Source organism: Pseudomonas sp. TE3786 (assembly GCF_054057335.1).
This window is the reverse complement of record NZ_JBSRZF010000007.1, coordinates 170,570-214,662: the sequence shown is the minus strand read 5'-3', so window position 1 is coordinate 214,662 and position 44,093 is coordinate 170,570. Positions and strand designations below refer to the sequence as shown.

At 61.3% G+C, this 44,093-nt stretch carries 43 protein-coding genes (1 of these 43 cut by a window edge); 21 read left to right on the top strand and 22 right to left on the bottom strand.

All coding sequences use genetic code 11. The features are described from left to right. Positions 1 to 237 precede the first annotated feature (237 nt). Positions 238 to 723 carry an LEA type 2 family protein gene (locus ACVW0Y_RS10865; RefSeq protein WP_457438185.1) on the top strand — a complete coding sequence of 162 codons (486 nt, stop codon included), beginning with the start codon at positions 238 to 240 and terminating at the stop codon, positions 721 to 723. A 5-nt stretch (positions 724 to 728) separates the two neighbouring features. Here ACVW0Y_RS10865 and ACVW0Y_RS10860 read toward each other — a convergent pair whose 3' ends face one another. Together ACVW0Y_RS10860 and ACVW0Y_RS10855 are read right to left on the bottom strand one after the other, a co-directional pair. Continuing rightward, positions 729 to 1,124: a transcriptional regulator gene (locus ACVW0Y_RS10860; RefSeq protein ID WP_457438183.1), complete on the bottom strand. Its 396-nt coding sequence runs from the start codon at positions 1,122 to 1,124 to the stop codon at positions 729 to 731. Between the two features lie 96 nt (positions 1,125 to 1,220). Next, positions 1,221 to 2,117 carry a YihY/virulence factor BrkB family protein gene (locus ACVW0Y_RS10855; protein ID WP_457438181.1) on the bottom strand — a complete coding sequence of 299 codons (897 nt, stop codon included), beginning with the start codon at positions 2,115 to 2,117 and terminating at the stop codon, positions 1,221 to 1,223. Between the two features lie 167 nt (positions 2,118 to 2,284). On the opposite strand from ACVW0Y_RS10855, the gene ACVW0Y_RS10850 reads away from it, so the two are divergent. Beyond that, the gene (locus ACVW0Y_RS10850) at positions 2,285 to 2,626 is read left to right on the top strand and encodes a zinc ribbon domain-containing protein YjdM (protein ID WP_457438179.1); all 342 of its coding nucleotides are present in this window, start codon (positions 2,285 to 2,287) and stop codon (positions 2,624 to 2,626) included. A gap of 91 nt (positions 2,627 to 2,717) precedes the next feature. On the opposite strand, the gene ACVW0Y_RS10845 is transcribed toward ACVW0Y_RS10850, so the two are convergent. Further along, the gene (locus tag ACVW0Y_RS10845) at positions 2,718 to 3,509 is read right to left on the bottom strand and encodes a hypothetical protein (RefSeq protein ID WP_457438177.1); all 792 of its coding nucleotides are present in this window, start codon (positions 3,507 to 3,509) and stop codon (positions 2,718 to 2,720) included. A gap of 293 nt (positions 3,510 to 3,802) precedes the next feature. On the opposite strand from ACVW0Y_RS10845, the gene ACVW0Y_RS10840 reads away from it, so the two are divergent. The 3 genes from ACVW0Y_RS10840 (at position 3,803) to ACVW0Y_RS10830 (ending at position 7,565) form a co-directional block, all read left to right on the top strand. Then, a complete protein-coding gene (locus ACVW0Y_RS10840; protein WP_457438175.1) occupies positions 3,803 to 4,810 on the top strand; it encodes a transporter in 1,008 nt (335 codons plus the stop codon). An 84-nt stretch (positions 4,811 to 4,894) separates the two neighbouring features. Beyond that, positions 4,895 to 5,806 carry a polyphosphate kinase 2 gene (ppk2, locus tag ACVW0Y_RS10835; RefSeq protein WP_457438173.1) on the top strand — a complete coding sequence of 304 codons (912 nt, stop codon included), beginning with the start codon at positions 4,895 to 4,897 and terminating at the stop codon, positions 5,804 to 5,806. 145 nt (positions 5,807 to 5,951) lie between these two features. Beyond that, positions 5,952 to 7,565: an inorganic phosphate transporter gene (locus ACVW0Y_RS10830; protein WP_457438171.1), complete on the top strand. Its 1,614-nt coding sequence runs from the start codon at positions 5,952 to 5,954 to the stop codon at positions 7,563 to 7,565. A gap of 151 nt (positions 7,566 to 7,716) precedes the next feature. On the opposite strand, the gene cysC is transcribed toward ACVW0Y_RS10830, so the two are convergent. Further along, entirely contained in the window at positions 7,717 to 8,316 is a 600-nt protein-coding gene (cysC, locus tag ACVW0Y_RS10825) for an adenylyl-sulfate kinase (protein ID WP_457438169.1), read from the bottom strand. Then, complete coding sequence (locus tag ACVW0Y_RS10820; RefSeq protein ID WP_457438168.1) at positions 8,309 to 9,010, bottom strand: sulfotransferase family 2 domain-containing protein; 702 nt, start codon at positions 9,008 to 9,010, stop codon at positions 8,309 to 8,311. Before ACVW0Y_RS10820 ends, cysC begins: the two co-directional genes overlap by 8 nt. A 225-nt stretch (positions 9,011 to 9,235) precedes the next feature. On the opposite strand from ACVW0Y_RS10820, the gene ACVW0Y_RS10815 reads away from it, so the two are divergent. Further along, positions 9,236 to 9,613, top strand: coding sequence for a lysozyme inhibitor LprI family protein (locus ACVW0Y_RS10815; protein ID WP_457438166.1), 378 nt, complete (start codon positions 9,236 to 9,238; stop codon positions 9,611 to 9,613). Between the two features lie 80 nt (positions 9,614 to 9,693). On the opposite strand, the gene ACVW0Y_RS10810 is transcribed toward ACVW0Y_RS10815, so the two are convergent. From ACVW0Y_RS10810 to ACVW0Y_RS10800, 3 genes are read right to left on the bottom strand one after another with little or no spacing between them, the layout of a single operon-like run. Then, positions 9,694 to 11,190, bottom strand: coding sequence for a CoA-acylating methylmalonate-semialdehyde dehydrogenase (locus tag ACVW0Y_RS10810; RefSeq protein WP_457438164.1), 1,497 nt, complete (start codon positions 11,188 to 11,190; stop codon positions 9,694 to 9,696). 48 nt (positions 11,191 to 11,238) lie between these two features. After that, positions 11,239 to 11,526 carry a cupin domain-containing protein gene (locus ACVW0Y_RS10805; protein WP_457438162.1) on the bottom strand — a complete coding sequence of 96 codons (288 nt, stop codon included), beginning with the start codon at positions 11,524 to 11,526 and terminating at the stop codon, positions 11,239 to 11,241. A 4-nt stretch (positions 11,527 to 11,530) separates the two neighbouring features. Then, positions 11,531 to 12,877: an aminotransferase class III-fold pyridoxal phosphate-dependent enzyme gene (locus ACVW0Y_RS10800; RefSeq protein WP_457438159.1), complete on the bottom strand. Its 1,347-nt coding sequence runs from the start codon at positions 12,875 to 12,877 to the stop codon at positions 11,531 to 11,533. Positions 12,878 to 13,001: 124 nt separating this feature from the next. Between ACVW0Y_RS10800 and ACVW0Y_RS10795 the strand changes: the two genes are divergently transcribed. The 3 genes from ACVW0Y_RS10795 to ACVW0Y_RS10785 all read left to right on the top strand — a co-directional run bounded on the left by ACVW0Y_RS10795 (position 13,002) and on the right by ACVW0Y_RS10785 (position 16,607). Continuing rightward, positions 13,002 to 13,922, top strand: a complete 921-nt coding sequence (locus ACVW0Y_RS10795; protein ID WP_457438157.1) for a LysR family transcriptional regulator — start codon at positions 13,002 to 13,004, stop codon at positions 13,920 to 13,922. Positions 13,923 to 14,248: 326 nt separating this feature from the next. Then, entirely contained in the window at positions 14,249 to 15,067 is an 819-nt protein-coding gene (locus tag ACVW0Y_RS10790; protein ID WP_457438156.1) for an outer membrane protein OmpK, read from the top strand. A gap of 166 nt (positions 15,068 to 15,233) precedes the next feature. Beyond that, on the top strand, positions 15,234 to 16,607 hold the full coding sequence (locus ACVW0Y_RS10785) for a uracil-xanthine permease family protein (RefSeq protein WP_457438154.1): 1,374 nt from the start codon (positions 15,234 to 15,236) through the stop codon (positions 16,605 to 16,607). Positions 16,608 to 16,729: 122 nt separating this feature from the next. Here the strand turns inward: ACVW0Y_RS10785 and ACVW0Y_RS10780 are convergent, their stop codons facing one another. The 6 genes from ACVW0Y_RS10780 to ACVW0Y_RS10755 all read right to left on the bottom strand — a co-directional run bounded on the left by ACVW0Y_RS10780 (position 16,730) and on the right by ACVW0Y_RS10755 (position 22,908). Beyond that, positions 16,730 to 17,674 (bottom strand): PDR/VanB family oxidoreductase, encoded by a 945-nt coding sequence (locus ACVW0Y_RS10780; RefSeq protein ID WP_457438153.1) that lies wholly within the window; start codon positions 17,672 to 17,674, stop codon positions 16,730 to 16,732. Next, a complete protein-coding gene (locus ACVW0Y_RS10775; RefSeq protein ID WP_457438151.1) occupies positions 17,671 to 19,107 on the bottom strand; it encodes an amidohydrolase family protein in 1,437 nt (478 codons plus the stop codon). The genes ACVW0Y_RS10780 and ACVW0Y_RS10775 overlap by 4 nt, the downstream gene beginning before the upstream one ends. A 96-nt stretch (positions 19,108 to 19,203) precedes the next feature. Further along, entirely contained in the window at positions 19,204 to 19,932 is a 729-nt protein-coding gene (locus tag ACVW0Y_RS10770) for an ABC transporter permease (RefSeq protein ID WP_457438204.1), read from the bottom strand. 64 nt (positions 19,933 to 19,996) lie between these two features. Then, positions 19,997 to 20,809, bottom strand: coding sequence for an ABC transporter ATP-binding protein (locus tag ACVW0Y_RS10765; RefSeq protein WP_457438149.1), 813 nt, complete (start codon positions 20,807 to 20,809; stop codon positions 19,997 to 19,999). Continuing rightward, the gene (locus ACVW0Y_RS10760) at positions 20,806 to 21,840 is read right to left on the bottom strand and encodes an aromatic ring-hydroxylating dioxygenase subunit alpha (protein WP_457438147.1); all 1,035 of its coding nucleotides are present in this window, start codon (positions 21,838 to 21,840) and stop codon (positions 20,806 to 20,808) included. The genes ACVW0Y_RS10765 and ACVW0Y_RS10760 overlap by 4 nt, the downstream gene beginning before the upstream one ends. Before the next feature lie 60 nt (positions 21,841 to 21,900). Then, positions 21,901 to 22,908: an ABC transporter substrate-binding protein gene (locus ACVW0Y_RS10755; protein ID WP_457438145.1), complete on the bottom strand. Its 1,008-nt coding sequence runs from the start codon at positions 22,906 to 22,908 to the stop codon at positions 21,901 to 21,903. Positions 22,909 to 23,480: 572 nt separating this feature from the next. Between ACVW0Y_RS10755 and ACVW0Y_RS10750 the strand changes: the two genes are divergently transcribed. From ACVW0Y_RS10750 to ACVW0Y_RS10730, 5 genes are all read left to right on the top strand, one after another. After that, complete coding sequence (locus ACVW0Y_RS10750; RefSeq protein ID WP_457438143.1) at positions 23,481 to 24,146, top strand: TetR/AcrR family transcriptional regulator; 666 nt, start codon at positions 23,481 to 23,483, stop codon at positions 24,144 to 24,146. Then, positions 24,146 to 24,730 carry an IMPACT family protein gene (locus ACVW0Y_RS10745; RefSeq protein WP_457438140.1) on the top strand — a complete coding sequence of 195 codons (585 nt, stop codon included), beginning with the start codon at positions 24,146 to 24,148 and terminating at the stop codon, positions 24,728 to 24,730. Before ACVW0Y_RS10750 ends, ACVW0Y_RS10745 begins: the two co-directional genes overlap by 1 nt. Positions 24,731 to 24,959: 229 nt before the next feature. Then, positions 24,960 to 26,540, top strand: coding sequence for an ABC transporter ATP-binding protein (locus tag ACVW0Y_RS10740; RefSeq protein ID WP_457438138.1), 1,581 nt, complete (start codon positions 24,960 to 24,962; stop codon positions 26,538 to 26,540). Between the two features lie 11 nt (positions 26,541 to 26,551). Next, complete coding sequence (locus tag ACVW0Y_RS10735) at positions 26,552 to 27,649, top strand: ABC transporter permease (protein ID WP_457438136.1); 1,098 nt, start codon at positions 26,552 to 26,554, stop codon at positions 27,647 to 27,649. A gap of 28 nt (positions 27,650 to 27,677) precedes the next feature. Next, the gene (locus ACVW0Y_RS10730) at positions 27,678 to 28,604 is read left to right on the top strand and encodes an ABC transporter permease (RefSeq protein WP_457438134.1); all 927 of its coding nucleotides are present in this window, start codon (positions 27,678 to 27,680) and stop codon (positions 28,602 to 28,604) included. Between the two features lie 55 nt (positions 28,605 to 28,659). On the opposite strand, the gene ACVW0Y_RS10725 is transcribed toward ACVW0Y_RS10730, so the two are convergent. After that, complete coding sequence (locus tag ACVW0Y_RS10725; protein WP_457438132.1) at positions 28,660 to 29,124, bottom strand: REP-associated tyrosine transposase; 465 nt, start codon at positions 29,122 to 29,124, stop codon at positions 28,660 to 28,662. 242 nt (positions 29,125 to 29,366) lie between these two features. Between ACVW0Y_RS10725 and ACVW0Y_RS10720 the strand changes: the two genes are divergently transcribed. The 4 genes from ACVW0Y_RS10720 to ACVW0Y_RS10705 all read left to right on the top strand — a co-directional run bounded on the left by ACVW0Y_RS10720 (position 29,367) and on the right by ACVW0Y_RS10705 (position 34,007). Continuing rightward, on the top strand, positions 29,367 to 30,722 hold the full coding sequence (locus ACVW0Y_RS10720; RefSeq protein WP_457438131.1) for an 8-oxoguanine deaminase: 1,356 nt from the start codon (positions 29,367 to 29,369) through the stop codon (positions 30,720 to 30,722). A 272-nt stretch (positions 30,723 to 30,994) separates the two neighbouring features. Continuing rightward, positions 30,995 to 32,077 (top strand): BMP family ABC transporter substrate-binding protein, encoded by a 1,083-nt coding sequence (locus ACVW0Y_RS10715; RefSeq protein ID WP_457438129.1) that lies wholly within the window; start codon positions 30,995 to 30,997, stop codon positions 32,075 to 32,077. Positions 32,078 to 32,234: 157 nt separating this feature from the next. Further along, entirely contained in the window at positions 32,235 to 33,203 is a 969-nt protein-coding gene (locus ACVW0Y_RS10710; protein WP_457438126.1) for a 2-oxoglutarate and iron-dependent oxygenase domain-containing protein, read from the top strand. 117 nt (positions 33,204 to 33,320) lie between these two features. Next, entirely contained in the window at positions 33,321 to 34,007 is a 687-nt protein-coding gene (locus ACVW0Y_RS10705) for an SDR family oxidoreductase (RefSeq protein ID WP_457438125.1), read from the top strand. 87 nt (positions 34,008 to 34,094) lie between these two features. Here ACVW0Y_RS10705 and ACVW0Y_RS10700 read toward each other — a convergent pair whose 3' ends face one another. Then, the gene (locus ACVW0Y_RS10700) at positions 34,095 to 35,177 is read right to left on the bottom strand and encodes a calcium:proton antiporter (protein ID WP_457438123.1); all 1,083 of its coding nucleotides are present in this window, start codon (positions 35,175 to 35,177) and stop codon (positions 34,095 to 34,097) included. 163 nt (positions 35,178 to 35,340) lie between these two features. Between ACVW0Y_RS10700 and ACVW0Y_RS10695 the strand changes: the two genes are divergently transcribed. Next, positions 35,341 to 36,294 (top strand): adenosine deaminase, encoded by a 954-nt coding sequence (locus ACVW0Y_RS10695; protein ID WP_457438120.1) that lies wholly within the window; start codon positions 35,341 to 35,343, stop codon positions 36,292 to 36,294. An 88-nt stretch (positions 36,295 to 36,382) separates the two neighbouring features. On the opposite strand, the gene ACVW0Y_RS10690 is transcribed toward ACVW0Y_RS10695, so the two are convergent. The 4 genes from ACVW0Y_RS10690 to ACVW0Y_RS10675 all read right to left on the bottom strand — a co-directional run bounded on the left by ACVW0Y_RS10690 (position 36,383) and on the right by ACVW0Y_RS10675 (position 39,705). After that, positions 36,383 to 37,774, bottom strand: a complete 1,392-nt coding sequence (locus tag ACVW0Y_RS10690) for a PepSY-associated TM helix domain-containing protein (protein WP_457438118.1) — start codon at positions 37,772 to 37,774, stop codon at positions 36,383 to 36,385. A gap of 17 nt (positions 37,775 to 37,791) precedes the next feature. Continuing rightward, positions 37,792 to 38,274 (bottom strand): copper chaperone PCu(A)C, encoded by a 483-nt coding sequence (locus ACVW0Y_RS10685; protein WP_457438116.1) that lies wholly within the window; start codon positions 38,272 to 38,274, stop codon positions 37,792 to 37,794. Positions 38,275 to 38,339: 65 nt separating this feature from the next. Continuing rightward, positions 38,340 to 38,720, bottom strand: coding sequence for a DUF2946 domain-containing protein (locus tag ACVW0Y_RS10680; RefSeq protein WP_457438114.1), 381 nt, complete (start codon positions 38,718 to 38,720; stop codon positions 38,340 to 38,342). Between the two features lie 73 nt (positions 38,721 to 38,793). Then, positions 38,794 to 39,705, bottom strand: a complete 912-nt coding sequence (locus ACVW0Y_RS10675) for a LysR family transcriptional regulator (protein WP_457438111.1) — start codon at positions 39,703 to 39,705, stop codon at positions 38,794 to 38,796. A 130-nt stretch (positions 39,706 to 39,835) separates the two neighbouring features. On the opposite strand from ACVW0Y_RS10675, the gene ACVW0Y_RS10670 reads away from it, so the two are divergent. Continuing rightward, entirely contained in the window at positions 39,836 to 40,849 is a 1,014-nt protein-coding gene (locus tag ACVW0Y_RS10670) for a zinc-binding alcohol dehydrogenase family protein (protein WP_457438109.1), read from the top strand. A gap of 123 nt (positions 40,850 to 40,972) precedes the next feature. After that, entirely contained in the window at positions 40,973 to 41,152 is a 180-nt protein-coding gene (locus ACVW0Y_RS10665) for a hypothetical protein (RefSeq protein WP_457438107.1), read from the top strand. A gap of 24 nt (positions 41,153 to 41,176) precedes the next feature. Here the strand turns inward: ACVW0Y_RS10665 and ACVW0Y_RS10660 are convergent, their stop codons facing one another. Together ACVW0Y_RS10660 and ACVW0Y_RS10655 are read right to left on the bottom strand one after the other, a co-directional pair. Further along, the gene (locus tag ACVW0Y_RS10660) at positions 41,177 to 42,364 is read right to left on the bottom strand and encodes a multidrug effflux MFS transporter (RefSeq protein ID WP_457438105.1); all 1,188 of its coding nucleotides are present in this window, start codon (positions 42,362 to 42,364) and stop codon (positions 41,177 to 41,179) included. 157 nt (positions 42,365 to 42,521) lie between these two features. Next, positions 42,522 to 44,093 carry the 3' end of an efflux RND transporter permease subunit gene (locus tag ACVW0Y_RS10655; RefSeq protein WP_457438103.1) on the bottom strand. 1,572 nt of this gene lie beyond the right edge of the window, so 1,572 of the gene's 3,144 nt are visible here — the last part of the coding sequence; its start codon lies off the right edge, out of view; the stop codon is at positions 42,522 to 42,524.

The window sequence follows — 44,093 nt, the reverse complement described above, 5'->3', positions numbered from 1 at the left end:
TTTGCAACCCTTAATTTCTAGCTAACTTATTGATTAACTTGAAGTTTTAAGAGCCTTCCGCGCCGGAAGTGGTGCGCATTATAAGCACCCACAAAACCCCGTCAAGGCATTATTGAAATGATTCTGAAATAAACGATTAGAGGCACTTAAATACGGAACGTGCGTGCCCCAAAGCCCTTTCAAGGGATTCCTTCTATATATAGAGGGATGACACTTTCAATTTTCAGGACGCTAACGATGAGCCTCCCTACCTTCTTGCGCCTTGTAACCCGCGCTATAGCCGGCGTATCGCTGTTGATAACACTCAGCGCCTGTAGCCTGCTCGGCGTGCGGGATGACGTGTATGTCGACCTGGTTGGCCTGGAGCCCTTGCCCAGCCAGGAAATGGAAGCGCGCTTCGCCGTGAAGCTGCGGGTGCAGAACCCCAATGAAAGCGCCATTCGCTACAACGGCATCGCGCTGGAATTACGGGTGAACAACCGCAATCTGGCAACCGGTGTGAGCGATGAGAGTGGCGAGGTGCCTCGCTACAGCGAACGAGTCATCACTGTGCCCGTCACCATTTCGGCATTTTCGGTATTGCGTCAGGCCTGGGGCGTAGCTGCCAGCCCACCGTCTGCTAACGCCGCCGTCCCCTATGAGCTGAATGGCAAACTCGGCGGTGGCCTATGGGGAGCGGCGCGCTTCACCGATACAGGCGAACTGACGTTGCCCCCTCAATAATGCCCTCAAGCAATCGCCGCCTGCTTGGCCAGCGCATCGAAGACTTCCGGCTGCAGCGCCGCTTCACCTTTCTCGTCCAGCACTTCCCGTGGGTGTTCACTGCCGGGAATGCTGCTGTCCAGCAAACTGAGCAGGCTGGAGCCGCGCAAGGTGAGGACGAAGTTCTCGCCATTGCCGCCTTCTTCTTCAGGCCGCGGCTCGATAAAGCCTTCCTTGAGTAGCAGCGCCTCGTAGTCGCACGCCTCCACCTTCAAGGAATCGACCTTATCAATCTGTACGCCTTCAGCGGTCTGGTCCGCGGCGAACTCTGCGGCATATTCCCGCGGTTTGAACGGTTTGTACGCACCATTCTGTACTTCGTGGAGCAGACGCTCGATAAGGTCCCAGTTATAGGTAGCCATGTTCTCAACCTCCAACCGACTGTTAGTGATGCCGCGCGGCCAAATGGACGACGGGCGCATCCTTCATAGGTTGTGACCGGCCGCGTCAGAGCCCGTTCAGGTTGATTTCTGCGCCACACCTTCGTCAGCCACCTTCTCGCCCGGGGCCTTGCCGTCCCGCGCATGGTGCTCGATCACCGCATTAAGCTCGGCACCAAACAGCAAAACCGCCGAAGACAGGTATAGATAGAAGAGAAAGATGATGATCGCGCCGATGCTGCCGTAGGTGGCGTTGTAGTTGGCGAAGTTCTGCGCGTAATAACCGAACCCCAGGGAGGCAGCGATCCAGCCGACCACCGCGACCACCGAGCCAGGCGTGATAAAGCGGAACTCCTGTTTTACATCTGGTGCCAGGTAATACACCGCGGCCACCACGGCGATCAGCATAAACACGGCAACCGGCCACCTTAGCCAGTTCCATAGCACCACCACTATCTGTTCGATCCCCAACTGATGGGCCAGCCAGTTCATCGCCTGCGGTCCCACCACCATCAAACCAGCGGCGATCAGTAGCAGCGCCGCCACCCCGATGATGTAAACCACCGATAGCGGTATGCGCTTCCACGCCGGTCGCGCCTCTTCCACGCCATACACCTGGTTCATCGCCAGCATGGTTGAGCGCACGGCAGCCGAGGAGGTCCACAGCGCCACCAGGATGCCGAAGGAGAACAGCCCGGACTTTTGCGTCTGCAAATTAGTGATGGCCGGGTTGACCAGCTCCATCGCCGCCTGCGGCAGCATCAGGTCAGCCTGCTGCCGCAGCCACTCGAAAAACGGCTCGATATCCAACACGCTGATAAGCGCGATCAGGAACAGCAGAAATGGAAACAGGGAGAAGAACAGCTGGAAAGCCAGCGCCGAGGCATAGGTCGGCAGCTCGTCGTCGATAAAGTCGACCACCGTGCATTTGATGATTTCCTTAAAGGAAACACCGCGCAGATCCGGCAAAAACATACTTGCTCCCCCCTCGGTGCGCGCGGAATCGCCCCACACCCTGAGTTTTGAGGCCACGGCGAGTGAATCGGTTCGTCTAAAATCTCAGCGAGCGCCGTTCACAGCTTAAAGCCGGGAAAAACCCTATACACTATGCGGCCTTTTACCGATCTGAACACGAGGTCCCCGTGAGCACGTTGCCACCCTGCCCGAAATGCAATTCCGAATTTACCTATGAAGACGGCCAGCAACTGGTCTGCCCGGAATGCGCCCACGAGTGGTCTGCCACCGCTACTGCGGACGCTGGCGACAACGACAAGGTGATCAAGGATGCAGTGGGTAACGTGCTGCAAGACGGCGACTCGGTCAGCGTGATCAAAGACCTCAAGGTCAAAGGCACCTCGCTGGTGGTGAAGGTCGGCACCAAGGTGAAGAACATCCGTCTGTGCGACGGCGACCACGATATCGACTGCAAAATCGACGGTATCGGCCCGATGAAACTCAAATCCGAGTTCGTAAAAAAGGTCTGACGCCTACCCAGGCATTCAGTCGGAACAGATGGACCAGGCCACTGCGCAGCTGGTTTGCTGTTCCGCAGCGCTGATAGTGGCCGTGACGCCGTCACTGCACCGGCAAGAAATTCATAAAGAGTAGCCCCTGCGCATAACTCACCCCCAAGCGCCGATAGCGCTCATCCAGCACATCAGTGAGCAGGTCGAGGCGCGCGACGATCTTGCCGAACTCCACGGCAAAACTGAGGTTACGCACATCCGGCGACAGCTCGTTGGACAGCAGCCAGGGGTTGCCCTTGAGGTCATTGCGACTGGCCAGCATCCAGGTGGCTTTTTCGATATTGCGCGCGGCGTTGTGGATAAATTGCGGATCGAGCTCGTCGGTCATATAGAACTCGGTGCGCCCGCCATGGGCGGTGATCAGCATGCTGCCCAGGGCGTAGATAAAGGCACCGACCCGATCCCCCTGAAAATCCACGCTCAGTGCATGGCTCAACGCCGCCACATCCTTGCGTTCACCCAGCTCCGGTAGCGGACGCCCCTGCTCAATCGCTTGTTGCACCTGCTGCTCAGCTAGTTCAATGGTCGCCAGGCCGGTCTTGTGCCATTCGCGCGGGTTGCGGCGGTAGAGCTTGTCCATCAAGCGGTAAAGGGTGTTGAGGTTGTTGCGCATGCCGATGGAGGCCATGCGGTCGGTGTGGGTCTGGAAGAATTCGCTGGGTTTGACCGCGCTTTTGTTGCCGACGATCGAGCCATGGTCCTGGTGGCTGGCACAACCACCGAGCAACACCAGCAACACCAGCCAGGTGCCGCGCCGAATGCTGACCGCGATTCGAGGCCTTGTGCGGTGCCAGGTGACAGAGGCAAGCAGGTTCGTCCGATCCATGCGTAGAACAGTCATCCGCTCAGGTGCTGTAGGTAAAACTAGCAATAAAAACACCGTGCCTGGTTATTTTTTAGGCAACTCACCGAGACCCGTGTCCCATCTCGGCCTCAGGGTCTGACCGACAAGTCGCACAGAGGTTGCGTGGCCTGGAAAAACGCCAGCCAGCGCGCAGCAGCGGCAGTCTTGGTTTTGTCATCAATCGGCAATAAAAGCTGCGCAAGCTGCACCTCTACCGGCGGCCCGCCATGGGCTTTGGCACCAGCCGGTTACCGATCCCCCACAGTGTTCTGTTACAGCAGCGAGCCGGCATGAATCACAACCTCGAGGTTCCAGACCTGTTTGGCCTGCTCTATGGCTTTCGTTTTCGCCCCGGCGAGCGCGGCGAAGAGATCGACTCGAACACCGCCCTGGCCTGGCTGAAGGCACCCAGCGAGGATGGCGAATTTCTCTGGCTGCATCTGAACCTCGCCCACGCCGCCTGCGAGCGCTGGATGATGGCCCACCTCGATATGCCGGAAAATTTCTTCGAAAGCCTGCGTGAGGGGTCGCGCTCCACCCGTCTGGAGCATGTGGATACGGCGCTGTTGGCGGTGGTCAACGACGTGGTGTTCAACTTCGACATGGTCTCCACCGACATCTCCACCCTTTGGGTCTGCGCCCGCAGCCGTCTGCTGGTCAGCGCGCGCCTGCAACCGCTGCGCTCGGTGGACAAGCTGCGCTCATCGGTAAAGCGCGGCGAACGCTTTCGCTCACCGCTGGAACTGTTGATCCACCTGCTGCGCGACCAGGGCGATGTGCTCACCGGTATCGTGCGCGAAACCAGCATCAGCGTGGACGGCATCGAAGACCAACTGCTGGCCTCGCGCCTCAACGACAACCGCGCCGACCTCGGTACCAAGCGCCGTGTGCTGGTTCGCCTGCAACGTCTGCTGGCCTTGGAGCCCGGCTCGCTGATGCGTCTGCTCAACCGGCCGCCGGACTGGCTGCAGGAGGACGACGTGCAGGAACTGCGTGAGGCCACCGAGGAGTTCACCCTGGTGATCAGCGACCTTACCGCCCTCGGCGAGCGGATCAAACTGCTACAGGAAGAGATAGTCGCCAAGCTCAACGAGCAAAGTAACCGCACCCTATTCACCCTGACGGTGGTCACGGTGCTGGCCCTGCCGATCAACATCATTGCCGGTTTCTTCGGCATGAACGTCGGCGGCATTCCCCTGGCCAACGACGCCGAGGGCTTCTGGATTCTGGTGGCGCTGGTGGCCACGTTCACCGCCCTGGCCGGGCGTTGGGCGTTCCGTAAACGCAGCGACTACTGACTGCCTGGGCTGTCATTCACTTGCCACAGCCGCGCTCTAGCATCGGCTGGGCCACCCCCTCCATCGCCATCACAAGGTGCCGAGATGACCAACGAAGAGTTGATGCAGCGCATCCACCGCGAATTGCAGGACCGCGGTGACGAAGAGCTGGAGCTTGAACTGCTCGAAGACGGCCACGACCTCGACGAACTGTTCCAGGGCCGCCCCGATGACAGCGACGCCCAACGCGCGCGCAAACATTACTTCAGCGAACTGTTCCGCCTGCAGGGCGAGCTGGTGAAACTGCAGAGTTGGGTGGTGAAAACCGGGGCCAAGGTGGTGATCCTGTTCGAGGGCCGCGATGCCGCCGGCAAGGGTGGCGTGATCAAGCGCATCACCCAGCGTCTCAACCCACGCGTCTGCCGCGTCGCCGCGCTACCCGCGCCCAACGACCGCGAACAGACCCAGTGGTATTTCCAGCGCTACGCCTCGCACCTGCCGGCTGCTGGTGAAATCGTGCTGTTCGACCGCAGCTGGTACAACCGCGCCGGCGTCGAGCGGGTGATGGGCTTTTGCAACGACGAGCAGTACGAAGAGTTCTTCCGCAGCGTGCCAGAGTTCGAACGCATGCTCGCCCGCTCCGGCATCCAGTTGATCAAATACTGGTTTTCCATCTCCGACAGCGAACAGCACCTGCGCTTTCTGGCGCGCATCCACGACCCGCTCAAGCAATGGAAACTCAGCCCCATGGACCTTGAGTCGCGGCGCCGCTGGGAGGCCTACACCAAGGCCAAGGAAATCATGCTGGAGCGCACCCATATCAAAGAAGCGCCCTGGTGGGTGGTACAGGCCGACGACAAGAAAAAGGCCCGGCTCAACTGCATCCACCACCTGCTCAGCCAGATGCCCTACGAAGAAGTGCAGCAGCCGCCGGTGGAGCTGCCGCAGCGAATGCGCCATGACGACTACGTGCGTAACCCCACGCCGCAGAACATCATCGTGCCGCAGGCGTATTAACCGGTGGAAAAGCATCGCGGCTAAAGCCGCTCCTACGGGTACGCACAATCCGTAGGAGCGGCTTTAGCCGCGATGAACGAGACATAACCTGTAACATTCCAGGCGAATAGTGATCGGGTCATCCACCCCATGGACGTCCCCACCAATGAATGCCCCTTCCCACGCCGCCGATGTCTCGATCGCCGCAGACGCCAAGCCCAAGCTGAATTTCAAGAACAGCAAAGCCACCACCGTAGCGTTCTTTACCGTGCTGATTCTGGGGCTGGTGTATAGCGCCTATAGCCTGTTTCAGGATGTCGACGATGCCGGCACGGTGGTCACCACCTGGACACCTTTTCTGCTGCTGGGCGTGGCCCTGCTGATTGCCCTCGGCTTCGAATTCGTCAACGGCCTGCATGACACCGCCAACGCGGTGGCCACAGTGATCTACACCCACTCCCTGCCGCCCCAGTTTGCGGTGGTCTGGTCCGGTTGCTTCAACTTTCTCGGCGTGCTGGTTTCCAGCGGTGCGGTGGCGTTCGGCATCATTGCCTTGCTGCCGGTGGAGCTGATTCTGCAGGTGGGTTCTTCGGCCGGTTTCGCCATGGTCTTCGCCCTGCTGATCGCCGCCATTATCTGGAACCTCGGCACCTGGTGGCTGGGCTTGCCAGCGTCCTCGTCGCACACCCTGATCGGCTCGATCATTGGTGTCGGCGTCGCCAATGCGCTGATGCATGGCCACGACGGCACCAGCGGCGTGGATTGGGCGCAGGCGACCAAGGTCGGCTACTCACTGCTGCTATCGCCGCTGATCGGTTTCGGCTGCGCGGCACTTCTGCTGCTGGCCTTGCGCGCGCTGGTGAAAAACCGCGAGCTGTACCAGGCGCCGAAAGGCAACACGCCGCCGCCCTGGTGGATTCGCAGCCTGCTGATTCTGACCTGCACCGGGGTGTCATTCGCCCACGGTTCCAACGACGGACAGAAAGGCATGGGGCTGATCATGCTGATCCTGATCGGCACCCTGCCCATGGCTTACGCCCTCAACCGCGCGATGCCCGATGGCCAGGCCGAACAGTTCGCCGCCATGGCCCAGGTCACTCAACAGGCACTGGTGAAAATCGCCCCGCAGCCCGCCCCGCAAGACCCACGCGCAACCTTGTCGGAATACGTGCGCAGCAAACAGGTCACCCCTGAGCTGATTCCCGCCCTGGCCGCCCTCACCGGCGACATCGGTGCCGATGTGAAAGGCTACGGCTCCCTGGCCCAGGTGCCGGCGGCAGAAGTGTCGAACGTGCGCAACGATATGTACCTGACCTCCGAAGCCATTCGTTTTATGGACAAGGACAAGGTTGGCGGCTTCGATGCCGATACCCAGAACAAGGTGCAGGCGTTCAAGAAGCAGATCGACGACTCGACCAAATTCATCCCCTTGTGGGTGAAAATCGCCGTGGCCATCGCCTTGGGCCTGGGCACCATGGTCGGCTGGAAACGCATCGTGGTAACGGTGGGCGAAAAGATCGGCAAAACCCACCTCACCTATGCCCAGGGTGCCTCGGCGGAGCTGGTGGCGATGGTCACCATCGGTGCCGCTGACGTCTATGGTCTGCCGGTGTCCACCACCCACGTCTTGTCCTCAGGCGTGGCCGGCACCATGGCCGCCAATGGCTCGGGTCTGCAGATGCGCACCATCAGGAATCTGCTGATGGCCTGGGTGCTGACCCTGCCTATCGCCATCCTGCTGTCGGGCAGCCTCTACTGGCTGTTCAGCAAACTGTTTTAACCCGCGCTCCCCCGCGTATTGCCGCCCTTCCCGGGCGGTTTTTTTTGCCCGCAAAAAAGCGCTATGGTCCTCCCTGCCACCTCAAGGACGCCCCATGGCCACACTCCCCGCAGGATGGGGCGGGCCGCGTAGGCGGGCGCAGCGAAACCCATCAGCCAAGCACCAACGCCAGCAACCTATTGGTGGCGGTCTGGATATCCAGTTGTTCGGTGTCGATTTCACAGTCGGCGTCCAGGGGCGCTTCGTAGGGGCTATCGAGGCCAGTGAAGTTGCGCAGCTGGCCATCGAGCGCGGCGCGGTACAGGCCTTTGGGGTCGCGGCGAGCGCAGGCGGCGAAGGAGGTGCTGATATAGGCGCAGTGAAATTCGCCATCGGCAAACAAGGCCCGGGCCGCCTCGCGATCAGCGCGAAACGGCGAGATCGCCGAGACGATCACGATCAACCCGGCATCCACCATCAGCCGCGCCACTTCAGCCATGCGCCGGATGTTCTCCTTGCGGCTCTGCGGGCTCATGCACAGGTCACGGCACAGGCCGTTGCGCACGTTGTCGCCGTCGAGCAGAAAGGTGTGCAGACCGCGGCCGTTGAGCTGCATTTCCAGCTCGTTGGCGAGGGTCGATTTACCCGCCCCCGACAACCCGGTCAGCCAGATGCAGCACGGCCGCTGGCGTTTGATCCGGGCCCGGGACTGCGGTGCCAGCGCCAGGCGGTAAGGGCGGATATCCACCTGCGACTCACGCCGCTCACTCATAGCCCAGCAACTCGTAATCACGGGCATACACCTGCCGTACCAGCTGACGGGTACGCGTGTTGCTGGCATCCAGGGCGCGGCCTTCGGGGCGTTTTGAGGCGTTCAGATGCGGCAGGTCGCGGCTGATCCTGAGCAGCTCGCAGAGGGTGAAAAAGTCGTGGCGCAGGGTTTCCTGGCGACCGATGAAATCCATTGTCAGGCTGCCGTAGGAGTCCAGCAGAAAGTCGGTTTGCGGGGCGAAGTGCAATTGGCGCCGAACGTTTTCCGCATGCAGCCAGCCGCGCACGAACTCGTCGAAACTGGCGTAGCGGCTGACCAGCTCATTGGCCGCTTGGTCACGGCCCAAGGGCAGGTTGTTACGCAGGTAGGTGTAAGCCGAGTAAGTACGCTCCAGAGGGTCGCGTACAAAGGTGAACTTGAACGCTTTGGCATAGGCCAGGGGGAATTGTTGCTCGTACCAGTACAGCGGCAAGTGGCCGGGCCGCCAGGTCTCGAACAGTGCCTTGCACACGCTGCTGCCGGCGCACTTGGGCACATGCACGAACAACCCGGCCAGGCGCTCGAAGGCCTCGGGATAGTGAATATTGGCGGTCATCGCCTTGTTCACCGTATTGCGATCCACCACCGATAGGCGGCCGAGCAAAAACGCTCGTTGCGCCTTGGGCATCAGTTTCCACAGCATGCGTTGCAACATCGATCCCATCCATTTACGAACCGCTGTTGGGCAGCGAGGTGGGGCTACCGTAACAATGCCGCCAACGGAAATTATGCGATCTTGGTAAAGACCGTAAGCACGCCGATACACAGCACCTATGCTTGCAGTGACACAGCGCGCCCCGGCCATCCGGGGCTTTGTTTGCAAGCGCTTACAATCGCCGGCAAGCCGACGACCGGCTCTCATACCTGCCAGGACTCAATGATGTGGTTACGCCCTGTTCTACTCAGCGCCGCCTGCCTGCTGGCCAGTTTCGCCGCTGCAGCCACCTGTACGGATGACTCACCCAGCTGCTCCGCCTACAACGCCACAGATGCCCAGTTGCACAGCCTCTACAAGGAGTCGCTGACGCATCTGCAAAACGATGACATGCAACGCAAACGCCTGATCAACTCGCAACATGCCTGGCAAGCCTTTCGCGATGCCGAGTGCGAGTACGTCACCACTCACGATGCGCCCAGCGAGCACACCGAGGGTTATGTGCTCTGCGCCCGCGCCATGAGCGAAGAGCGCATCCGCGCCTTGCAGCACTACCTGTATTGCGACGAGCCCAACGTGCGTTGCAGCGTGGCGGTGCCCTGACGCAGGTATTCGTTCGCCACTAGCGCCGCAATAAAAAAGGCCAGTCTCGCGACTGGCCTTTTGGTTACTGCTAACGCTGCTTAGCTGTTGCTCGGGAAAGCAAACTGCGCCGCTTCGTGGGAAGCGCGCTGCGGCCAACGCTGAGTGATTGCCTTGCGACGGGTGTAGAAGCGCACACCGTCCGGGCCGTAGGCGTGCAGGTCGCCGAACAGCGAGCGTTTCCAGCCGCCGAAGCTGTGGTAAGACACCGGAACCGGCAAGGGTACGTTGACGCCGACCATGCCCACTTCGATCTCGTCGCAGAACAGACGCGCGGCTTCACCGTCACGGGTGAAGATGCAGGTGCCGTTGCCGTATTCGTGGTCGTTGATCAGCTGCATGGCTTCTTCCAGGCTACCAACGCGGACGATGCACAGGACCGGGCCGAAGATCTCGTCGGTGTAGATGGTCATGTCGGTTTTGACGTTATCGAACAGGCTGCCACCGAGGAAGAAACCATCTTCGTTGCCAGCCACTTTCAGGTTGCGACCATCCACCAGCAGCTTGGCCCCAGCGGCAACACCGGCGTCGATATAGCCAGCCACTTTGTCACGGGCCGCGGCGGTAACCAGCGGGCCCATGTCCAGACCGCAGGAGGTGCCGGCACCGATTTTCAGCGCCTTGATTTGCGGAACGATTTTTTCCACTAGGGCATCAGCGATCTGGTCGCCCACACACACTGCCACCGAGATGGCCATGCAGCGCTCGCCGCAGGAACCGTAGGCCGCCCCCATCAGGGCGCTGACGGCGTTGTCTAGGTCGGCATCGGGCATCAGTACGGCGTGGTTTTTCGCGCCGCCCAGGGCCTGAACGCGTTTGCCGCGTTTGGTGCCTTCGGAATAGATGTACTCGGCAATCGGGGTCGAACCCACGAAGCTCAGGGCTTTGACTTCCGGCGCTTCGATCAGCGCGTCTACCGCTTCCTTGTCGCCGTGCACCACGTTCAGCACGCCTTTGGGCAGGCCGGCCTGGTTCAGCAGTTCAGCGATAAACAGGGTGGAGCTCGGGTCACGCTCGGACGGCTTGAGGATAAAGCAGTTGCCGCAGACGATGGCCAGCGGGTACATCCACAACGGCACCATGGCCGGGAAGTTGAACGGGGTGATACCAGCTACCACGCCAACCGGCTGGAAGTCGCTCCAGGCGTCGATGTTCGGGCCGACGTTGCGGCTGTATTCGCCCTTCAGAATTTCCGGGGCGGCGCAGGCGTACTCGACGTTCTCGATACCGCGCTTCAATTCGCCGGCCGCATCTTCCAGGGTTTTGCCGTGCTCTTCGCTGATCATCTGCGAGATCTTGGCTTCGTTCTGTTCCAGCAGTTGCTTGAAGCGGAACATCACCTGGGCACGTTTGGCCGCTGGGGTATTACGCCAGGCCGGGAACGCGGCTTTGCCAGCGTCGATGGCTTGCTGCACGGTGGCGCGGCTGGCCAACGGCACTTTGTGGATGGCTTCACCGGTGGACGGGTTGTAGACGTCGGCAGTACGACCGGTGTCGGTGACGAACTCGCCGTTGATCAAATGCTGGATGGTGCTCATACAAAACTCCCTTATCGAATTCTTGGCCGCGCAAAACCGCGCCGGGGCTTACTTGATTTCGGTCTCGATGAAGACGATTTCGTGGTCGCTGGCGTTGATCACATTGTGTTCAACGCCAGCCTTGCGAAAGTACGCGTTGCCTGCCACCAGGGGCGCGTGTTTCTCGCCCTCCGGGGTTTCCAACAGCAATAGGCCGTCGGTCATCGGCACCACGACATAGTCATAGCCATGCAGGTGCTTGCCAGTTTCGCTGCCGGGGGCAAAGCGCCACTCGGTGACGATCACTTCATCGTTATCCACCTGCACGGTGGGCACGGCTTGCACGCGCTGGCTCATCGGTTTAGTCCACGCTGTTGAGGGCATCGCCCACGGCGGAGAACACGCGATCCAGGTCTTCAACCTTGGCGTTGAAGGTTGGCCCGAACTGCAGGGTGTCGCCACCAAAGCGCACGTAGAAACCAGCTTTCCACAGCTTGATACCGGCCTCGTACGGACGGATCACCGGGTCGCCATCACGCGGGGCGAGTTGAATCGCGCCGGCCAGGCCGCAGTTGCGGATGTCGACGATGTGCTTGGCACCTTTGACGCCGTGCAGCAGCTTGGCGAAGTGCGGTGCCAGGTCAGCGGCTTGCTGCACCAGGTTTTCGCGCTTGAGGATTTCCAGCGAAGCCAGGCCAGCCGCACAGGCCACCGGATGCGCCGAGTAGGTGTAGCCGTGGGTGAACTCGACCATATGCTCAGGCGATGGCTGGTTCATAAAGGTCTGGTAGATCTCGCGGCTGGCGATCACGGCACCCAGGGGTACGGCACCGTTAGTGATCTGCTTGGCCACGTTCATGATGTCCGGGGTCACGCCAAAGTATTCGGCACCGGTCCATTTGCCCATACGGCCGAAGGCGGTGATCACTTCGTCGAAGATCAGCAGGATGTTGTGCTGGCTGCAGATTTCCCGCAGGCGTTGCAGGTAGCCAACCGGCGGCACGATCACCCCAGCGGAACCGGACATTGGCTCGACGATCACCGCAGCAATGTTCGAGGCGTCGTGCAGCTCGATCAGTTTCAGCAGTTCGTTGGCCAGTTCCACGCCGCCGGTTTGTGCCGCGCCTTCGGTAAAGGCCAGGCCCGGTTGCAGGGTGTGCGGCAAGTGATCGACATCCATCAGCTGGCCGTACATTTTACGGTTGCCGCCAATGCCGCCCAGGCTGGTGCCGGCGATGTTCACACCGTGGTAACCACGGGCACGGCCGATAAATTTGGTTTTGCTCGCCTGGCCTTTCAGGCGCCAGTAGGCCTTGGCCATTTTTACCGAGGTGTCGGCGCTTTCAGAGCCCGAGCCGGTGAAGAACACATGCTTCAGATCGCCAGGCATCAGGTCGACCATTTCTTCGGCCAGCTTGAACGACAGCGCATGGCCGTGCTGGAAGCCTGGAGAGTAATCCAGGGTGCCCAATTGTTTACCGACGGCTTCGGCGATTTCCTTGCGCGAGTGACCGGCACCGCAGGTCCACAGACCCGACAGGCTGTCGTAGATCTTGCGGCCCTGGTCGTCCACCAGCCAGCTGCCTTCGGCCGACACGATAAACCGTGGGTCGCGCTGGAAGCTGCGGTTGGCGGTAAACGGCATCCAGTGCGCGTCCAGCTTGAGCTGGCTGGCCAAGGACGGTTCGGCAGTGTGCGGCATGTTCATTAGGGCCTCGCAAAGATCGTTGTTGTCGGCTGGGTACAAAGCTTTTGTTGCGAGCAAAGGTGCCATGGGCATAAAGTCTGAAAAACCCGATTCTTCTAATTTTCAGATTGGCTTTTACTAAACTATGAGCACCCGTCGCCCCGACCCTCTCGCGCAAGTCAGTGACTTTGATATCCGCCTGCTGCGGATCTTTCGCAGCGTTGTGGAGTGCGGCGGCTTTTCCGCCGCGGAAAGTGTGCTGGGCATCGGCCGTTCGGCGATCAGCCAGCAGATGAGCGATCTCGAACAGCGCCTGGGATTGCGCCTGTGTCAGCGCGGGCGCGCGGGTTTTGCCCTGACCGAGGAAGGCCGCGAGGTCTATCAATCGTCATTGCAGCTATTAAGTGCACTGGAAAGCTTTCGCACCGAGGTCAATGGCCTGCACCAGCACTTGCGCGGCGAGCTGAACATCGGCCTGACCGACAACCTGGTGACCCTGCCCCATATGCGCATCACCAACGCCCTGGCCCAACTGAAAGAGCGCGGCCCGGATGTGCATATTCAGATCCGCATGACCCCGCCCAGCGAAGTGGAGCAAGGTGTGCTGGACGGCCGTCTGCATGTTGGTGTGGTGCCGCAGGCCACGACCTTGTCCGGCCTGGAATACCAGCCGCTGTATGACGAACGCTCGCTGTTGTACTGCGCGGTCGGCCACCCGCTGTTTTATGCCGCCGACGAGCAGCTCAGCGATGAACGCCTGAATGTGCAGGACGCCATCGCCCCGACCTTTCGCCTGCCGCCGGAAATCCAGGCGCAGTACCAGGTGCTGAAAGCCACCGCCAGCGCCTCCGACCGTGAGGGCATGGCCTTTCTGATTCTTACCGGGCGCTATATCGGTTACCTGCCGGACCACTACGCCAGCTTCTGGGTGCAACAGGGCCGTCTGCGCGCGCTGAAGCCGGCGAGTCGGTTCTATGACCTCAGCCTGGCCTCGGTCACCCGTAAAGGCCGGCGTCCACACCTGGTGCTGGAAAGCTTTCTGGAAGCCCTGGCCGCCACCACCTGAGTCGCCCCGCCATCCTCGCCCTGCTTCGGTGCATGCAAGCGCCAGGACGAAGCAGCTCGGACCAACTCGACCAACCGGTCAGCTTGAAGGCTTGCCCGCCACCACCGTTGCGCCGAATGTATGCACCCGCCGACACAAGGCTTTCGCAGATTGCGCACAATTATTGCGGAAAATTTCCGGCGAAACTGATCACTTGGACAGAAACTTGCAAAGACGAGTGCACCTGACCAAGTGGCCAGGAAAACTAAAACAGAAACAGGTTGTAGGAAGCGTAACGCGCACCGTCGTTTCCCCATCCTGAGATCGATGCCTTCCTGGGAGCACACATGAATAAAGTCTCATCCTTGCTGATTGCTGGCAGTCTCTTGCTGGGCGCTAGCGCCGCTCAGGCCGACGGCCCGCTGCTGTGGCAAGACAACAGCGCCACCTACCTGTACGGCCGTGACTTCAAGGTCAACCCGGCCATTCAGCAGACCCTCTCGTTCGAACACGCGAGCGGCTGGACCTTTGGTGACCTGTTCGTGTTCTTCGACCAGATCAACTACAACGGTACCGAAGACTCCAACGCCGGCAAAAACACCTACTACGGCGAATTCGCCCCACGTCTGTCGTTCGGCAAGATCTTCGACCAGAAGCTGGAGTTCGGCCCGATCAAGGACGTCCTGCTGGCCGGTACCTACGAGCGCGGTGAAAACCGTAACCAGAACTACCTGCTCGGCCCAGGCTTCGACCTGGCCCTGCCAGGCTTCGATTACTTCCAGCTGAACTTCTACTACCGCAAACCCGACGGCATCACCAAGAACCCGTCCGGCCAGTGGCAAGTAACGCCGGTGTGGTCCTACACCATTCCGGTCGGCAGCTCCGACATCCTCATCGACGGCTATATGGACTGGGTGTGGAACAACAAGGACGCCACCAGCAGCCGCCCGAACGATCTGCACGCCAACCTGCACTTCAACCCACAGATCAAATATGACCTGGGCAAAGCCATGGGCTGGACCGGCGTGAAACACGTCTACGTGGGTGTGGAATACGACTACTGGAAGAACAAGTACGCCATCGACAACGACAGCTTCCTGGGCGACGACATTCTGCGCGGCACCAACCAGAGCGCGATCAACGCCATCGTCAAAGTACACCTGTGATTTACCCGGCCGCACCCTTCAGGTTGCGGCCAGCTTCACCGCTTCACGAGTACCTCCTTATTTGCCCGTACGCCTTGAGCGCATCGGGCATTTTTTTGGCGACACAGAATTCTGTAGCCGCGGTTGACCACCGGGGCCAACAAAACACCTTTGCTGAGACCGTGACATGCAGCCCGAATCCGACAGCAACACCGACCTGATCTACGGTCTGGAAGACCGCCCCGCTCCCATCCCGGCGTTCTTCGCCGCTCTTCAGCATGTGCTGGCCAGTTTTGTCGGCATCATCACACCACCCCTGGTAATCGGCTCGGTGCTGGGTTTGGGTGCCCACCTGCCGTACCTGATCAGCATGGCCTTGATGGTCTCTGGCGTCGGTACCTTTATTCAGGCGCGCCGCCCGTTCGGCATTGGTGCCGGGATGATCTGCCTGCAGGGCACCAGCTTCGCCTTTCTCGGCGCGGTGCTGTCAGCCGGTTTTCTGGTGAAGAGCCGTGGCGGTAGCCCGGAAGATACTCTGGCGATGATCTTCGGCGTGTGCTTTTTCGGTGCCTTTGTGCAGATCATCCTCAGCCGCATGCTCGGCCAACTGCGCCGGGTGATCACCCCGCTGGTGACCGGTATCGTCATCACCCTGATCGGCGTCAGCCTGATCAAGGTCGGCGTCACCGACCTCGGCGGCGGCTTCAATGCCCCAGACTTCGGTGCCCCCGGCAACCTTGGCCTTGGTGCCCTGGTACTGCTGACCATCATCGGCCTGAACCGCTCCAGCCGGCCCTGGGTGCGCCTGTCGGCGATCATCATCGGCCTGGCCGTGGGCAGCATCGCCGCCTGGTTTACCGGCAAGCTGGTGCCTGCACCGCTGCCGGATCTGCCACTGATCAGCCTGCCAATTCCGTTCAAATTCGGCTTCGCCTTCGACTGGACCGCCTTTATTCCAGTGGCCCTGATCTATGTGATCAGCACCATCGAAACCGTTGGCGACCTGACGGCCAACAGCATGCTGTCGCGCGAGCCGATTGAAGGCCCACGCTACCTGGCACGCCTTAAAGGCGGCGTACTCGGTGATGGCGTCAGCTGCATGATCGCCGCCACTTTCAGCGCCTTCCCCAACACCACCTTTGCGCAGAACAACGGCGTGATCCAGATGACCGGCGTCGCCAGTCGTTATGTCGGCCTGTATATCGGCGTGGTGCTGTTCGCCCTGGGCCTGTTCCCGCTGCTGGGCGCGGTGCTGCAACAGATTCCGAAACCGGTACTGGGCGGCGCAACCCTGGTGATGTTTGGCAGCGTGGCCGCAGCTGGCGTGCGCATCCTGGCGCAAAGCCCGCTGGACCGGCGCAGCATGTTGATTATTGCCGCTTCGTTTGGCGTAGGCCTGGGCATCGCGTCGCAACCGACCTTGCTGCATCTGCTGCCCAAGCTGGTGCAGAACCTGTTTGATTCGGCGATTACCAGTGGTGGGTTGACCGCCATCATTCTTAATCTGGTGTTGCCGGAAGAGAAGCGTGTTGAGGTCGTGGCAGAGGGTGTGACCGAGTAAAGCCCCTAGCGATACCTGCCACCTACGAGGCACCTGGGTCCCCGCCTTCGCGGGGACGACGGAGATATATCGAAGCTCACCGTCATCCCAGCGAAGGCTGGGATCCAGAATCTCGAAGGTGACTAAGCGTTCAGCTCCAACCTTCCCCCCGCACACCCCGACACACAGGGCATGATCCATTGCCCACTGGCCCGTTCGGCATCGGACAGATACTGATCGCGGTGCTCGATCTCACCGCTGACCACAGCGGTCATACACGCCCCGCACATCCCCATCCCGCATGACGTCGGAATGCTTACGCCGACCCGCTCCGCCGCTGCCACCAACGTTTCCCCGGCCTGCACCGTCACACATTTCCCGCTGCGTGCCAGCACCAACTCCGCCGCTTGCGAATCGCTCACCACCGGTGCGTGAAAGTGCTCCTGAAACAACGAACTCACCGGCCAACCGCGCTGGCCCGCCAACTGTTGCACGCGGCTCATAAACCCATCTGGGCCACAGGTGTAGAGCTGGCTGCCGGCCTGCCACTCGGGTAGATGTTGATCGAGATAAGTGCCCACCCCGGCAGCAGCTAATCCAGTGACCAGACGTACTGCCGGGTCATCCCGGAACTGTTCGATAAACGCGCTATGCGCCGCACTGCGCGCAAAGTACAGCAACTGCACCGGCCGCCGCTGCGCCCGGCATTGGCGGTACATGGCCAGCAAAGGCGTCACACCAATCCCCGCCGCCACCAGCAACACCGGCCCGCTGCCAGGCTGCAGGGGAAACAGATTGCGCGGCGCACTGATGCGCAAACGATCGCCCACCCGCAGCTGCTGATGCAGCCAGCGCGAACCGCCGCGTGAGTCGTCGGCATGTTTGATCGCCAAGCGCAGGCAGCCTTCGTCGGCCAGATTGGTCAGGGAATATTGGCGCACCACACCGCTGCCCATTTGCACATCCACGTGGGCACCCGCCTCCCAACTGAAAGGCAACGGGCTGGCATCGGCCATGCACAGCTCGACGGCGAGAATGCCTTCGGCTTCTTCGCGCAAGCCGCGGGTTTTCATTTCCACCCAGCTCATCGGCGCACCCCGGCGCGGCGTTGCAGTTCAAGCACCGCGGCGCTGGCCTGACGGCTCAGTTCCATCAGGTCCAGCCCTGGCACCTGATCATCGGCCACCACCCGCCGACCACCCACCAGCAAGGCGCGCAGGCTGGCGCGACCGCCGCTGGCGACCGGGCCGATAGCCATATCGTGCAGGCCGAAATAGCGCGGGTCGTCGAGGCGGTAGATGGCGATATCTGCCGCTTTACCCACCTCAAGGGTGCCGAGATCGTGCAGGCCCAATACCTGAGCGCCACCCGCCGTACCCCAGCGCACCACATCCTCGATGCTGGCGGCATCGGCACCGCCTTCGAACTGACCGCCGGCATACTTGGGCTGGGCCAATTCGCCTTTGCGTGCCCGTTGCAGCAACCAGGCGGCGTGGGTTTCCGACAGCATATCGGCGGCCTCGTTGGAGGCCGCGCCGTCCACACCGATGGAGATCGGCACACCGGCCGCTTCCAGTTCCGGCAGGTTGGCGATGCCGCTGCCCAGACGCCCGTTGCTTTGCGGGCAATGGGCGATGCCCGTGCCCGTCTGGCCCAGCAGCTGGATTTCTTCTGGCAGCAATTTCACCAGATGGGCGAACCACACATCGGGGCCGAGCCAATCCTGCTCGGCGCAGAACTGCACCGGGGTCATGCCGAATTTGGCTTTGGCGGCGTCCAGGTAGTCCACGGTTTCGGACAGGTGACTGTGCAGGCGCAGGCCAAGCTTGCGCGCCACCTGGGCGGTCTCGCGTAATTCGCTCGGGGTGGTGGAATGCAGGGTGGTGGTTGGAGCCATAACGATACGGCGCCAGGCATCGCCGGCGGGGTCGTGGTACAGCGCAGTCAGGCGCTCGACATCGGCCAGATAGGCATCGAGTGTTTCCGGGCGCAAGGCTTGCGGGAGTTCCGCTTCCAACTGGCGTGTTTGCGTGCCACCACCACGGCAAAGGACAAACCGCAGGCCCAAGGCATCGGCTTCTTCGAACAGAATCGCCGCGCTGTCGAAGGGCATACCGGGGTAATACAGGTAATGGTGGTCGGCCACTGTCGCGCAGCCGGAACGCAGCAGCTCCAGCAGACCGATACGCGCAGCCAGACGGAAACTGTGCTCATCAAAAGCACCGCGAAACCGGTATGGCGTAGCGGCGAGCCACGGGGTAAGGGTCTGGTTGAGGCCCTCGGGTTCGCCCTTGAGCAGCGACTGAAACAGGTGGTGATGGGTGTTGATCCAGGCCGGATAGATGACGCAATCGCGGGCGTCGATCTGCGCCTCACCGGGTTGCGGTTCGAGCTGGCCGATGGCGGTGATGCGGCCATCGACAATGCGCATGTCCGGGCCGGCATGGCGGGCTTCAGCACCGCGTTTGCCGGTGAGGATGGCGCTGGCGTTGCGGATCAGCCAGGTGGTGTTGGTGGTCATGTTTTGCTCCGAAATCTTCGATCATCGCGGCTGAAGCCCCTCCCACAAGGGAACGTATGTCTCTGTGGGTGGGGCTTCAGCCGCGAGCTGTTGTTCTTAGCCCTGCTCACTCTCATGCCAATGCCCAAGGCTATAGCGGGCCAATGCAGCCATCAGGCTGAACAGCAGCACCCCGGTCAGGGCAATCAACACCAGGGCGGCAAACAAGCGCGGAATATTCAGCTGAAACCCGGCTTGCAGAATCTGATACGCCAGGCCCGCGCCCGTGCCGCCAGTGCCGGCGACAAACTCGGCCACCACCGCGCCGATCAGCGCCAACCCACTGGCAATCCGCAGCCCGCCGAAGAAGTACGGTAGCGCACTGGGAATGCGCAAGCGCACCAGGGTTTGCCAGCGGCTGGCGCGGTTCAGGCGGAACAGGTTGAGCAGCCCCGGATTGACACTACGCAGCCCCAGCACCGTGTTGGAAATCACCGGAAAGATCGCCACCAGCGTGGCGCAGATCACCAGCGCCAGGGTGGCGTTGCTGCACCAGATAATGATCAGCGGGGCGATGGCCACCACCGGGGTTACCTGCAACAAAATGGCGTAGGGAAACAGGCTGGCCTCAATGATGCGGCTTTGCACAAACAGAAACGCCGCCAACACACCCAGCACCACCGCCAGGGCAAACGACAGAAAGGTGATCTTCAGGGTGACCCACAGCGCGCCCAACAGCATCGGCCCGTCGCTGATCAGCGTGCGGCCGATATCCGCCGGGCTGGGCACCAGGTACACCGGCACCTTCAGCGCCACGCAGAGCAGTTGCCAGAGACCCAGCAACAGCGCGCCGACCAATAGCGGCGCGAGGATATTTTGTACCGAGGGGTTGGCCAGCCAGGGTTTGCTTTCAGTGCTCATGACCTTCTCCATTTGCCTGCGCCAGCAATGCCGACAGCTGCGCGCACTGCTCGATAAACGCCGCCGAGGTGCGGAACGCTTCGTCGCGTTCCTGCGGCCCGTCGATCTTCACATCGGCAATCACCCGCCCCGGCCGCGCGCCCATCACCACCACCCGCGAGGATAAAAACACCGCTTCGTAGATGCTGTGGGTAACGAACACCACGGTCAGATCACGCCGCGCCCAGAGCTGGCGCAAGTCGCTGTCCAGACGGTTGCGGGTGAACTCATCCAGCGCGCCGAAAGGCTCATCCATCAGCAACAGATTGGGCTCGGTGGCCAGAGCGCGGGCAATCGAAGCGCGCATCTGCATACCGCCAGAGAGTTCACGCGGATACACCCCACCGAATTTGCCCAGGCCCACCAGCTCCAGCGCGGCCTGTACCCTGGGTTCGCTTTCCTCGCGCTTGATCCGCGCCAGGTCCAGGGGCAGACGCACGTTGTCGGCGACCTTGGCCCAGGGCATCAGCGTGGCTTCCTGAAACACCATCGCCAGCTTCTGTTGCACGCTGTCGCTATTGATTTCGCCTTTGCCCCACCAGCGCACATGGCCGGCCGACGGCTGTTCCAAGCCGGCGAACATTTTCAGCAGCGTGCTCTTGCCGCAACCGGATGGGCCGAGCAGCGAGACAAACTCGCCACGACCAATCTCCAGTTTCATTTTCTGCAGCGCATGGGTGCCGTTGCCGTAGGTTTTCTCCACCTGATTGGCCAACAGCACCGGCGGCTCTTCGTTAACCGGCAGGTTGAGGGCGGCGTTCATAGTGGTGTGCCCAGTGGGCGGAACTGCTCTTCTTCGCCGTGCTTTTGCAGCAGTTCGAAAAGCATCTTGCGCATGATCAGCCCGGGCTTGTCCGACTCCATATGAAACTCCACGCGCCGACGGGTATCGACGCAGGCGTCGTAGTCGGTGGCTTCGAGAATCTCTTTGTCTTCCAGGGTGATCGGCGCATCCCAGGCGATCAGCTCTTCGGTGCTGCACGCCTCTTCGCTGTCATTGCGGTACAGCCACTGCACCAGCTGAATGCGCTTGTCGTCGATGGGCGTCGCGCAGTTGTAGATGATGTGGTGCAGACCGCTGTCCGGGTAGGTGCAGCCAAAGCGCCGCACGAACGGCAGGTGCCAGCGGTTGAACAGGTGGCGAGTGGTGGTCGGCGCGTCGGTGCCGGTCACGCGGTGGCCGGCCGCTGGATTGTTGATCGGCACGATGGTCTCGGCCTCGAAGCCCCACTCGTTTTGCTCGAGCAAATACTTCGACGGTTTGGGCTGGCTGAGCATGCCGAAGTTGGCCTTGTGCACAAAGCTGAAGTGCGAGTTATCGAAGGAGTTCTCCATAAACCGCAGCGGGCTGGTTTGCCATTCTTCGTAGAACTGGAAGATACGCCGGTACTGCGGCTGGCCCTCTTCGTCGAAGTGCGGAATCGGTTGCAGCGGGTCACCGAGGCAGACCCACACGTAGCCGTATTTTTCCTGGCAGTGGTAGGCGTCGGTGCGCGCGCCCGCAGGAATCGGCGCGTTGTCGGCCTGCTGCGGAATGCACACGCAAGCGCCGCTCTGGTCATAGCGCCAGCCGTGGTAGCCGCAGACGATCACGCCGTCATCGACCCAGCCTTTGGACAATTGCGCGGTGCGGTGGCAGCAGCGGTCGGCCAGGGCCACCGGGCCTTCCTTGCCCATAAACAGAACGATGCGCTCGCTGAGCAAAGTGAACGGCTTCGGGCCATCGGCGAGCATGCTCACCGGCATCAGGGCATACCAGAAGCGGCGCAGTACGGGTTGTTGGGTCACAAGCATGGCGAATTCCTCATCGGATCTTTTCACGCCCTCGCTCTATGGCGGGGCTCTCGAATCGTCTTACTGGGCAGCGACTTCAGCGGCGGCAGGCAGCACTTTCAGCTCACGGACAAAACGCGTGTCGTAGGCTTTTTTCCAGTCGGTGTCGGCGCTCAGCAGGTTGGCCTGCACCATAAAATCGCGGGTGGCCTGCCAGCGGGCGTCGGTCATGGTGCCGATGCCCTGGGTGGCTGCATCACCGCCTTCCACCAGGTGGTATTCCTTGAGCTTGGCCACTCCCCAGGTCAGTAGTTCGTCGTTCATGCTCGGGTTGTCCTGCTTGATCAGCTCGTTGGCCGCTGCGGGATCGGCAAGGTAGCTTTTCCAGCCTTGCATGCTGGCGCTGACAAACCGTTGCAGCACTTCCGGGCGGCTGGCGATCACGTCCTGACGGGTAACCAGCGTCGAACCGTAGGGTGGGTAACCGGCATCGGCGAAGAGGAAGAAGTTGGCTTTCTCACCGGCCTTCTGCGCCTGGAACAGTTCCGAAGTCGGGTAGCCCTGTTGCGCGGTATCCGGGTCGGCAAAGAACGGTTGCAGGTTGAAGGTGTAAGGGCGGGCCTGGGCATCGGTGAAGCCGTATTTGCCTTTCAGCCACGGCCACCAGGTGGTCTGCCCGGAGGTGGAGACGAGGATTTTCTTGTCCTTGAGGCCATCCAGCGAGGTGACGTCAGCGTGGGTCAGCATGCCCTGCGGGTCACCCTGGAATGGCGCGCCAATGGCCACCACCGGCAACCCCTGCTGCACGCTGGCGAGCACTTGCAGGTCGTAGTTGATGATCACATCGGCCTGCTTGTTCAGCAGCAGCTGCATGCCGTTGACCTGCGGGCCGCCCATGCGGATTTCCACATCCAGGCCGTTGGCCGCGTAGATGCCTTTGGCTTTGGCCTGGTAGAAACCGCCCTGCTCGGCCTGGGCATACCAGGAGGTGAGCAGCACGATCTTGTCGTTGGCCTGTGCACTCAGGCTCAACAGGATGGAAGCGGTGGAACCCAAGACGATGCACGCTTTCAAGGCAATGTTCTTCATGGCGAAGTTCTCTCTAACGGAGGGCACATAGAAAAGCCGCGCCCGGTGCACGGCGCACAGGGCTGCGAGGGAAACCGGCAGGGAAGCTGGAAACGGCAAATACGCGGCAACGAGTCACCCGCAGGGCCAGGCCTGTGGATGGGAGCGTCATGAGGTAAAGGCAAAAACGGTTCATGGCTGACCTCTCTCTCGTCCGGGCAACTGCCAGGATCAAGCACCCGCATACCGGGTGTGCGACCGGGTGGCCGCAAGAGCAATGTCCTACGTCGAATGAACTGCCTCGACGCTAACCGCTTCTACTCGGAACTGGTCTTTGCAGAGGCTGTGCCAACCTGAGTGAAACGCCGACCGCAGCTGCGTTTGTTGACCAACGGGACAGCTGGAACGCCGAGGGATGGCCAGCGCAGCGGCAACAAAAACGCGCACACTCGCCGCAATCATGCACAAGGACGGTGCACCACCAACACTTCCTACGACATCCGCAGCTTTTTCTGCGCCATGCGCTTGTAAGCGGGCTGCCGCCTGGGTTATCTCTGCACAGGCTCCCCATCCTCAACGGTTCGGTTGTAGTTATGAACTTCGAAGTCCCCGCGCACACCGCCAAAAACACCGGCAAACCGGCCGGGCGTATTCGCCAGAAAAACGAAGAAGCGATTCTGCTAGCCGCCGAGGAAGAGTTCGCTCGCCACGGTTTCAAAGGCACCAGCATGAACACCATCGCCCAGACCGTCGGCCTGCCCAAGGCCAACCTGCACTACTACTTCAGCAACAAGCTGGGGCTGTACCTGGCGGTGCTGAGCAATATCCTCGAACTGTGGGACAGCACCTTCAACACCCTCACCGCCGATGACGATCCGGCGGTGGCGCTGGCTGCGTACATTCGCGCCAAGATGGAGTTCTCGCGGCGTCAGCCGCTGGCCTCGAAGATCTTCGCCATGGAAGTGATCGGTGGCGGCGAGTGCCTGACCGAGTACTTCAACCAGGATTACCTGACCTGGTTCCGTGGCCGTGCCGCGGTGTTCGAAGCCTGGATCGCCGCCGGCAAGATCGACCCGATAGACCCGGTGCACCTGATCATTCTGCTGTGGAGCAGCACCCAGCATTACGCCGACTTCAACCAGCAGGTGTGCCGCCTGACCGGGCGTAAAAAGCTCAGCAAGGAAGACTTCAGCGTTGCCAGCGACACCCTGATTCACGTCATCCTCAAAGGCTGCGGGCTGACGCCGCCAAGCGCCTGATGCCCCTTAGCCTTGCCCAACCTTGCGAGTACCGCGAGGAAATCAAAAAGAGCCGTTTCATCACCTTGGCCGCGCCGGTTACCAGCGCCGCCGAGGCAATGGCGTTTATCGAAGCCCATAGCGACCTGGCTGCCACCCACAACTGCTGGGCCTGGAAGGTCGGCCAGCAGTACCGCTTCAGCGACGACGGCGAACCGGGCGGCACAGCCGGCCGGCCGATTCTGGCGGCCATCGAGGGCCAGGATTGCGATCAGGTGGTGGTGCTGGTGATCCGCTGGTACGGCGGCATCCAGCTCGGCACCGGCGGCCTGGCGCGCGCTTATGGCGGCGGAGCGAGCAAGTGTTTGCAGGCCGGGGAACGGCTGGAATTGGTCAGCAGGGTGAGCTGTGCGTGCCACTGCCAGTTCGCTGAATTGCCCATTCTGAAAGCGCGTTTGGCTGAGTTGGAGGCGCTGCTGGAAAGCGAGGAGTACGACGGCGAAGGGGCGCAGCTGCAGATCGCCATTCCTGAGGCGCGCTTTGCGAAATTGCAGAAACTGCTGGCGGATATCAGCCGAGGGCGGATCGTTTTGCAGCGCCTGTAAAAGAGCATCGCGGCTGAAGCCGCTCCTATGGTTTGTGCAATTCGCAAGGATTGTGCGGTCTCGCAGGAGCGGCTTAAGCCGCGATGAAGCAGCCCCCAATCTCCGCGCACCACCCTGGTGCCCGCCCTCATCCAGAAAAATCTTTCACCCCCTCTAGCACCGGTTTCTGACCCACTGGCCAAGTTTTTGCTTATAGCTGCCTCAGTTGTCTTTTTCCGAGTCAGTGATCATGTCCAGTTCCCCTCCTGTTCCGCGCTTGCAGTTGCAAGGCATCACCAAGCGCTACCCCGGCACCCTGGCCAACGACCGAATCGACCTGTGCATCGAGCCTGGGGAAATCCATGCGCTGCTGGGCGAAAACGGCGCGGGCAAAAGTACGCTGATGAAGATCATCTACGGCGTCACCCAACCCGATAGCGGCAGCCTGGTGTGGCAGGGCGAAGCGCTGAAAATGCGTGACCCGGCCATGGCCCGAAACCTGGGCATCGGCATGGTGTTCCAGCATTTCTCGCTGTTCGAAACCCTCACCGTGGCCGAGAACATCGCCCTGGCCATGGGCACCGAGGCCGGTACACCCAAGCAGCTCGAACCGAAAATCCGCGACGTCTCGCAGCGCTATGGCATGGCCCTGGAGCCCCATCGGCTGGTGCACAGCCTGTCGATTGGCGAACGTCAGCGGGTGGAGATCGTTCGCTGCCTGATGCAGGACATCAAGCTGCTGATCCTCGACGAACCGACCTCGGTGCTCACCCCGCAGGAGGCTGATGAGCTGTTCGCCACCCTGCGCCGCTTGGCGAACGAGGGCTGCAGCATTCTGTTTATCAGCCACAAGCTCGGTGAAGTGCGCGCCCTCTGCCAAAGCGCCACGGTGCTGCGCGGCGGTCGGGTATCGGGGCACTGCGTGCCGGCCGAGTGCTCGGACCTGGAGCTGGCCAAACTGATGGTCGGTGATGCCGAAGGGCTGGAAAGCAGCTATCCGAAAGTCAGCGGCGGCCGCGTGCGTCTGCGGGTCGACGACCTCAACTGGCACAACATCGACCCCTTTGGCACCTCGCTGAGCAATCTGCGCCTTGAGGTGCGCAGCGGTGAAATCGTCGGCATCGCCGGCGTGGCCGGCAACGGCCAGGACGAACTGCTGGCCCTGCTCAGCGGCGAGGTGCGTCTGCCCCGTGGCGAGCGTGAGCGCATCAGCCTGGATGATCAGCCGATTGCCAACCTGTATCCCGACGCCCGCCGTCAGCGCGGCCTGGCTTTTGTCCCGGCGGAACGCCTGGGCCACGGCGCGGTGCCGGATATGTCGCTCGCCGACAACGCCCTGCTCACCGCCTTCCAGCAAGGTTTGCTGAGCAAGGGCCTGATCAAGCGCGCCAAGGTGCTGGCCTTTGCCGAGGAAATCATTCAACGCTTTGCGGTGAAAACCCCGAATGCCGAGACACCGGCCCGCAGCCTGTCCGGCGGTAATCTGCAGAAATTCATCCTCGGCCGGGAAATTCTCCAGCAGCCGAAACTGCTGGTGGCCGCACACCCGACCTGGGGCGTCGACGTCGGCGCTGCAGCGGCGATTCACCGCGCCCTGATCGCCCTGCGCGATGCCGGCGCGGCGATTCTGGTGATCAGTGAAGACCTCGACGAGCTGTTCCAGATCAGCGACCGCCTCGGTGCCCTGTCCAGCGGCAGCCTGTCGCCCCTGGCCGCCACCGCCAGCACCACCCCGGCCGATGTCGGGCGCTGGATGGCCGGCCAATTCGCGCCGCAGGCGCCCCACCTTTCCCCCGGTTCCAGCGCCAGCAGCGCTGCCACCCTGAGCTGACGGAGCACCCCATGTTGTTATCCCTGGAACCGCGCGGCCAGCAATCACGCGCCATGCTCTGGCTGTCACCGTTACTGGCCGCCGTGCTGACGCTAGTGTGCGGCTCGTTGCTATTTTTAGTGCTGGGCCTGTCCCCAGTGAAAACCCTGCATACCCTGCTGATCGCGCCCATCAGTGACTGGTACGGCGTTTCGGAATTGCTGGTCAAAGCCCTGCCGATTCTGCTTTGTGCCTTGGGCCTGGCGGTGGCTTACCAGGCGCGCATCTGGAATATCGGTGCCGAAGGCCAGCTGCTGCTCGGTGCCCTGGCCGGCAGTGCCGTGGCGGTGCACATCATCGATTGGGAAAGTCGTTGGGCGCTGGTCTGGGTGCTGGTCGCCGGGACGTTCGCCGGTGCCGCCTGGGGCGGGCTGACGGCGTGGCTGCGCACGCAGTTCAACGCCAATGAAATCCTCACCAGCATCATGCTCAACTACATCGCCCTGAACCTGCTGCTGTACTTCGTCCATGGCCCGCTCAAGGACCCCGAGGGCTACAACTTTCCGCAATCGGCGATGTTCGGTGATATGGCCCGTCTGCCGCTGCTCAGCGACGACGGCCGTATGCATGCAGGCATCTATTTCGCCTTGCTGGCCCTGGTGGCGATCTGGGTGCTGCTGCAGAAAAGCTTTCTCGGCTTTCAGATCAAGGTGCTTGGCCTCGACCGCCGCGCCGCCGGCTTTGTCGGTTTCCGGGAAAAAAGCCTGGTGTGGTTTGCCCTGCTGGTCAGCGGCGCATTGGCCGGCCTGGCGGGCGTCAGCGAAGTGACCGGGCCGATTGGCCAACTGGTGCCGCAGGTATCGCCGGGGTACGGCTATGCGGCCATTACCGTGGCCTTTCTCGGCCGCCTCAACCCGCTGGGCATCGTGTTCGCCAGCCTGCTGATGGCGCTGCTGTATATCGGTGGCGAGAGCGCCCAACTGAGCCTCAACCTGCCCCAGGCGATTACCCAGTTGTTCCAGGGAATGATGCTGTTTTTCCTGCTCGCCTGTGACGTGCTGATTCTCTATCGGCCGCGGGTCAATGCGCGCTGGAAACGTCGTCTGGTCGCCACCCCGGCCGTCGCCTGAGCCCGAATAATTTGTGGAGCAACACCTGATGGATCTCGATCTGTTAAGCAACATCCTGTTCGCCATGGCCCGCACCGGCACACCGCTGCTGCTGGTGGCGCTGGGCGAGTTGATCTGTGAAAAAAGCGGCGTGCTCAACCTGGGGCAGGAAGGCATGATGCTGTTCGGCGCGGTGGTGGGGTTTATCGTCGCGTTCAGCACCGGCAGCCTGTGGCTGGGCGTACTGCTGGCGATTGCCGCCGGCATGCTGTTGTCGCTGCTATTTGCCGCGGTGGCCCTGGGCTTTAACGCCAACCAGGTGGCAACGGGTTTGGCCCTGACCATCTTCGGGGTCGGGCTTTCCTCCTTTATCGGCGCGGCCTGGGTGGGTAAACCGCTGGCCGGCTTCGAGCCCCTGGCGATTCCGCTGCTCAGCGAAATCCCGCTGATCGGGCGCATGCTGTTTGCTCAGGATGCGTTGATCTACCTGTCCTTCGCGCTGTTCGCTCTGGTCGCCTGGGTGCTGCTGAAAAGCCGCATCGGCCTGATCATCCAGGCCGTCGGCGAAAACCCCGACGCCGCCAGCGCCATGGGCCTGCCTGTACTGCGCGTACGCACTCTGGCGGTGATGTTCGGCGGAGCCATGGCTGGTTTGGCGGGCGGCTACCTGTCATTGGCCTACACCCCCATGTGGGCAGAAAACATGACCGCCGGCCGCGGCTGGATCGCCCTGGCTCTGGTGGTGTTTGCCAGCTGGCGGGTATTGCGCGTACTGCTCGGTGCCTACCTGTTTGGCTTGGCCAGCATCATTCACCTGGTCGCCCAGGGCATTGGCCTATCGGTGCCCTCCAACCTGCTGGCGATGCTGCCGTATGTGGCGACCATCCTGGTGCTGGTACTGCTGTCGCGCGACGCCATCAAGACCCGCTTGTTTGCCCCAGTGTCCCTTGGCAAGCCTTGGCAGCCTGGGCATTAAGAGCTCGCGGCTGAAGCCCCTCCCACAAGGAAGTGCGAACCATGTGGGAGGGGCTTCAGCCGCGATCACTTTCAAGCCAAACCGCGTCCCACAAAGGATAGTCGCCTAGTTTGCTTACCAAACCAGCGCGAAGCGGGTTGGCAACCACATATCGGGCAACGGTCAGTAAATCTTGCTCACGCCTGATCGCCCTGTCGTGATAGCCGTCTTGCCAGAGCGCTCCGGTTGTTCCGAGCAGGGCGTTAACCCGCCGCGCACTACGACCCTTAACCTGGCGCATCAACTGGTTCGCCGTACAATTACGCAACTCAACCAGCCAATGCAGATGGTCAGGCATGACCACCCAGGTTAGCGACTTAACCAGCCCCTCATCATGAGCACGGCGTAACTCGGCAACGACCAATCGACCTGGCGCAAAGCCCGAAAACAAAGGGCGCCGCCCCTGTACGGTAGCGGTTAACAGGTAGATACGGCCGGTTTCTGAAAACCTGCCCGCACGTAGGTCTGCTGATCTGGGCATTCCAATACCTAGCTAGAAATTGAGGTGGGGCTAAAGCAGGTTGCAGCCCATCCTCCAAAACGCAAAGCACCCAACGGCGGTTGATCCTGACCAGCCAGTTAGGTATTGTCGCACTGACTTTTGCTCAGACCGTTTGAAAACCGAGCGCAGTAGTTTTCATACGGTCTGGTACGAGACCTGGATCAGCAGACAGGGCAACACTGAGCTGGCTAACCTGAATCAACCTCAGAGGAGCCTGCTCAATGGCAGCTACCCGTATCTGGATCAAAAACCCTCTCGCCACTTTCACTGGCAATAGCCTCGACGCCGCTGGCGGCTTCGTGGTCGAAAACGGGGTGATCGCCGAAGTGCTCGGCGCCGGCCAGCAACCTTCCCGCCCGTGCGATTCAACCTTCGACGCCCGCGAACATGTGGTGCTGCCGGGGCTGGTCAATACCCACCATCACTTCTATCAAACCCTTACCCGTGCCTGGGGCCCGGTGGTCAATCAGCCGTTGTTTCCGTGGCTGAAAACCCTGTATCCGGTGTGGGCGCGCCTGACGCCCGAGAAGCTCGCACTGGCCACCAAAGTGGCGCTGGCCGAGCTGCTGCTGTCCGGTTGCAGCACGGCGGCGGATCACCACTATCTGTTCCCGGGCGGCCTGGAAAACGCTATCGATGTGCAGGTCGAAGTGGTGCGTGAATTGGGTATGCGCGCCATGCTCACCCGCGGTTCGATGAGCCTGGGCGAGGCCGATGGTGGCCTGCCGCCGCAACAGACCGTGCAAGAGGGCGAGGTGATTCTGGCCGACAGCCAGCGCCTGATCGAGCAGTACCACCAGCGCGGTGACGGCGCACAAATCCAAATTGCCCTGGCACCCTGCTCACCGTTCTCGGTGACCCAGGACATCATGCGCCAGAGTGCCGAGTTGGCCGAACGCCTGGATGTGCGTCTGCACACCCACCTGGCAGAAACCCTCGATGAAGAAGATTTCTGCCTGCAGCGTTTTGGTCTGCGTACCGTGGACTATCTGGACAGCGTCGGCTGGCTCAGCTCGCGCACCTGGCTGGCCCACGGCATTCACTTCAATCCGGATGAAATCGCCCGCCTGGGTGCGGCCGGTACCGGTATCTGCCATTGCCCGAGCTCGAATATGCGCTTGGCCTCCGGCATCTGCCCGACGGTGGATCTGGAAGCGGCCGGCGCGCCGATTGGTATTGGCGTCGACGGTTCGGCGTCCAACGATGGCTCCAATATGATTCTCGAAGCGCGGCAGGCTCTGTATATCCAGCGCCTGCGTTATGGCGCCGAGAAGATCACCCCGGAACTGGCGCTGGGCTGGGCCAGCAAGGGCTCGGCAAAGCTGTTGGGGCGCAGCGATATCGGTGAGCTGGCGGTGGGCAAACAGGCCGACCTGGCGTTTTTCAAACAGGACGAACTGCGTTTCTCCGGCAGCCATGACCCGGTTTCCGCCCTGCTGCTGTGCGGCGCAGACAAGGCCGACCGGATGATGATTGGCGGCGAATGGCGAGTGGTCGACGGGCAGATCGAAGGGCTGGATGTGCAGCAGTTGATTGCCGATCACCGCCAGGCGGCCAAGGAATTGATCGCCGGCTAAACGCATTTAGCCGCGATGTTTTAAAGATCAAAAACTCGCGGCTGACCGGTCCGGTACCCCGGTCAGCCGCGCGGCTGTTGCGCTTGCACCAGATCACAGCGTGCTTGTTCCGCCATGCACCAACAGCGCTCCTCCTCCTTTAAGCCGAACTCGCCCTGCCCCCGTTTTTAAGCGCCTGCAGCACTTAATTGTCCAGTTGGTCAATTTTTTGCAATCACTGACTCCAGCAACTCAAAAGAACAACGACACACACCACTGGAGCTTCATGCGCTATGCAGAACAAACTGAAAAAGCCCCTGCTGCGGACCCTGATCGCCGCGCTCGGTTTCAGCGCCACCCTGGGTGCCTCGGCTGCTGATCCTTTGAAAGTCGGCTTCGTCTATATCGGCCCGGTGGGTGACCACGGCTGGACCTATCAGCACGAGCAAGGCCGCAAGGAACTGGCGGCGGCGCTGGGCGACAAGATCGACACCAGCTTCGTGGAAAACGTACCCGAAGGCGCGGACGCCGAGCGCGTTATCCGCAATATGGCCAAGGGTGGCTACAAGCTGATTTACACCACCTCGTTCGGCTATATGAACCCGACCCTGAAAGTGGCCAAGCAATTTCCCGGCGTGATCTTCGAACATGCCACCGGCTACAAGCAGGACAAGAACATGGGCACCTACCTGGCGCGCACCTATGAAGGTCGCTATGTCGGTGGTTTCCTCGCGGCGAAAATGACCAAGACGAAAAAGGTCGGCTATGTCGCCTCGTTCCCGATTCCTGAGGTGATCCGCGACATCAACGCCATCCAGCTGGCCCTGGACAAGTACAACCCGGGCACTGAAATGAAAGTGGTGTGGGTCAACTCCTGGTTCGATCCGGGCAAGGAATCCGACGCCGCCAACGCCCTGATCGACCAGGGCGTGGACGTGGTGTTCCAGCACACCGACAGCCCGGCACCGATCCAGACTGCCGAACGTCGTGGCGTGTACTCGGTGGGCTATGCCTCCGACATGGCCCACTTCGGCCCGAAAGCGGTACTGACTTCCATCGTCAACGACTGGGGTCCGCACTACATCAAATCGACCCAGGCCGTCCTCGACGGCACCTGGAAACCGCAGGACTACTGGGGCGGTCTGGCGGATGGCACCGTCAAGTTGCCGATCAGCGACATCGTTCCGGCTGACGTGAAAGCCGAAGCCGAGAAGATCATTGCCGATATCAAATCCGGTGCCTTCCACCCGTTCACCGGCCCGATCAAGGACCAGAGCGGCGCAGTGAAAATCCCGGCTGGCGTAGTGGCTACCGAAGCTGAGCTGGCTTCGATGAACTACTACGTGGAAAACGTAAAAGCCGAGCTGCCGAAGTAAGTAATATCGCCATACAAGGGGCACCCCGGGGTGCCCCTTGCAAATCATCTGTCGTGCCGTCCCTGTTGCACAGAACCGCACACAAAGAACGGCTGAGCGCCGCTCTCTTCGCTATGGGTACGAGAAGACTCGCAGCAACAACCTTCTTGGAGCCACCATGCCCAACTCACTCCCTGTTATCGATATCGCCCCCCTGTATGCACACGACGACGCCGGCTGGCTGGCCGTTGCCCAGCAGATCGACGCCGCCTGCCGTGACTGGGGCTTTTTCTATATCAAGGGCCACCCCATCAGCCCTGCACGCATGGACGAATTATTGAGCGCAGCAAAAACCTTCTTCGCCAGCAGCGAAGTGGAGAAGCTGCGCATCGACATTACCCAAAGTGAGCATCACCGCGGCTATGGCGGCATCGCCACCGAACAGCTCGATCCGACCAAGCCCAGCGATCTGAAAGAAACCTTCGACATGGGCTTTCATATGCCCGCCGATCACCCTGAGGTGCTGGCTGGCAAACCGCTGCGCGGCCCCAATCGCCACCCCGAGCAGCTTGGCTGGGAAGCGCTGATGGAGCAGCACTACAGCGATATGCAGGAGCTGGCAAAAACCCTGCTGAGGGCCATGACCATTGCCCTGGGGATCGAGCGCGACTTTTTCGATGTGCGCTTCAACGAGCCCATCAGCGTGCTGCGCATGATCCACTACCCGCCGCGCCATACCGCCAGCAGTGCCGAGCAACAAGGGGCCGGCGCGCATACCGACTATGGCTGCATCACCCTGCTGTATCAGGACGATGCCGGCGGCTTGCAGGTGCAGAACGTGCAAGGCGAATGGATCGACGCGCCGCCTATCGACGGCAGCTTTGTGGTCAACCTTGGCGACATGATGGCGCGCTGGAGCAACGACCGTTACAAGTCGACCCCGCACCGCGTGATCAGCCCGCTGGGCGTGGATCGCTACTCCATGCCGTTCTTCGCCGAACCGCACCCGGATACGCAAATCAGCTGCCTTCCGGGGTGCTCGGATGAGAGCAACCCGCCGAAGTATCCGGCCACCACCAGCGTTGAATATCTGTTGTCGCGGTTTGCCGATACCTACGCCTATATCCGTGAGCAAGAGGCGCTTTAAAAGCATCGCGGCTGAAGCCGCTCCTACGAGATTGTGCAATCTGTAGGAATGGCTTCAGCCGCGATTGGCCCTCAGCCGCTATGCTGTGCCTCCTACCTCTGCAAACCGGAGCCGCACATGGCACAGACAAAATCCGCATTGATCATCGGTGCCTCGCGTGGCCTCGGGCTGGGCCTGGTGCAGCAGCTGCACGCCGATGGCTGGCAGGTGACGGCCAGCGTTCGCAGCCAGGCCGGCGTTGACGCGCTGCAGGCGCTGCCGGGGGTGAAGATCGAGCAACTGGATATCAACGACGGTGAACAACTCAGTGCCTTGCAAAAGCGCCTGCAGGGCCAGGTTTTCGATTTGCTGTTTATCAATGCCGGCGTCGCTGGCCCCTCCCATCAGTCGGTTGAACAGGCGACAGTCGAAGAGATCGGCCAGCTGTTTATGACCAACGCCATCGCCCCGATCCGCCTGGCCCAGCGTCTGGTCGCGCAGGTGAAAAAGCCCAACGGGGTACTGGCCTTTATGAGCTCGATTCTGGGCAGCGTAGCCATTCCCGAAGGCAACACCATGGCGCTGTACAAGGCCAGCAAGGCGGCGCTGAATTCGATGACCAATAGCTTTGTCTGCGAACTGCCGGATAGCCGCTTGACCGTGCTGTCGCTGCACCCGGGCTGGGTGCAAACCGATATGGGCGGGGAGAGTGCGCCGCTGGATATCAAGACCAGCTGCAAAGGGCTGGTGGACCAGATCAATGCCCAGGCCGGGAAAGGTGGGCATCGGTTTATTGATTACCAGGGTGAATCCATTCCTTGGTAACTCAGGTACCTCGCAGGAGCGGCTTTAGCCGCGATGCTTGTGACTTAAAGAGCATCGCGGCTAAAGCCGCTCCTACGAACCTGCGCGTTACAGCCCAATAAACGTCAGCATGAGAAACGTGGCAAACAAGGCAAAGTGGGTCATGCCTTCGATGGCGTTGGTTTCGCCGTCGTTAAGGTTGATGGCGGCGACTATCAGGGTGATAAACACCATCACCGATTGAATTGGCGTCATCGCCATGATGAACGGCTGGCCGGTGTACAGGGCAATGCCCTCCATCACCGGCACGGTGAGAATCACGGTCGACAGTGACGCACCCAGGGCGATGTTGACCACCGATTGCATGCGGTTGGCCATGGCCGCGCGCAGGGCGGTGAGAATTTCCGGAGCGGCGGAAATTGCTGCCACCAGCAGGGCGGCCAGTACCGGAGGCGCACCGGTGCCTTCCAGTCCCAGGTCGAGGGCTTTGGACATCACCTCGGCCAGGGCACCAATCACGATCACCCCCAAGACCAGCATGCTGATCGACAGGGTTTTGCTGTCGTGCTCTTGCTCCTCGGCAGTGGCGCGGCGTTTCTCCGGGTAGCTGTAGCTGAAGAAGTAACTGTGCGGCCCCACCTGCATGCGCAGGAACAGGGCGTAGAGCATCACCATCATGCCGATGGTGAACGCCGAATAGGCCTTCCACGAGCCCTCGGGAACAAACTCCGGCACCACCATGGAAATGCCCATGGCGGTGAGGATCATCACGCTGTAGCTCTTCGCCGAATCGTCGTTGTAGGGCTGCTCGCCATGCTTGATGCCGCCGATCAACGCGGCCAGGCCGAGGATGCCGTTGATATCCAGCATCACCGCCGAGTAGATGGTGTCGCGCACCAGGGTCGGCGAGGCTTCGTTGCTCATCATGATCGCCAGCACCACCACTTCCACCAGCACTGCGGCCGAGGTGAGGATCATGGTGCCGTAGGGGTCGCCCACTCGGTGCGCCAGCAGCTCGGCATGGTGGGCCACGCGCATCGAGGCGCAGATGATTGCCCCCACCAGCACCAGCGCCGCCGCCAGTGCCACACCCTGGCCGGAGTGCAGCAAGGTATGTTCCAGCGGGTAGGCAACGGCCGCCGCGACAATCGCGATCAGCAGCAGTTTTTCGTTCTTGAAATGGGCAAGCATGGGGTGTGGCAATCCGTGGCAACAAAATGTTGCCGCAGCTTAAGCGGCCCGGCTGCCACTGCCAACCGTAAGCGGCAAGAGGTTTGCACGATGAACAGGGCAACAATCTGTCTCGCTGGTCAGCTAAACTGCCCGGCAGATTTACTTCACAAGGTATTCACCCATGTACGACTGGCTCAATGCCTTGCCCAAGGCCGAACTGCACCTGCACCTGGAAGGCTCGCTGGAGCCGGAATTACTGTTCGCCCTGGCCGAACGCAACAAGATCGCCCTGCCCTGGAACGATGTCGAAACCCTGCGCAGCGCCTATGCGTTCAACAACCTGCAAGAGTTTCTTGACCTCTATTACCAAGGTGCCGACGTGCTACGCACCGAGCAGGATTTCTACGACCTGACCTGGGCCTACCTGCAGCGCTGCAAGGCGCAGAACGTGATTCACAGCGAACCCTTCTACGATCCGCAAACCCACACCGACCGCGGCATTCCTTTTGAAGTGGCACTCAACGGTATCGCCACCGCCCTTAAAGACGGTCGCGAACAGCTCGGCGTGGAAAGCGGCTTGATCCTCAGCTTCCTGCGTCACCTTTCCGAAGACGAAGCACAGAAAACCCTCGACCAGGCCCTGCCCTATCGCGACGCGTTTTTTGCCGTGGGTTTGGACAGCTCGGAATTGGGCCACCCGCCAAGCAAGTTCCAGCGCGTATTCGATCGCGCCCGTGGTGAAGGTTTCCTCACCGTTGCCCATGCCGGCGAAGAAGGTCCGCCGGAGTACATCTGGGAAGCGTTGGATTTGCTGAAAATTAGCCGTATCGACCACGGCGTGCGCGCCAGCGAAGACCCACGGTTGATGCAGCGCATCATCGACGAACAGATCCCGTTGACCGTCTGCCCGCTGTCCAACACCAAGCTCTGCGTGTTCGAACACATGGGCCAGCACAACATCCTCGACATGCTCGAACAGGGCGTTAAGGTGACGGTAAACTCCGATGATCCGGCGTACTTTGGTGGCTACGTCACCGAGAACTTTATGGCCCTGCACGAGCACTTGGGCATGACCCAGGATCAAGCTCAGCGCCTGGCGCAGAACAGTCTGGATGCGCGGTTGTTCAAGGGATAACGCTCGATCCCTGTGGGAGGGGCTTCAACCACGATGCTCTTGATCTTCAAAGCATCGCGGCTAAAGCCGCTCCTACCGGGTCTACGGTTTACCCGGTAACGGTCGAAGAACTGGCTCGCCGCGACAGCACCAACCAATCCAACACGCCAATCACCACCAGCGACATCCCCACCAGCGGGAACGCCACGCCCAGGGCGATGATGATGACCACCGCAGCTTTCCACAGCGGCAGGTCATGACGCAGCGGCGGCACACCCAGTCGGCCTTGTGGCCGACGCTTCCACCAGATCACCAGACCACTCACCGAACTGAGCAGAATCAGCAGGCACACGCCGAGCATAACCAGTTGGTTGGCCAGGCCGAACAGCTTGCCTTCATGCAACATCACCCCGGTTTCCACGCTCTTAGCCACCAGGTTGTAGTGCTGCCAGCGCACGTCGGTCAGCACCTGGCCGCTGTATTGGTCGATATGCAGGGTGGCGTCGTTGCGAGGATCATCGGCAAACAGGGCGATGGTGTACACACCGTCTTTGCCCTGCGGCAGGGTGATGCTGTAGCCGGGCTGCACGCCATTGGCTTGGGCGATATCCACAACCTGCTGCAAGGGAATCTGCCCCGTGGCTGCGGGCGTCATGTCGGCCATGTGGTGGCCGTTATGCGCAGCATGGGGATCGACAGCAAGTGGCGTGGAGGCCGGCAGCGGCGTGTTTTCTACCGCCCAGGCGACTGTCTGCGAATCGGCAGTATTCAGGCTGCGCGCCTCGACGCCGGATTTCGGCACGTCATTCCACATCGCCGCCGGAAACTGGTTCCAGACATCGGCAAAGCTCTTGCCCCAGAAGCCGGTCCAGGTCATCCCGGTGAGCAGCATAAACAGCAACAGCAGCGCGCCCCAGAAGCCGGTGACCGCATGTACATCGCGCCAGAACGGCCGACCACGGGCGGCCAGGCGCGGCCACAACACCCCGGCACCCCAGCGACCTCGGGGCCACCACAGGTACAGGCCGGACACCACCAGCACCACGCCCCAACCCGCCGCCAGCTCGACCAGGCGATCGCCGACGGTGCCTAACAGCAGCTCGCCGTGCAGCGCACGCGCCAGGGCTTGCAGATTGTTTTGCGCGTCCTGGCTGCCCAGCACGATGCCGCTGTAGGGATCGATAAACAGGTTGAGCTTGCGACCTGCCTCGCTCAGCACGAATTGCGCGCTGTGCCGCTCATCTACCGGCGGCAGGTACTGGCTGATCGTCGCCTGGGGATAAACCTCCTGCACCCGCGCCAGTTGCTGCTCGGCGCTGAGCAGCTGGCCAATCGGATTGACCTGCAGCAGATCGGCGTACATCAGGTTGTCGAGCTGGGGTTTGAACAGATAAATGATGCCGGTCAGGGACAGGACGATCATAAAAGGAATGACAAACAGGCCGGCATAGAAGTGCCAGCGCCAGGCCTGGTTGTAGAACGACACAGGAGCCTTGCTCATAGGTGCGCCCCCGGCGTTCAGTTTTTGTGTTGGGACATATCGTGCTGTTCGGCCGGCGCTTCTTTCTGCACGGCCACTTGCACGGTCACCTCACCGGCCTTTTCGAAATGCAGGGTCAGCGGGAAGCGCTCGCCGTCCCTGCCCTGCTGTTTCAGGTTGAACAGCATCACGTGGTAGGCCATGGGCGCAAAGGTGGCTTCGCCGCCCGCCGGCACGGTGACGAACTGCACCTGCTGCATTTTCATCAGGCCGTTCTGGTCGATGTGCTCATGCATCTCGGCCTTGCCGGCTGCCGGGGTGTCGACCGAGAGCAGACGATCCGCGCTGGCACCTTTGTTGTGGATGATGAAATACACCGCTGCGGTGGGTGCCGTCGGCGGCATTTCACGCGACCAGGGGTGGTCGATATGCAGCTCGCCCACTTCGTATTCATGGGCCATAGCGGCAAAGGACAGGCTCAACACGGCAACAGCAGTGAACAGTGATTTAAACCAACGCATAAGAATTCTCCGAACAGTCGAAAGACGACGACAACACACAGGAACAGACAGCAGCGAACCTGGATTCAGAACGGAGAGGCGCGGGGATTGGCCGAGGGCCAGGAGTATCGGGGAGGGGCTTTGCGCTGTGGTTCCCAAGCGGGAAGCCGGTCACGGCGTGCGGGCAGCAACCAGCTCAGGCAGAACAGCAGGGCCAGGCCGAGGCCGACGGCACCGCACAGCGGACAACTGAAGGGGGTGGTGGCGCTGGCGTCGTTGACCGAGCCGCTGCCGGAATCGAGCGTCGGGCCGGCGCTGTTGTCCGCCGAACAGAAGGCCCCACCCACACCGTTCAGGCTCAGGCCGAGCAACTGACCATGGCCAATGCCGCAGGCGAGCACATTGAACAGCACGCTGAAGTACAGCAGCCAGGCCATTAACGAGCGATTGGTAAGGGTGGGTTTCATGGCCGCGACTCTACCACCGCGATGGGCGATGGCAAGGTCCGCTTTGCCGCATAGGCGCTGATCAGCGCAATGCTCAATGGGGTTTGGCATCAAGAAGTTGGCTACAGCGCTGTTGGATAAATTCACGCAGCAGGTACACCGTTTTGCTCAGTTGGGCGCGATGGGTGCAGATTAGGTTAAGTGCCGCCGGCTCGCCACGCAGCTCAGGCAACAACACCTTGAGGCGCCCGGCCTGCACATCGGCGGCCACATCCAGCCAGGATTTGTACATCACACCACGCCCGGCCACGCCCCAACGGCGCACCACGTCGGCATCGTCGCTGACCTGATTGCCCCCCACCGTCACGCTGAGCTCGCGCTTGCCATCGAGGAAACGCCAGCGCTCATGCAAACGCCCGCCGAGCATGTACAGCAGGCAGTTGTGCTGGGCCAGTTGATCGACGCGCTGCGGCTCGCCGTGCTGCTGGATATAGGCCGGCGAGGCACACAGCACCCGGCGGTTGCTGGCGGCCAGGGGCAGGGCCACCAGGCTGGAATCTTCCGGGGCTCCGTAACGAATGGCGATATCCACCGGCTGGCGAAACAGGTCGGCGTTGCGGTCACCGAGCAGAAGGCGCACATGCAGCAGCGGGTGCTCCAGCTGAAACTCGTCGAGCCAGGGCAGCAGCACATTGCGGCCGAAATCCGAGGGCGCGGAAATCTGCAGCACCCCACTAATGTCTACCTTCCTGCCCGCCAATTGCTGCTGTGCTTCGTCTAGGCTTTGCAGAGCTGCACGGGCGTAGCCCATGAATTGCTCACCTTCGGGGGTCAGTCGCAGGCTGCGGGTGGAACGCGCGAACAGGCGCACCTCCAGCTGCTGCTCCAGACGTTTGAGCGCCGCACTGGCCACCGCAGGCGACACATCCAGATCGCGCGCCGCCGCCGACAGGCTGCCGAGGTCAGCGGTACGTACAACGATTTGCAGGTCATCCAGGCGCAGCATGGTCGGGTCCTTGGCGAGGCGATTGTCAACGTTTGGTTGAAAGAGCCTCAGCTTCTACGCGGTTTTTCCCGCCAATGAAATAGCCGACCATGCTGCCCAGCCATTGCCTCACTTTTTTCGGAGCCGTCATATGAAAGCCATTGCCTACTACCAACCCCTGGCCATCGACAACGAAGCCGCCCTGCAGGACATCGAACTGCCCGCCCCCACCCCACTGCCCCGCGATCTGCTGGTGGAAGTACGGGCGATTTCGGTGAACCCGGTGGATACCAAGATCCGCAAGAATGTGGCACCAGAGAATGGCGAACCCAAGGTACTGGGCTGGGACGTGGCCGGCGTAGTGAAGGCGGTCGGCAGCGAAGTCAGCCTGTTCAAGGTCGGCGACAAGGTGTTCTACGCCGGTGCCCTGAATCGCGCCGGGGCCAATAGCGAGCTGCATGTGGTGGACGAACGCATCGTCGGCCATATGCCGAAGAACCTCAGCTTTACCCAGAGCGCCGCGCTGCCGCTGACCGCCATCACCGCCTGGGAATTGTTGTTCGAACGCCTGCAGGTGGTGCCCGGCAATAGCGGCAAGAAGCACAGCCTGTTGATCGTGGGTGCTGCGGGTGGCGTGGGTTCGATTCTGGTGCAGCTTGCGCGTCAATTGACCGACCTGACCGTGATTGGCACCGCCTCCCGTGCCGAAACCCAGGACTGGGTGCGCGAGCTGGGTGCCCACCATGTGATCGACCACAGCAAACCCCTGGCCGAAGAGTTGAAGCGCATCGGCGTCGGTCAGGTCACCCATGTAGCCAGCCTGACCAACACCGATCAGCACCTCGATCAACTGGTCGAAGCCCTGGTGCCACAAGGCAAGCTGGCCCTGATCGACGACCCGAAAAGCCTCGACGTGAGCAAGCTCAAACGCAAGAGCCTGTCGCTGCATTGGGAGTTTATGTACACCCGCTCGCTGTTCGAGACCGCGGATATGATCGAACAGCATCGCCTGCTCAACCAAGTGGCCGAGCTGATCGACGCCGGCACCCTGAAAACCACGGTGGGCGAGCACTTTGGCAGCATCAACGCCGCCAACCTGCGGCGTGCCCATGCCCTGCTGGAAAGCGGTAAGGCCAAGGGCAAGATTGTCTTGGAGAGTTTCTAAGCGATACGCCGACACGCGGCCGGATTCGACCGCGTGTCGCTCAACTGATGTCGGTCAAAGAAAATTCACCCACGGCGACTAGACTGCAAATTCCTCGACATCTACCCACTGCAGGAGGCAGGCATGAAAATCCTTGTTCGTACGCTCTCCACGCCACAAGGTCCGCTTTGGCAAGTTCGCATGGACCAGCATGCGGTGAGTTTTCGCAGCGAGGCGCAAGCCCGCGAATTCGTGACCACCCTGGAAGCCCGTCTGAAAGCCCCGCACCACCTTCCGCAATTTGAACAACGCGCCGCCGGCTAAGCCTGCGGCCCGTTCTGCGTGCCGTTACAAAACACCAAACGGCACGCTCTTCGCACTACGCGCAGTCAACTGCGCCAGCACCACGGCCAATACCCCACAGCCGCTGATCACCAGCGCCATCGGCATGGCCGTGCCGTCGTGCAATACCCCCACCAGGCTGGCCGCACCGGCCGCCACGCTGAACTGCAAACAGCCGAGCATCGCCGAGGCGCTGCCGGCATGGCTGCCCTGCCCCGCCATGGCGCAGGCCGACGCATTGGGAATAATGCAGCCCAAGCTGGCGATAAAGCAGAACAGTGGCAGCATCAAGGGCAACAGATGCGTTGGTTTGAAGGCAGTTACCGCCAGCAGAATCAGACCAAACAACAGATACAGCCAGATAATGCGCACCAGCCAGTAACCCGGTCCGTGGTGGCGCAGCAGCCGTGCATTCACCTGCGCGGTGAGAATAAAGCCCGCCGCATTGCCGCCAAATAACCAGCCGTAGTGCTCCGGCGGCACGCCGTACAGCTCGATAAAAACAAAGGGCGAGCCGGCGATATAGGCAAACATACCGGCCATGGCCACGCCGCCCGTCAGCGCGTGGCCTATAAATTGGCCATCACCGAGCAAGCGCCAATATTGGCCAAATGCTCCGCGCAGCGGCGGCCGAGGGCCGGCTGGAATGGTCTCCGGCAACCACAGCGCCACCCCCAGCAGGCACAGCACGCTAAAACCGGTGAGACAGTAGAAGATCGACTGCCAGCCAAACAGATTAAGCAGCACACCGCCGCCAAAGGGTGCCAGGATCGGCGCCACACCCATCACCAGCATCAATTGGGAGAAGGCTTTGGCCGAGGCCAGCGGGTCGCAGAGGTCACGAATCACCGCCCGGGAAATCACCATACCGGCACAGCCACCGAGTGCCTGAACGAAACGTGCGCCGATCAGCCATTGCAGATTGGGTGCCATGGCGCAGGCAAACGAAGCCAGGGTGAACAGCACCACGCCGATCAGCAGCGGCAGGCGCCGGCCAAAGCGGTCGGTCAGCGGACCATAAACCAATTGGCCGATGGCCAGGCCGCTGAAATAGGCAGCCAGAGTGAGCTGGATATGCTCGACGTCGGTACCGAAGGCATGGGCCAGGGTTGGAAAGCTCGGCAGGTAGAAGTCGATGGCCAAGGGGCCGAAGGCGCTCAGGGCACCGAGAATCAGCAAAATACGTAAATTCATGAACGGTCCGGCGGCGGAAGAAAACGCGGCCGACGATGGTACACCAATAGCAGGCTAACGATCTCACCACAAAGATCAAAGGCATCGCGGCTAAAGCCCCACAGGGATAGTGCGCTTTTGTGGGGGGGCTTTAGCCGCGAGCTTTTAACAAGCAGCGCTAATGTGCGTCCGGATTATCCGCTGGCTTCGGTTTTTCCTTGCTCAACTTCGCCGAGGCCGTTTCCACCAGCAGGTAGAACATCGGAATCACGAAGGTCGCCAGCAAGGTCGCCGCCAGCATGCCGCCGATCACCCCGGTCCCAATCGAGTGGCGGCTGGCCGAGCCGGCACCGGTGCTGATGGCCAAGGGTACGCACCCGAGGATAAACGCCAGCGAGGTCATCACGATCGGCCGGAAACGCAGCTTGGCCGCTTCCAGTGCCGAGTCGTAGATGCTCATGCCCTCGGAGCGACAGAGCACGGCGAACTCGACGATCAGAATGGCGTTTTTCGCCGCCAGGCCGATCAGGGTCACCAGCCCGACCTGGAAATACACGTCGTTCTGAATGCCGCGCAGCCACACCGCCAGAATCGCGCCGAACACCGCAAAGGGCACGGCCGTTACCACCGCCACCGGCAAGGTCCAGCGTTCGTACTGGGCGGCCAGAATCAGGAACACCATGACCAGACCGAAGACGAACGCCATGCTGCCCGAACCCTGGGACGCCAGTTCCTGATAGGCCTGGCCGATCCAGCCCAGGGTGTAGTCAGCGCCCAGCGTTTCGTCAGCCACTTCCTGCATGGCTTGCAGCGCCTGCCCTGAGCTGTAGCCCGGCGCCGGCCCCCCCAGCACTTTGGCGGCCGGATAGACGTTGAAGCGCGCATAGCTGTCCGGACCGAGGATGCGTCGTACGCTGACCAGCGACGACAGCGGAATCAGCTCGGAGGTAACGGTCGACCGCACATACACCTGGCTCAGGTCTTCGGGCTTGCGGCGGAACTCCGCCTCAGCCTGCAAGCTCACCTGCCAGGTACGGCCATACAGGTTGAAGTCGTTGACGTAGTAGCTACCGAAGGTGGTCTGCATGGCGGTGAATACATCGTTGATTGGCACCCCCAGGGCACGGGCTTTGGTGCGATCCAGATCGATGTAGTACTGCGGCACCTCGGCGTTGAAGGTGGTATTCACCCCCGCCAGTTCCGGGCGCTTGGCCGCCGCTGCCATAAACTTGTGGACCATCTGTTCCAGTTGTTCGCTGCTGCCGCCGCTGCGGTCCTGGATATAGGCTTCGAAGCCGCCGGTGGTGCTCATACCGGTAATGGGCGGCGGGTTGAAGGTCATCACCATGGCGTCTTTCTGCGACGCGCCCATGGCCATAAAGGCGCGTGGCAGATTGCGCGCGTCCAACTCATCGGTGGTGCGCTCGCTCCAGTCCTTCAGCGGAATAAACGACACCCCGGCGTTGCTGCGGGTACCGAAGGTGAGTACGTCGAAACCGGCGAAGGTCACCACGTCCTGCACCGCCGGATGCTTCATCAGTTGTTCGGTAACGTCGCTGGTGACCGTTTCGGTACGGGTAAGCGACGCCGCAGACGGCAGGAAGTAGGCGTTGAGCACATAGCCCTGGTCTTCGTCCGGCACCAGCGAGCCAGGCACCCGACCAAACAGCACCACCATCAGGGCGATCATGCCGCCGAACAGCAGCAGGCCGATTACCGAGCGTTTGAGAAAGAACACCACCCCGCGGCT

What these genes read in the sequence shown, in the direction of transcription:
- ACVW0Y_RS10715 (WP_457438129.1), top strand. Translation starts at nt 30,995, where the DNA reads ATGCAGAACAAACTGAAAAAGCCCCTGCTGCGGACCCTGATCGCCGCG.
- ACVW0Y_RS10675 (WP_457438111.1), bottom strand. Translation starts at nt 39,705, where the DNA reads ATGCTGCGCCTGGATGACCTGCAAATCGTTGTACGTACCGCTGACCTC.
- ACVW0Y_RS10765 (WP_457438149.1), bottom strand. Translation starts at nt 20,809, where the DNA reads ATGAACGCCGCCCTCAACCTGCCGGTTAACGAAGAGCCGCCGGTGCTG.
- ACVW0Y_RS10810 (WP_457438164.1), bottom strand. Translation starts at nt 11,190, where the DNA reads ATGAGCACCATCCAGCATTTGATCAACGGCGAGTTCGTCACCGACACC.
- ACVW0Y_RS10855 (WP_457438181.1), bottom strand. Translation starts at nt 2,117, where the DNA reads ATGTTTTTGCCGGATCTGCGCGGTGTTTCCTTTAAGGAAATCATCAAA.
- ACVW0Y_RS10745 (WP_457438140.1), top strand. Translation starts at nt 24,146, where the DNA reads ATGCCCCTTAGCCTTGCCCAACCTTGCGAGTACCGCGAGGAAATCAAA.
- ACVW0Y_RS10785 (WP_457438154.1), top strand. Translation starts at nt 15,234, where the DNA reads ATGCAGCCCGAATCCGACAGCAACACCGACCTGATCTACGGTCTGGAA.
- ACVW0Y_RS10720 (WP_457438131.1), top strand. Translation starts at nt 29,367, where the DNA reads ATGGCAGCTACCCGTATCTGGATCAAAAACCCTCTCGCCACTTTCACT.
- ACVW0Y_RS10725 (WP_457438132.1), bottom strand. Translation starts at nt 29,124, where the DNA reads ATGCCCAGATCAGCAGACCTACGTGCGGGCAGGTTTTCAGAAACCGGC.
- ACVW0Y_RS10665 (WP_457438107.1), top strand. Translation starts at nt 40,973, where the DNA reads ATGAAAATCCTTGTTCGTACGCTCTCCACGCCACAAGGTCCGCTTTGG.
- ACVW0Y_RS10685 (WP_457438116.1), bottom strand. Translation starts at nt 38,274, where the DNA reads ATGCGTTGGTTTAAATCACTGTTCACTGCTGTTGCCGTGTTGAGCCTG.
- ACVW0Y_RS10730 (WP_457438134.1), top strand. Translation starts at nt 27,678, where the DNA reads ATGGATCTCGATCTGTTAAGCAACATCCTGTTCGCCATGGCCCGCACC.
- ACVW0Y_RS10800 (WP_457438159.1), bottom strand. Translation starts at nt 12,877, where the DNA reads ATGAACATGCCGCACACTGCCGAACCGTCCTTGGCCAGCCAGCTCAAG.
- ACVW0Y_RS10660 (WP_457438105.1), bottom strand. Translation starts at nt 42,364, where the DNA reads ATGAATTTACGTATTTTGCTGATTCTCGGTGCCCTGAGCGCCTTCGGC.
- ACVW0Y_RS10840 (WP_457438175.1), top strand. Translation starts at nt 3,803, where the DNA reads ATGAATCACAACCTCGAGGTTCCAGACCTGTTTGGCCTGCTCTATGGC.
- ACVW0Y_RS10865 (WP_457438185.1), top strand. Translation starts at nt 238, where the DNA reads ATGAGCCTCCCTACCTTCTTGCGCCTTGTAACCCGCGCTATAGCCGGC.
- ACVW0Y_RS10690 (WP_457438118.1), bottom strand. Translation starts at nt 37,774, where the DNA reads ATGAGCAAGGCTCCTGTGTCGTTCTACAACCAGGCCTGGCGCTGGCAC.
- ACVW0Y_RS10805 (WP_457438162.1), bottom strand. Translation starts at nt 11,526, where the DNA reads ATGAGCCAGCGCGTGCAAGCCGTGCCCACCGTGCAGGTGGATAACGAT.
- cysC (WP_457438169.1), bottom strand. Translation starts at nt 8,316, where the DNA reads ATGAGTGAGCGGCGTGAGTCGCAGGTGGATATCCGCCCTTACCGCCTG.
- ACVW0Y_RS10695 (WP_457438120.1), top strand. Translation starts at nt 35,341, where the DNA reads ATGTACGACTGGCTCAATGCCTTGCCCAAGGCCGAACTGCACCTGCAC.
- ACVW0Y_RS10790 (WP_457438156.1), top strand. Translation starts at nt 14,249, where the DNA reads ATGAATAAAGTCTCATCCTTGCTGATTGCTGGCAGTCTCTTGCTGGGC.
- ACVW0Y_RS10740 (WP_457438138.1), top strand. Translation starts at nt 24,960, where the DNA reads ATGTCCAGTTCCCCTCCTGTTCCGCGCTTGCAGTTGCAAGGCATCACC.
- ACVW0Y_RS10670 (WP_457438109.1), top strand. Translation starts at nt 39,836, where the DNA reads ATGAAAGCCATTGCCTACTACCAACCCCTGGCCATCGACAACGAAGCC.
- ACVW0Y_RS10845 (WP_457438177.1), bottom strand. Translation starts at nt 3,509, where the DNA reads ATGACTGTTCTACGCATGGATCGGACGAACCTGCTTGCCTCTGTCACC.
- ACVW0Y_RS10760 (WP_457438147.1), bottom strand. Translation starts at nt 21,840, where the DNA reads ATGCTTGTGACCCAACAACCCGTACTGCGCCGCTTCTGGTATGCCCTG.
- ACVW0Y_RS10755 (WP_457438145.1), bottom strand. Translation starts at nt 22,908, where the DNA reads ATGAAGAACATTGCCTTGAAAGCGTGCATCGTCTTGGGTTCCACCGCT.
- ACVW0Y_RS10820 (WP_457438168.1), bottom strand. Translation starts at nt 9,010, where the DNA reads ATGTTGCAACGCATGCTGTGGAAACTGATGCCCAAGGCGCAACGAGCG.
- ACVW0Y_RS10775 (WP_457438151.1), bottom strand. Translation starts at nt 19,107, where the DNA reads ATGACCACCAACACCACCTGGCTGATCCGCAACGCCAGCGCCATCCTC.
- ACVW0Y_RS10735 (WP_457438136.1), top strand. Translation starts at nt 26,552, where the DNA reads ATGTTGTTATCCCTGGAACCGCGCGGCCAGCAATCACGCGCCATGCTC.
- ACVW0Y_RS10705 (WP_457438125.1), top strand. Translation starts at nt 33,321, where the DNA reads ATGGCACAGACAAAATCCGCATTGATCATCGGTGCCTCGCGTGGCCTC.
- ACVW0Y_RS10700 (WP_457438123.1), bottom strand. Translation starts at nt 35,177, where the DNA reads ATGCTTGCCCATTTCAAGAACGAAAAACTGCTGCTGATCGCGATTGTC.
- ACVW0Y_RS10680 (WP_457438114.1), bottom strand. Translation starts at nt 38,720, where the DNA reads ATGAAACCCACCCTTACCAATCGCTCGTTAATGGCCTGGCTGCTGTAC.
- ACVW0Y_RS10830 (WP_457438171.1), top strand. Translation starts at nt 5,952, where the DNA reads ATGAATGCCCCTTCCCACGCCGCCGATGTCTCGATCGCCGCAGACGCC.
- ACVW0Y_RS10860 (WP_457438183.1), bottom strand. Translation starts at nt 1,124, where the DNA reads ATGGCTACCTATAACTGGGACCTTATCGAGCGTCTGCTCCACGAAGTA.
- ACVW0Y_RS10710 (WP_457438126.1), top strand. Translation starts at nt 32,235, where the DNA reads ATGCCCAACTCACTCCCTGTTATCGATATCGCCCCCCTGTATGCACAC.
- ACVW0Y_RS10795 (WP_457438157.1), top strand. Translation starts at nt 13,002, where the DNA reads ATGAGCACCCGTCGCCCCGACCCTCTCGCGCAAGTCAGTGACTTTGAT.
- ppk2 (WP_457438173.1), top strand. Translation starts at nt 4,895, where the DNA reads ATGACCAACGAAGAGTTGATGCAGCGCATCCACCGCGAATTGCAGGAC.
- ACVW0Y_RS10750 (WP_457438143.1), top strand. Translation starts at nt 23,481, where the DNA reads ATGAACTTCGAAGTCCCCGCGCACACCGCCAAAAACACCGGCAAACCG.
- ACVW0Y_RS10815 (WP_457438166.1), top strand. Translation starts at nt 9,236, where the DNA reads ATGTGGTTACGCCCTGTTCTACTCAGCGCCGCCTGCCTGCTGGCCAGT.
- ACVW0Y_RS10780 (WP_457438153.1), bottom strand. Translation starts at nt 17,674, where the DNA reads ATGAGCTGGGTGGAAATGAAAACCCGCGGCTTGCGCGAAGAAGCCGAA.